The organism is Nonomuraea indica (assembly GCF_002850745.1).
Taxonomy (GTDB): domain Bacteria; phylum Actinomycetota; class Actinomycetes; order Streptosporangiales; family Streptosporangiaceae; genus Nonomuraea; species Nonomuraea indica.
In genome coordinates this window covers 337990-382421 of record NZ_KZ559474.1, presented here as the reverse complement: position 1 = coordinate 382421, position 44432 = coordinate 337990, and the positions used below count along the sequence as shown (strand labels likewise).

The following is a 44432-nucleotide window of genomic DNA, read 5'->3' as shown; positions in this document are numbered from 1 at the left end:
CCGTGTCAAATTGACTCGAACCGGATCGACTTCCAAGAATCGAACTCCGCCCCGTCTCCGGGGCAACCCGTCTAACTTACCAACCCGCCGGAGCGAATGCGAATCGCTCAGTCAGGCTCGAAAGAGAAGGATTGTGCCGGGCATCTCCGAGACCCTGTGGCCTCCGGCCGCCCTGCAGCAGCAACTCTAGCAGTCCTGGGAGGCTGCTTTGAGCCACACGGGTAATCAGGAGGTTCTTCCCTGCTCACGTGTTCCCCAAACCTGGCGCTCCCACCTGGGCCGACAGCAAGCCGACAGCAAGCCGTCCGCAATCGCTCCCGGGTACCACGTAGGTACGCAGCAGTCTGCGTACCTCGGAGGTGTCCGCAATGTCCCGCTCGGAGTTCGACGACATCCGTGCTTTCCTCAGCGACGAGACGACTCACGCTGCCGACCTGCTGCGCGTCGCCCGCACTCTGATCGACGACCTGGAGCAGGCGCGCATGCGAGAGGCCATGCTGAGCACCTACTACCTGCGCCTGCTCACCGCCGCCCGCGCGTCGGTGGCGGCGGAGGCCGACGGGGCTCCGGATCCGCTGGCCTTCGTCAAGCACGAGCTCGGTGAGCACGGTCAGCTTCCGGGCGACGGCGAGACCGTCAGCCGCATCCTGGCCGACGCGCGCACGGCCGCGGCGCTGCTCGCCTGCCTGGAGCAGGGTTCGTCCGCCGGCCGGGCCAGGGGCCTACGGCTGCGCCGATGCGTCGGGACGGGCCGCAGGCTCTCCCACTGAGACCCTCTGCGGCCCGGTTGAGGTCCGTTGCGGTCCACTGCGCCGTTCCGCCGGAAAGTCACGGACGGTGACCTGATGACAACTCTGCTCATACCCCGCCTTGGAGCGCCAGGTGCGAGACTCCGCGTATGTGGCAGCGGGGGTTGAACTGGGCGGCAATCGTCCTTGTAGGCGTATTCGGCGTGATGTGGCTGGGCATCGTGATGTACGCGGACGGGGCCACTCCCCTCTGGCTGCGGGCCGGGGAGACGGTGTTCGGCGTCTTCCTGACCGGCTGGGCCGTGCGGAAGACGGCCGTGATGTTCGGCAAGGCCTGAGCCCCGAGTTCGGCCGGGTCCACGGGATCAGTCGTAGTCGATCGTCCAGTGGTGCCAGGGGCCGAAGAGGTGGACCGAGGTGGTGACGTCGAGGTCTCCGGTGTCGCCGTGCGGCAGGAAGGCGTACCCCTCCTCCAGGAGGATGCCGCCGCCGTCCGCCAGGGTGAAGCGGGCGCCGCCGGCCAGCCGCTTCGGGTCTCGGACGGTGAAGGGGCCGATGCGCCGTTCGCCGCCGGAGACCGTACCCGCGCTGATCGACCGGGCATAGGCGGCGAGTTCGGCCTCGTGGACGACGAATCCGGCGTACCTCGGGATGCCGGCCACGATGAGGGAGATCGTGGCGATCACCGCGAGCGGCGGCACGACGACGACGGCCGTCAGCCGTCGCGGCGCCACGGCGACCACCGTGCCCAGCCAGACCGTCGCGATGACGAGCCACCCGCCCAGGAGCACACCGCCGGACAACAGCCATCCGGAGCCCGGAGCCACTGCCCAGTTGAGCGCCAGCACGCTCCACACGCCGGTGAGGAGGATCACGCCCCACCTCGCGAGAGCGAAGGGTTCGTCCCGGGCGGCGCGATGCGACTCCATGAGGCGAACGTAGAAGAGCCCGCACGAACACGCGCTGATCTTGGAGATATATCCAGTCAAACCGATACTGACTAGTTGATCGTCCATAGGCGCGGGGGCATTCGCGATGGTTGTCTGACGCCATGACATCCATGACCACGGAGAGGCGCACGGTCGTCCCCGCTCGCGAAGGCCGTGCCGTGCGCGTGGCCGCCGGGCAGCGGGTGAGCGTCGTCGATCTGGAGGGCGGCCAGGTGGGTGACGTCTTCGCGTTCGTCGCCGACGACGCCGCGACCACGACGGAGCACCTGAGCGCCGCCCACACCCGCGGCGCCACGGACCGGCTCTTCCCCTCGGTGGGGCAGCGGTTCGTGACCGACCGCCGGCGGCCGATCCTCACCCTGCTCTCCGACACCTCCCCCGGCTGGCACGACATGCTGATCCCGGCCTGCGACCCGGCACGGTACGCCGCGCTGGGCGCCGAGGGCTTCCACGCCTCGTGCGCGGACAACCTCCACCGGGCACTCGCCGACATGGGCCTGTCCGTCCCGTTCACCCCGCAGCCGGTGAACGTGTTCATGCGCATCCCCGTGGAGGGGGACGGGATGCTCCGCTGGCTGCCCGCGGCCAGCCGGCCGGGGGACGCGATCACGTTCCGGGCGGAGACGGACTGCGTGGTCGTCGTGTCCGCCTGCCCGCAGGACCTCGTGGACATCAACAGCGGCGACCCGACCCCGCTCGCGATCGACGTCCTGGCCTGACCTGCACCATGAATGCGAGGAGCGAACTCCCATGACCCACGACATCACCGCCCACCCCGCCCTGCGGCCCGAGCGCCTCGGGCGGCTCACGCTGGCCAACCGATTCGCGGTCGCGCCCATGACCCGCATCTCGGCCATGCCCGACGGCACCCCCTCCGCCGAGATGACCGACTACTACGCCGCCTACGCCCGCGGCGGCTTCGGCCTGCTGATCACCGAGGGCACGTACACCGACACCCTCTACAGCCAGGGCTACCTCAACCAGCCGGGCATCGTGTCCGACGGGCACGTGGCGGGCTGGCGGCGGATCACCGAGCAGGTGCACTCCGCCGGGTCGCGGATCGTCCTGCAGCTGATGCACGCCGGCGCCCTGTCCCAGGGCAACCGCTACCGCGACGACACGGTGGGCCCGTCGGCCGTTCCTCCGCTCGGGGTGAAGATGCCCGAGTACGGCGGCAGCGGAGGGTGGCCGACGCCTCGGGCCATGACCCTGGCCGACATCGAGACGGCCGTGGACGGTTTCGTGCGGTCGGCGGTGCGGGCTCGGGAGGCGGGCTTCGACGGTGTCGAGGTGCACGGCGCCAACGGCTACCTGGTGGACCAGTTCCTCACCGACTACACCAACCTGCGCGAGGACTCCTACGGAGGCCCCGTGGCGAGCCGGGTCCGCCTGGCCGCCGAGGTGGTGGCCGCCATCCGGGCCGAGCTGGGCGCGGACTTCTGCGTCGGCATCCGGCTCTCGCAGACCAAGGTGAACGACTTCGTCCACCGGTGGCCGGGCGGCGCCCACGACGCGAAGGTCATCTTCGCGGCCCTGGCCGAGGCCGGCGCGAGCTACCTGCACATCGCCAGCGAGGGACGCGACTGGATCGAGACCGCGCGCCTCGACGGCGGCGTCACGATCACCGGCCTGGCCCGCCAGGTGACCGGCCTTCCCGTCATCGCGAACGGCGGCATGCACGACCTCGGCCAGGCCGCGCAGGTGCTGTCGGACGGCCACGCCGACCTGGTGTCCGTGGGACGGGGCGCGCTGGCCAACCCCGACCTGCCCCGCCGGCTGGCCCAGGGGCTGCCGCTGGAGGAGTTCGACCATATGATGCTGCAGCCCATGGCCACACTGGGCAACGCCCGCCGGTGGCGGCAGGCGGCGCGGGTCTGAGCCGGAAGGCAGGTGGCGGTATGACCGACAACTGGCACCATGGTGCCGCGGCCGTCGTGACGCTGACGTTCGACGTCGACGCGGAGACGCCGATCCTCGCCCAGGGCCGCCACTACGCCCGGCACGCGAGCACCATGTCGCACCAGGCGTACGGGCCGGAGGTGGGACTGCCGCGCATCCTCGCGATGCTGGACGACCTCGGCGTCCCGGCCACGTTCTTCGTGCCGGGCTGGGTGGCCGAGCGGCGGCCCGGCCTGGCCGCGTCGATCGTCGAGCGCGGGCACGAGGTGGCCCACCACTCCTACAGTCACCGCCCGCCCACGTCGATGACCCCGGAGGAGGAACGCGCGGACTTCGAGCGCGCCCTGGCCGTCTTCGCCGGCCAGGGCATCGAGATCTCGGGGCACCGGGCGGCGCTGTGGGAGGCGTCGTGGCAGACGGCTGACCTGGTCGCCGAGCACGGCCTGCGCTACGACTCCTCGCTGATGGGCGACGACCGTCCCTACCGGGTCGCGACGCGGTCGGGCGACATCGTCGAGCTGCCCGTCCACTGGTCGCTCGACGACTGGGAGCAGTACGCCTACCTGCCGGAACCGCACATCGGCTCGGTCATCGAGTCACCGGCGAAAGTGCTGGAGCTGTGGCGGTCCGAGCTGGACGGGATGCGCCGCTACAGGTGCCTGTTCAACCTGTGCGCGCATCCCTTCCTGTCGGGCCGCCCCGGGCGGGCCGAGGCGTTGCGCCGGTTCGTCGAGTACGCGCTCGAGTGCGGGGACGTCCGGTTCGCCCGGTGCCGGGACGTGGCCGGGGACGCCGCCGCCGATGCCGCCCTGCCGACCCGCAGTCCGCAGCCCCCCGACGCCGACCCGGAGGTCTACCCCGTCTGACGGCCGGTGGCGGGTCAGGTCATGGCGTCGATGGCCAGCGCGAGGAACAGGTCCACCCGGTCCTCGGTGCGGCTGACGTCCCGGCCGGTCAGCTCGGCCGCCTTGGCGAGCCGGTTGCGCAGGGTGTTGACGTGGATGTGCAGGGCGGCGGCCGTCGTCGCCCACTGCCCGTCGTGATCGAGGAAGGCACGCAGCGTCGGCTCGAGGTCGCCGCCGCGCCGGGCGTCGTGCTCGCGCAGGGGCCCCAGCAGATCGCGGGAGAACGCGCGCAGGGTGTCCGGGTCGACGAGCCCGAGCAGGAGCCGGTGCGTGCCCAGCTCGGCGAAGCCGCGTACGGCTGGCCCGGTGCGGGTGCGGCGCAGGACCCGGCAGGCCTCCCGTGACTGCATGAGAGGGCGGCGCAGCTCGCCCGAGTGCGGGGCCAGCCCGCCGAGCCCGACGACGGGACGCCGTCCGGGAAACCGCTTGTCCACGGCCTTGACCAGCCGTTCCGCCAGCACGGACAGTTCCGGCTGCGGCCGGCGCCAGTTGAGCACGGTGACGACGTCCTGGGTGCCGCCCGCCACGACGGCGAGCACCCCCTCGGCGGCGAGGAAGTCGCCGATCACCTGGGCGAGCCCGTGGGGCGTGGCCGCCTCCTCCGCGGCGAGGGCGATCGAGCACACCGCCAGCGGCTGCTCCGGGTCCACGCCGAACGTCCGCAGCCGCCCGGCCACCTCCGCCGCGCGTCCGCCGGACAGCACCATCTCCAGCAGCTCGCCGGCGAACCGCATCTCGATGGCCTGGACGGCCTGTTGCTTGGCCACCTCCAGGCTGAGGAACCTGGCGGCCTGTTCCAACGCCTCGTGCTCGGCCGGGGTCAGGCCGGACAGCGGGCGCAGGCAGATGAGCGCCGCGTCGATGTCGCCCACCGCGCCCACGGGGTACAGGGCCGCCAGGCTTGTGCCCAGGTCGAGCTCCAGCGCCGGAGGGTGCCGGGCGATTCCGGCCGCCACGGTCCGCAGCTGCCCGTCGTCGAGCCGTGCGCCCGTCGTCGCGAGCAGCCGGCCCATCCGGTCGACCACCGCGAGCGGCAGGTCGTGGTCCTTCGTCAGCACGCGCAGCACCCCGGACGCGCCGGCTCCGCGGGAGATCGCCGTGGCGAGCGCGTCGCCGCGGCGCACCATGCCGATGAGGTCGTGCTGGCGCTGCTCGGCGTAGAGCGAGGAGACCGAGTGGGAGATCGCGGTGAAGGGCACCGCCTGCGCGATCTCCAGCAGGGGCAGCTCGGCCTCCGTGCAGGCCCGGACGAGGTCCGGCGGCGTGCGCGGCGTCTCCCGCCGCAGGCCGAACACGATTCCCGCGGCCCTGGCGCGTTTCACGTTCGCGACGAACTCGGCGGCCGTCACCTGGGCGGTCCACAGCCCGTTGGTCAGGACGAGCTCCTTCTCCCTGACGTACGCCGAGGGGTCGGGCAGCTCGGTGTTGTGCACCCAGGCCACCGGCTCGTCCAGCGCGCCCGGGCTGCCGGGCACCAGGACGCGAAGCTGCAGCGAGGTGTCGGCCACCAGGGCGTTGAGGGTGAACATGGTGTGAATCTAGACATGCTGCAGCGGAATCGCTAGATGTATCTCCACTCTCCATCGGGGTCGGGCCGGTGTTTTCGTGGTGCCCATCACCACACGAGGAGGCGACATGTCACCCACCCCAACCACCGTCCCGGCCGGAGACTCGGAGGCCGTGCGGTTCGACGACCACGGCATCGAACCCATCCCGGCGGCGGCGCGTGACTCCACCCCGTGGCAGCAGTTCTGGATCTGGGCGGGTGCCAACATCGCGCCGATCAACTGGGTGCTCGGCGCCCTCGGCGTCACCCTCGGCCTCAGCGTCCTGGAGACCATCACCGTCATCGCCCTCGGCAATCTCGTCGGATGCGCCGTGTTCGGCCTGTTCAACCTGATGGGGCACCGTACCGGCGTCAACCAGATGGTCCTCGGCCGGGCCGCCTTCGGCCGCCGGGGCGCGATCGTCCCCGGCATCGTCCAGGGCCTGCTCACGATGGGGTGGGTCGGGGTCAACACCTGGGTCGTGCTGGACCTGGTGCTGGCGATCCTCGCGCAGATGGGCGTCCACGGCGGGCTCGGGCTGAAGTACCTGGTGGCCGGGCTCATCATGGCCGTGCAGCTGGTCCTGGCCCTTTACGGCTTCTACGCCATCCGCACGTTCGAGAAGTACACCGTCCCGGCCACCGTGCTGCTCATGGCCGTGATGACGGTGCTCGCGGTGTCGCAGACCGGCACGGACTGGACGACCGCCACCGCGCTGACGCCCGGCTCGAAGTTCACCGCCGTCACCCAGTTGCTCACCGCGATCGGCATCGGCTGGGGGATCAGCTGGCTGCCCTACTCCGCCGACTACAGCCGTTTCATCCGCGTCGGCACCCCCGGCAGGTCGGTGTTCTGGTCCACCGCGCTCGGCATGTACGTGCCGACCGTGTGGCTCGCCGCCCTGGGCGCGTACCTGGCCGGCGCCGGTGGGCCGGACGACCCGTCGAGCCTGGTGACCGGGCTGTTCGGGGTGATGGCCGTCCCCGTCCTGCTGCTGATCATGCATGGGCCGGTCGCCACGAACATCCTGAACCTCTACTCCTGCTCGCTCGCCGCCCTGTCCGTGGGCATCCGGATCGCCCGGTGGAAGCTGACCCTGATCGCCGGGGTGGTGGCGTCGGTGGTGCTGGCCGTGTTCGTCCAGGCCGACAGCTTCGCCCAGGCCTTCGACCACTGGATGGTGTCGATCCTGGTGTGGATCAGCCCGTGGGCGAGCATCGTGCTGGTCGACTTCTTCGTGCTCCGGAGGGGGCGGGTGCATCTGCCGTCCCTGTACGACGACGGCGCCTCGCCGTACGGCCCGGTGAACCGCCGTGCGCTGGTGGCGCTGGGCGCGGGGCTGGTGGCGGCGTGGAGCTGGCAGTTCGGCATGGTGCCCGCGACGCAGGGGCCCATCGCCCGGGCCCTGAACGGCACCGACTTCTCGTGGCTGTCGGGGAGCCTGGTGGCGGGCGGGCTGTACTACCTGCTCTCCCGCCGGGCCGCCCGTCGCGCCTCGGGCGGCGAGGTCCGTACGGGTGCGGAAGAGGTGCGTGCCACGGCCGGGGGCGGCGAACCCGTCCGGTGAACCCCGCGGCGGCGAACCCGTCCGGTGAACCCCGCGGCACGCGCCTCCGGTCCGCCACCTGCCGTGTGACTGGCACCCACCCCGCCGCGGAGCAGCCGGGACAGGCGGGGTGGGGGCCGGTCAGCCGATGGGGAGGGGCTCGTCGTCGGGATCGTCGGCGAATCCGGGGACCCAGCGGATCGCCTCGTCACGGAACCGGGCCGTGGCGTTGAGCTGGCAGAGGACGCCGACGCCCGCGGCGTGCACGCGGTGGATCAGCACGTAGGAGGTGGGCAGGTTGAGCTGGCGCACCACGTTGGTGGGACGCAGGTCGGTGACGCTGGACACCTGGGCCTGGAGCCACTCGCGGCTGAAGGTGAACTCCTCCACGGCCGTGGGCTCGACGTACGGGGCCAGGAAGGCGCGCAGGGCGTCGTGGTCGACCTCGATGCCGGGGCGGATGAAGCCCTCCTGCCGCAGGCCGGTCACGACGGTCTCCATGTCGCCCTGGTTGAAGATGCGGGTGAGCTGGCCGAACGCCTTGGGATAGCCCTCGGGAAGCCGGTTGACGGCGCCGAAGTCGAGGATGCCCAGCTTGCCGTTGTCGAGCATGCGGAAGTTGCCCGGGTGGGGGTCGGCGTGCAGCATGCCGACCCGCGCCGGGGAGCAGAAGAGAAAGCGGACGAACAGCAGGCCCATCCGGTCTCGTTGGTCCTTGGTGCCGCCGGTGATGACCCGGGACAGCGGGGTGCCGTCCATCCACTCGGTGACCAGCACCATCTCGTTGGCGGCGATCACGTCGGGCACGTGGAAGTCGGGGTCGTCCATGAACTCGCGGGCGAAGGCGTGCTGGGCCTCCGCCTCGCGGAAGTAGTCGAGCTCCTCGGCGACGCGCTCACGCAGCTCGGCGAGGACGGCCTTGATGTCGAGGCCGGGCAGAAGCACGCCGAACATCTTGCCGAGCCTGGCGAGCTGGGCGAAGTCGCCGAGCAGCGCCTTGCCCGCCCCCGGATACTGGATCTTGACGGCGACGTCCCTGCCGTCGTGCCAGACGGCTCGGTGGACCTGGCCGATGGAGGCGGCCGCGGTGGGGCGGTCGTCGAAGGAGATGAAGTTCTCCCGCCAGTCGTCACCCAGCTGCTCGGCCAGCACCCGGTGCACGGTGGTGGCCGGCATCGGGGGCGCCGCCTCCTGCAGCCTGGTCAGCGTCGCACGGTAGGGGCCGACGATCTCCGCGGGCAGCCCCGCCTCGAAGATCGACAGTGCCTGGCCGAGCTTCATGGCGCCGCCCTTGAGCTCGCCGAGCACCTTGAAGATCTGGTCGGCCGTGCGCTGCTGGATCTCCAGAGCGACCGTCTCCGCGGGCTTGCCCCCGATCCGCTTGCCCAGCCCCAGAGCTGCACGACCGGCGAACCCGAGCGGAAGGGTGGCCAGCTTTGCCGAGCGCGTGACGGCGCGACGTGGAAGATCGCTCACACTGTTGCGCGACCTCTCATCGAGAAGCCGCTCCCCCTTTCGTGGTCGTCACCGGATCAGGTCTGATCGCCGGCGGGCGACACGAACCATTCTTAGCGATTAAGGATTGTTTCGCATACAACGACATTCGGGATGAGGGTGCCAAGGGCTCCTTTCCCAGCCCCAGTCAGGCGTGACGTCGAATGTGCTGTTGGTCACAGCGGGCTCGTGGCCGTCCAGACAGGCAAGAGCGTGCCCCACCGCGGTGGCGGCCACCAGCGTCGCGAGGGTGGCGTCACAGGCGATCTCACCGGGCGGGTAGCCCCCGAGCAGGGCGGTGACGACAGGCCAGGCCGGATCGCCGTCACGCCTGGTCAGATCGAGGCAATGGAGGCAGGCCGTGCGGCCGGGCAGGACGAGGGGGCCGACCGATCCGTGCCCCTCGAAGGCCGAGGCGAGCAGGTGGGGGATGCCGAGCTCCATCAGCTCGTTGACGAGCACGCGGTCAAGGGGGCCGACCGGGGCGAGGACGACGAGGTCGGGGCGGTGCGTGCCGTCGCCGAGGTGGGGGGCGCCTGCGATCACGCGTACGGACGGGGTGCCCGGAGGCGCGGGAGGTGACACGACCGGGCCCGTCCCCCGGCCACCCTCCCGCCGTCGCGGTGCCGTGCTCCTCACCGCCTGCTTCGTCTGCTCCTCTTGCTGCCATTGTTCCCCTTGCTCCGCGTGCTCCACGTGCTCCGCTTGCTCCGCACACTCCCTGTTTCCAGCGTGCTTCTCGTCCGGCGCGATCCGGGCCGGAGCGGCTCCGGCAGGCTGTGCGGCTCCGGCAGGCAGTGCGGCACGGGCGGGTGGCGTGCGCGCCGGGGGCCGGGGTGCGGGCGCGGGCTTCGGCGCGGGGCCGGGTGGGGGGTCGCCGGAGGTGAGTCTGCGGGCAGCCGTAGCCGCGCCCTCCTGTCTCGTCAGGCCGATCTCCTGCCAGGTCAGGCCCCCGGGCGTGAGGTCGCGGGGACGGACCGGGGCGGGATCGACCACCCGGATCTCCCCCACGCCGCATGACGCCAGGAGCGTGACGATCTGGGCGCCCACCCGGGCGGCTCCATAGACGCGCACCCTCGCCTGCATCCGCTGCCGCAGGGCCGCCAGCCCTCCGGTGGGGCCGGTGGCGGCGAGGTCGAGCGCGTCGATGTCGGGCTCCAGCCGGTCGTGCTCGGCCAGCGAGAGCCCCGGCAGGATCCGCGGGGTGGCCGTGACGTCGTGGACCGCTCCCCTGGCGGTGAGCCCGTCGAGCAGGGCCGTGGCCCTGGCCTCCTCCAGCCCGGCGGCGGCCGCCGCGCGCAGCACCTGGCGCAGGTCTCTGCTGCCGTCGAGCCCGCCGATCCACTGCCGGACGGGATCGGTGAGTCCGGTCAGCAGGACCGCCCTGGCGGGGTGGACGCCGAGTTGCAGGGTGTGCTCGTCGCGGAGGATCCGTCGCAGCGCGGGGGTGACACGTGGCCTCATGCGCGCCAGGCTCGCACGCGGGGCCAGGTGCAGGTGCGGGTTCGGGCGGCGCTGTGGACAACCGGTCGAGGGCGCGGGCGGGCCTGTGGACAGGGCGACGGAGCGGGTGCCGGGCAGGGCCCCGTTTCCGTCCGGAGGCGGGTGTCGGACAGGGCCCCGTTCCCGTCCGGAGGCGGGTGTCGGACAGGGCCCCGTTCCCGTCCGGAGGCGGGTGTCGGGCAGGGCCTCGTTCCCGTCCGGAGGCGGCCTCGCCCGTAAAAGGTTGGTCAATAATTCGGCGCGGATAGCGGCCCTATTGCCGGAACCTCGGCGCCGCCGTGGATATCGCCGGAGAACCCCGACAATCGCCGTCCGCAGCGCGAACCCGCGCCGCCTCCGAGGACGCCGGCCGCGACGTCCGCCGGCGCGTCCGCCCACATGATCAACGGTCCGGCCGCGCATCGGGAAAGGCGCATGCCCAAATTCACCCCGTCTTAATCATCTGACCAGCAGAAACAACCTCCTTACCTCTGTGGAAATCCGCGAGGGTCGGCTAACGTGCATATGTGCCCCCCGAGACAGTCGAGGTCCGTCGCAGTTCTCGTCGCCGGCGTACGGTCTCCGCCTACCGCGACGGCGACAAGACCATCGTGCTCCTGCCCGCCTGGCTCAGCGGCGAAGACGCGGACGAATGGGTGAGCCGGATGCTCGACCGGCTGGCCGCCAAGGAGAGCCGGCGGCGGCCGACGGACGAGGGCCTGCTCGAACGCGCGAGGGAGCTGTCGGCGAAGTTCCTCGACGGCAGGGCGGTGCCGGCGAGCGTGCGCTGGGTCGACAACCAGCAGCACCGGTGGGGCTCGTGCACTCCGGACAACGCCACCATCCGGATCTCGACCCGGCTCAAGGGCCTACCCGAATGGGTGATCAACTACGTCATCATCCACGAGCTGGTGCATCTGCTGGTGCCGAGTCACGGACCGGAGTTCTGGGCGCTCGTGGAGCAGTATCCGAAGGCCGAGCGGGCACGCGGATTCCTGGAGGGCTTCTCGGCCGCCGCCCACACCGCGCCGGAGGAGTGTTGACGCGCGCCGCGGCGGTCCTCGTACGGCACAGCATGGCGGCGGCGGCCCCTGACGGCGTCGAGCCGCGCACCTGGCTGGAGGCGGTGGCCGAGGACACCTACGAGGTCGTCGCCGGGTTGGACCTCGTGACGCCCCTCCTGGTGACCAGCGTCGCGGGCCTCGACAAGATCGTCTGGCCGGGCACGGAGGTCGTCGCCATCGACGAGGACGAGCCACTGGCGAGCGTCGTCCGGCGGCTCAAGGGCGAGCAGGCCGTCGTGGTGAGCGGCGACGCCCCTGACCTGCCGCCGTTGCTGGTCGGCAAGCTGTTCCGGGAGCTGGGCCGGGCCGAGATCAGCGTGTGCCCGGACGAGCGGGGCGGGGCCGTGGCCCTGGCCTGCCGGCTGCCGATGCCCGGGTGGGCGGAGCCTGACCTCGACGCGCCCGATCCGGTGGCCGACCTGCGCGCGCAGGCGCCGGGCAGGCGGATGGTGGCCACGGTGCCCGGCTGGCACCGCCTGCGCGGCAGGGACGACCTCGGCCTGCTCGACCCCGGTCTGGAGGGATGGGACAGCACCCGCGCCCTGCTCGGCTGAACGCGAGCGCAGGACACCGCACCGGCGCCGGGCAGGGGTCAGGGCACGGTCAGTTCGGCGAACACCGCCCGGTGGTCGGTGCCCGGCACGGTGTGCACGCTCACGTCCCTGACGCCCACCCGCCGGTCCACCAGCACGTGGTCGATCGTGATGATCGGCGGCAGCCACCGGTTGGCCGGCCAGGTCGGGATGAGCGGCGCCCACCTGGTCGGCCGCGTCCTTGTAGCCGCGCGCCAGCACCCGGCGCAGCGGCACGTGGTCGAGCGTGGCGTTGAAGTCGCCGGCCAGGATGCGCACGGTGTCGGCGGACGCCGGCGGCAGGGTGTCCAGCGCCTGCTGCCAGGCGGCGACGGCAGGCCCCACCGGCGGGTGCGGGTGCACGTCCACGATCTCGACGGGCCCGCCGGGCAGCGCCAGCCGGGCTGCCGGCATGTTGCGCCCGGACTGCGGGACGACGCCGGTCAACGGCTGGAGGGGGTGCTTGGCGTACAGGCCGCTGCCGGAGGCGTCCGGCTCGGGCTCCAGCAGCCGGTGCGGCATCAGGGTCTTCAGCCCCAGCGCGTCGAGCACGCCGACGGCGCCGAAGGTGAGCTCCTGGGTGCTCAGCACGTCGGGGTCGAGGCGGCGTACCAGCTCCACGACCTGGTAGGCGTCGGCCTTGCCGACCAGCAGGTTGATCGTCAGCACCCGGAGCGGCCGGCCTCCGGCGGCGTCGGCCGTGCCGAGCACCCGGGGCAGCACGCCGAAGCCGAGCGCGGCCGTGGTGAGCAGCGCGATCGCCGCCGCCACCCGCCTGCGGCCGAGCGTGGCGATCAGCAGCGGGATCAGGGAGCCCGCTGCCGCGTACGGCGTGGCGGCCATGAGCTGCGTGGGGATCGAGCCGCGTTCGAGCCCCGCCACCCGGGCCACCGCCCAGACCGCGAAGGGAGTGACGGCCGTCCAGGTCAGCGCCGCCCCGGCGCGCCCGCCGCGGCGTACGGGGGTCACGATGGTGCCGCCGACGGGGCTCTCGGCCGAGACGCTCACGTGCCTCCCTGGGGAACGGTACGGAGCCCTAGCCAGGGGCGTGTGAACCTGACATGAGCGCTTGCCTGCCTCGCGCGGCCAGGCGGCGGGTGGCCTCGTCGGACGGCTCGGGCACCTCGTCCACGGGGAACCAGCGCAGGTCGAGCGACTCGTCGCTGATCACGGCCTCGGCGCCGGCGGGCGCCACGGCGGCGTACTCGACGTCGAGGTGCCAGCTGTGCGGCGGGTGGCACCAGACCTGGTGGCGGTCGAGCGCCAGCGGCCCGGGCAGCAGCTCCAGTCCGGCTATCCCCGACTCCTCGGTGGCCTCGCGCAACGCGACGGCGGCGAGGGAGGAGTCGGCGGGCTCGCAGTGCCCGCCCATCGGCAGCCACATGCCGGCCTTGGGGTGCAGCGTGAGCAGCACCCGCGTGCCGTCGTGCGACAGCACGGCCGTGGTCGCCGTCAGGTGGCCGGGGACGCACTCGCGCAGCATCGCGTCGTCGTGCGCGCGCAGGTGGTCGAGGAACTCGGCGCGCAGCAGCTCCTCCTGCGCGGTGGGCGCCGTCCACCGGGACAGTACGGCCACCGCGTCGCGGTGCAGGCTCAACTCTTGTCGCCCTCGTCGTCCTGCCCCGGGGTGCCGGGCTCGGCGTCGAGCTGTGAGATGTCCCACGTCGAGTCGCCGCGGACGAACGCGTCGGGGTCGTCGAGGTCGTCCGCCGTCGGCATGAGGTCGGGGTGGCCCCACAGCGCGTCGCGCCCGTCGACGCCGCGCGCGTCCTTGACGCTCTGCCAGAGGGCGGCCGCCTCGCGCAGCCTGCGTGGCCGCAGCTCCAGGCCGACGAGCGTGCCGAAGGTCAGCTCGGCGGGGCCGCCCGTCGCGCGGCGGCGGCGCACGGTCTCGGCCAGGGCGCCCGCGGACGGCAGCTTGCCGTCGGCCGCCTGGCCGACGACGGTGGCCACCCAGCCCTCGACCAGCGCGAGCGTCGTCTCCAGGCGGGCCAGGGCGGCCTTCTGCCGCTCGGTCTCCTCGGGCTTGAGCAGGGCTCCGCCGCTGAGCGCCTCCTGGATCGCCTGGGGGTTGCTGATGTCGAGCCCGCGGATCTGCTCCTCCAGGGCGGAGGTGTCGACCGTGATGCCGCGGGCGTACTCCTCGACGGCGCCGAGCAGGTGGGAGCGCAGCCACGGCACGTGCTGGAACAGCCGGTGGTGGGCGGCCTCGCGCAGCGCGAGGTAGAGACGGATCTCGTCGGCGGGCAGCTCCAGCCCCTGGCTGAAGGAGGCGATGCCGCCGGGCAGCAGCGCCGCCGTGCCGGACAGGGGCAGGCCGATGTCGGTGGTGCCGATCACCTCGCGGGCGAGTGAGCCGAGGGCCTGGCCGATCTGCTGGCCGACCATCATGCCGCCCATCTGCTTGAGCATGCCCATGAGCGGCCCGGCCATCTGCTGCGCCTCGGCAGGCAGGCCGGCGCCGCCGAGCGCGCCGCCCATGGTGTCGACCATGCGCTGGGCGATCGGCTCGCACAGCGTGCGCCACACGGGCACCGTGTTCTCGATCCACTCGGACCGGCTCCACGCCTGGGGTGTGGCGACGCCGCTGGGCAGCGCGGTGGCCTCGTCGAGCCACAGGTCGGCCAGGCGCAGCGCCTCGACGATCTGGCGGCGCTCACCCTCCATGACGCTGGGGTCGCCCTCGGCGACGACGGCGTGCCGGGCGATGTTCTTGGCCATGTCCCAGTTGACAGGGCCGGAGCCCTGCGGAGCCGACAGCATGTCGGCGAACTGGCGCATCGCCTGAGCCATCTGCTCGGGGTTGCCGAACATGGCGAACGGGTTTTCGTTGGGGTCGTTTTCGCGACCTGGCAGGTCAGTCACCGCGTTACCTCGTGCAGGATGGAGGAGTCCACATCCGCCACGTTAGTCGTCCCACGGCGGATCAGTGCAAAGTGAGGACCTGGTGCCTACCTCGAAACGCCCGCGCCAACCTGTTGTCGCCGTCACGGGCGCGGCCTCGGGCCTCGGCCGCGCGTTGCTCGCAAGGCTCGTAACCTCCGCGGATTTCCGCAGAGTGGTGGCCATTGACGAGGAACGCGGCGACGTCCAGGAGGCCACCTGGAGAGTGATCGACGTTCGCGATCCGCTCTTGGCGAACCGGATCTCCGACATCGACGTCGTGGTTCACCTGGCGGGTGACTACGCGGTCGACTCCGACCCGCGCGAGCGCCGGGCGTACAACCTGAGAGCCGCGCAGACGGTCCTGACCGCCAGCGCCGCGGCGCGGGTGCGCCGGGTGGTGCTCCTCACGAGCGCGATGGTGTACGGCGCCGCGGCGGAGAACGAGGTGCCGCTGCCGGAGGACGCCCCCGTGGCGGCCGAGCCGGACACCGGCGTGGTGGGCGACCATCTGGAGATCGAGGCGTTGGCGCGCCGGTCGCTGCGCAGCCATCCGGGACTGGAGGTGACCGTGCTGCGCCCGGCCGCCGTCGTGGGACCGGGCGTCGACACGGTGATCACCCGCCACTTCGAGTCGCCGCGGCTGCTGACGGTCAAGGGGTGCTCGCCGCGCTGGCAGTTCTGCCACGTCGACGACCTGCTGTCGGCGCTGGAGCTGGCCGCGCGGGGCGTGGTCGGCGGCGTGGTCGCGGTGGGCTGCGACGGCTGGCTGGAGCAGGAGCAGGTCGAGGAGATGTCGGGGCTGCGGCGCTTCGAGCTGCCCGCCGGGCTGACGTTCGGCACGGCGCAGCGCCTGCACCGGCTGGGCATCACGCCGGCGCCGGCGACCGACCTGCACTACGTCGTGTATCCGTGGGTGGTCGACTGCACGAGCCTGCGCGAGGCGGGCTGGAAGCCCGCCTGGACCAACGAGGCGGCGTTCGGGCAGCTCCTGGAGCTGCGGGAGAAGGCGACGACCGTGGTCGGCAGGCGCCTGCCGGTCAAGGAGGCCACGCTGACCGCCGCGGGCGCGACCGTCGCCGTCATCGGCACGGCCGCGATCGTGCGTCAGGTACGCCGCAAGCGCCGCCAGTGACAGCGACTCGGTAGGCTCTGGTCGTGGACGTCATCCGGCTGCTCGGCATACGTGACACTCCGCTGTCCGTGGAGGAGGTGCTGTCCGCCGTCGGCGATCACGCCGCGGGCGGCACCGCGATCTTCGTGGGCACCGTGCGCGAGCAGGACCACGGCAAGCCCGTGACCAGGCTCTCCTACTCCGCGCACCCCTCGGCGACCGACGAGCTGCGCCGGGTGGCCGAGAAGGTGGCGGCGGGCTTCCCCGTGACCGGGCTGGCGGCCGTGCACCGGGTTGGTGACCTGGAGCTGGGCGACATCGCGGTGATCGTCGCGGTGGCCTGCCCGCACCGTGACGAGGCGTTCAGGGCCTCCCGCACGCTGATCGACGATCTCAAGGCCGAGGTGCCGATCTGGAAGCACCAGGTGTTCGCCGACGGGTCGTCCGAGTGGGTCGGCGCCTGCGCCTAAGCTCGTTCCCATGTCACGACGCGCCTTGACCCTGCTGGTTGCGAGCTTCCTCGTGCTCTCGCTCGGCATCGTCGGCGCGCTGATGAAGGTGCCGTACGTGGTGCTCAGTCCCGGCCCGACGGAGAACACGCTCGGCCAGGTCGACAAGAAGCCCGTGATCACCATCTCCGGCCGGCAGACCTTTCCGACGAGCGGCGCGCTGAGCCTGGTGACGGTCGCCTACCAGGGCGGGCCGAGCAGCCGCATCGACCTGCTGACCGCGCTGCGCGGCTGGATCGATCCCGACATCGCGGTGGTGCCCGAGGAGACGATCTTCCCCGACACCCGGTCGCAGAAGGAGGTCGAGGAGGAGAACACGGTCGAGATGACCAACTCCCAGGACTTCGCGACCGCCGCCGCGCTGTCCGAGCTGAAGATCCCCTACCGGACCGTGGTGTCGGTGGTGTCCACCGAGACCGGCCGGCCCGCCCACGGCAAGCTGCTGAAGGGCGACGAGGTCACCGCGGTCGACGGCAGGCCGGCCGGCGACGTCGACAGCGTCGCCGCCGCCGTCAAGGCGGTCAAGCCGGGCACGAGCCTCACGTTCAGCGTGACCAGGGGCAAGCAGCAGCTCGAGGTCGCCGTCCCGACGGTGGCGGGCAAGGAGGGCACGTCGGTCGTGGGCATGGCCATGCAGGCGTCCTACAAGTTCCCGTTCGACGTCGACATCAACGTCGGCGACGTGGGCGGGCCGAGCGCCGGGCTGATCTTCTCGCTCGGCATCCTCGACAAGCTCACCCCCGGCGAGCTGACCGGCGGCATGAAGATCGCCGGCACCGGCACGATCGATCCCTCCGGCGCCGTCGGCCCGATCGGCGGCATCGCCCAGAAGATGGTGGGCGCGCGCAAGTCCGGCGCCACCGTGTTCCTGACCCCGGCCGACAACTGCGCCGAGGCCCTGAGGTCGGCCCCGGCGGGGCTGCGCCTCGTCAGGGCCGAGACGCTGCACGAGACCGTGGCCGCGCTCGACGCGCTGCGCACCGGCAAGGGCCGCGTGCCGTCCTGCACGAGCTGACCGCGGCCCGGAACCCGCCCCGGCCGTCGTACGTTAGTCGTAGGGCTGGCACAGCGGTGTAGGTTGCCAGACACGGACCGTTTGTTCATCACGACGAGGGGTTGGCCTTGAGCTTCCGGACCCCAGGAGCCGGCAGGGCGATGCGCTTGCCCCGTCGGCCGAGACTGCTTCTGCCTGTCGCGATCGCGGTGGTCGCGATCGTGGCATTGTTCTTCCTTTTCTCCGGCATCTACACCGATTACCTGTGGTTCGACTCGGTCGACTACACCTCGGTCTTCTCGACGATGCTGCTGACCCAGATCGTGCTGTTCCTCGTCGGGGCGGCGTTGATGGTCGGCATCGCGGGTGGCAACATGCTGCTGGCCTTCCGCATGCGGCCGATGTTCGGGCCCGCCATGTTCGGCGGGGGCAGCGGCGCCGACCGCTACCGGATGGCGCTGGACCCGCACCGCAAGCTGATCTTCATTGTCGGCATGGGCATGCTCGCGCTGTTCGCGGGCTCGTCGTTCGCCGGGCAGTGGAAGACCTGGTTGCAGTTCGCCAACGGCCAGCCGTTCGGCAAGACGGACGCCGAGTTCGGCATGGACATCTCGTTCTTCATGTTCGACTATCCGTTCATCCGGATGGTGCTGAACTTCCTGTTCACCGCCGTGATCATCTCGATCCTGCTGGCGACGATCACGCACTACCTGTACGGCGGGTTCCGGCTGCAGTCGCCGGGCGTGCACGCCTCGCGGGCCGCGCGGGCCCACCTGTCGGTGCTGCTCGGGGTGTTCGTGCTGCTGAAGGCGGTCGCCTACTACGTCGACCGCTTCGGGCTGGTCTTCTCCGACCGCGGCTTCGTCAACGGCGCGTCCTACACCGACGTCAACGCCGTGCTGCCGGCCAAGAGCATCCTGGCGATCATCGCGCTGATCTGCGCCGCCCTGTTCTTCGCGGGTGTCGTGCGGCCGGGCGGCATGCTGCCCGGCGTGTCGTTCGGCCTGCTGGTGCTGTCGGCCGTGCTGATCGGCGGCGTCTACCCGGCGCTGGTCGAGCAGTTCCAGGTCAAGCCCAACCAGCAGCTGAAGGAAGCCGCCTACATCGACCGCAACATCAAGGCCACCCGTGAGGCGTACGGCGTCGACAAGACCGAGATCGTCGAGTACAAGGCCGAGGCCGACCCGACCAAGGTCAAGACCGACGGCGACGCCTCGGTGACCGGCGTCCGGCTGCTCGACCCGGCGCTGGTGTCGTCGACGTTCGAGCAGACGCAGCGCATCCGCGGTTTCTACGGCTTTTCCGAGCAGCTCGACGTCGACCGCTACAACGACGGCGGCAAGCTGGTCGACCACGTGGTGGGCGTCCGCGAGCTGACCGGGCCGCCGCAGGGTCAGGACAACTGGATCAACCGGGCGCTGGTCTACACGCACGGCTACGGTTTCGTGGCCGCGCCGGGCAACAAGGTCGACTCGGGCGGGCTGCCCGACTACGACGCCAAGGACATGCCGGTCACCGGCCCGCTGGCGACCTCGACCAAGCTGACCGAGTCGCGCGTCTACTTCGGCGAGAGCCCCGCGGGCAACGAGTACGTCATCGCCGGCGGCAACCCCAACAACCCGCAGGAGCTCGACTACCCGGAGACCGGCGGCACCGGGCAGAAGAACACCACCTACACCGGCAAGGGCGGCGTCCCGGTCGGTTCGTTCGTCAACCGGCTGGTCTACGCGGCCAAGTACGGCGAGAAGAACATCCTGCTGTCGGGTGACATCAACGACAACTCCAAGATCCTGTACGTGCGCAACCCGCGCGAGCGGATCGAGAAGGTGGCGCCGTTCCTCACCCTCGACGGCAACCCCTACCCGGCCATCGTCGACGGGCGCGTCACCTGGATCGTCGACGGCTACACCACCTCCAACGAGTACCCGTACGCGCAGAGCGAGAGCCTGGGCGACATGACCCGCGACCTCGCCACCGACCGCCGCGTGGTCGCCCAGCAGCCACGCGACAAGATCAACTACATCCGCAACTCGGTGAAGGCCACGGTCGACGCCTACGACGGCACGGTCACGCTCTACGCCTGGGACGACAACGACCCGGTGCTCAAGACCTGGAGCCGGGCCCTGCCGGGCACGATCCGGCCGGCCGCGGAGATGGGCGCCGAGCTGCAGGCGCACGTGCGCTACCCCGAGGACCTGTTCAAGGTGCAGCGCCACACGCTGTCGCGCTACCACATCACCAACGCGGCGGCCTTCTACAGCGGCCAGGACTTCTGGAACGTCCCCAGCGACCCGTCGCAGGGCAACCAGCAGGTCAAGCAGCCGCCGTACTACCTGACCGCCACGATGCCGGTGGGCAACGCCAAGCCGTCGTTCTCGCTGACGACGACGTTCGTGCCGCGTGAGGGTCCCAACCTGGCGGCGTTCATGTCGGCCGGGTCCACCGTGGGTGACGACTACGGCAAGCTGCGCATCCTGCGCATGCCGTCCAACACCGCCATCCCGGGCCCCGGCCAGGCGCAGAACAACTTCCAGAACAAGTTCTCCGGCGAGTTGGGCCCACTGGGCCTCGGCCAGGCCAACGTCCGCTACGGCAACCTGCTGACGCTGCCCTACGCGGGCGGCCTCATCTACATCGAGCCCGTCTACGTGCAGACCCGGGCCGGCACCGGCCAGGAGCCCTACCCGATCCTCAGGCGGGTGCTGGTGGCGTTCGGCAACAAGGTCGGCTCGGGCGACAAGCTCGAGGACGCCCTGGCGCAGGTCTTCGAGAACCAGCAGGCCACCCAGCCGCAGGCCCAGCCCAACCAGCAGGCGCAGCCCAACCAGCAGAGCACGGCGCTGAGCCAGGCCATCGGCAACGCCCAGAAGGCCTACGAGGACGCCCAGAACGCCCTCAAGGCCAACCCGCCCAACTGGGAGGAGTACGGCAAGGCCCAGAAGCGCCTGGACGACGCCCTGCGGGCGCTGCAGGGCCTCGGCGCGCAGCCGGCGCCCACCACCAGCCCGTCACCGTCGCCGTCGCCCTCCCCCACGACGACGGCTCCGTCCGACGGGACACCGTCACCGTCGCCGTCGCCCACGTCGACGTCGGGCGGAGGGACATAGTCGCCGTGATTTGCCTCCACCCCGCGTTCCCTATAGCCTTTAGGCACACACCGACGCGGGGTGGAGCAGTTCGGTAGCTCGCTGGGCTCATAACCCAGAGGTCGCAGGTTCAAATCCTGCCCCCGCTACCACGTCGAAGGCCCGGAGGATCTCCTCCGGGCCTTCGTGGTTTTCCCGGCGCCCCCACGAGACCGGCGGCGAGTGGCCCGCGGACGGCGTGCCGGCCGTCCGAAGTCCTGGATGGCGTCCGGAGCACTCGGAGTCCTTGATAGTCTGGTGACACACACCGACGCGGGGTGGAGCAGTTCGGTAGCTCGCTGGGCTCATAACCCAGAGGTCGCAGGTTCAAATCCTGTCCCCGCTACCAAAGCGAAACGCCCTCCAGGATCTTCCTGGAGGGCGTTTCGCATGTCCGGGCCCCCTTCACCGCGTCCGCCGGCGGCGGCGCAGCCTGATCATGTCCCCACCGCAGATGCTGACCGCTCGTGTTATCTTTTGGCCATGCGGTCAAAAAACAAGGCGGACGGCCAGGATCGCTCGTTCATCGAGACGGCACGCCGGGCCCAGATCGTCCAATGCGCGATCGACGTCATCGCCGATACGGGTTACGCCCAGGCGTCCCTCGCCCGCATCGCCGAGCGCGCCGGGATCAGCAAGGGCGTCATCTCGTACCACTTCGACAGCAAGGACGAGCTCGTCCAGCAGATCGTCCAGGAGGCCTTCGCCCTCGGAGACGCCTTCGTTCGCCCCCGGATCGAGGCACAGGCCACGGCCGCGGGGATGTTGCGCGCCTACATCGAGGCGAGTGTGGAGTTCTACCGCACCCACCGACGACACATGCTGGCCCTGCTGGACATCTGGACGAACTTCCGCACCGAGGATGGCCGCCAGCGGCTCGGCGTGCGGGACAACGAGGCCGAGATGAGCGATGTCGAGCAGATCCTGCAGCTCGGCCAGGCCACGGGAGAGTTCGGCGAGTTCTCCACCCGCGTGCTGGCCGTGGCCGTCAAGCAGGCGGTCGACGGCGTGCTCATCCTGATGGCCTCCTACGACGACCTCGACTTCGACACCTATGCGCGCGAACTGGCCGCCCTGTTCGACCGCGCCACGCGTAAGGACAACTGATGGAATGGGAACTGCGTCCCCCGCGGCACTCCGTCGACCGCCGCGCGATCCGCTGGTGGGCGGTCCAGGCGCTGGCCTGGGTGCTGCCGCCGGTGCTCGTCCTGGGATCACTGGCCGCGCTCATCGCGCCCGCCCGGTCGTGGCTGTTGGGGGCACTGCTGATCGTCGCGCTCCCGGGGGCGGTCTACGCGCTGCTCATGCCGGCCCGGCGGTACCGGGTCCATCGCTGGGAGGTCACCGAGGAGGCGGTCTATGCCGCCTCGGGCTGGTTGTGGCTGAAGTGGCGGGTGGCGCCGATGTCGCGCATCCAGACCGTCGACACCGTACGGGGCCCGCTGCAGCAGATCTTCAGCCTGTCCGGGGTGAAGGTCACCACGGCCTCGGCCGCGGGATCGATCAAGATTCATGGGCTTGACCGTCACCTGGCCGCCGCGCTCGTGGAGCAGCTGACTGCCAGAGCGCAGGCCGTACCCGGGGACGCCACGTGAACCGGCGCGAGGCCGCCTGGGAACGGCTCGACGCGCGTACGGTCGCGGTCAGCCTGAGCTGGCTGGCCGGCCCGTCGATCCCCGCCGCCGCCGCCGTGGTCACCCTCGGACCGGGCCCGCGGACGCTCTTCCCGGTCGCCGGCCTGCTGATCGTCCTGGCCGGGATCGCCGCACGCGGCTTGCTGCGCCACGCCACCCTGAGATACCGGATCACCGGTGAGCGGATCGAGGTCCGGTCCGGGCTGCTGTTCCGCCGGGACCGCTCGGTGCCGCGCGACCGGGTGCGCGCCGTCGATCTGACGGCCGGGCCGGTGCACCGCCTGCTCGGCGTGACCGTGGTGCGCATCGGCACCGGCGGGCAGGAGGCGGATCTCCGTCTGGACGCGGTCTCCCGGTCTCAGGCCGAGCGGCTGCGCCTGCTGCTGGGCCGGGCAGGCGGGACATCCGCGGACTCGGACCTGGTGACGGCGCGTCCCGCCTGGATCGGTTACGCCCTGCTGAGCAGTTGGACACCGCTCATCGGGCTGGCGCCGTTCGGCGCGTTCTTCCGCGTGCTGGAGATGTTCGGCATCGAGGCCGCCGGGGTCGGGTTCCTGAGGGAGGTCTGGAGCGGGGTGTCCCGGCTCTCCTGGCCGGTGGCGGCCGGGATGGCCCTCGCCATCGTGCTGGCCATCGGGTTCACGGGGGCGCTGCTGCTCCATGTGGAGGTGTGGTGGCGGTTCCGGCTGACGCGCGAGGCCGACGGCACCTACCGGATCCGGCGCGGCCTGCTCGGCACGCGATCCCTGTCGCTCCAGGACAGCCGGCTGCGCGGCGTCCAGCTGGCCGAGCCGCTCCCGCTGCGATGGGGTGGCGGTGCCCGCCTGAGCGCGCTGGTGGCCGGCGTGGACCCCGACGACGACGAGGAGCGCACCTCCGCCGCGCTGCTGCCGCCCGCGCCCCGGCGGGCGGCGCTGCGGGTGGCCGCGCGGGTGCTCGGTGCGCCCGTGCTGGCGGCCGCGCTGCGCCCGCACCCGCCGGCCGCGCTGCGCCTGCGGCTGTCGCGCGCCGTCTGGGCGGTGGCGGTGCCGGCCGTGCCGCTGGCCGGGCTCGGGCTGTGGACGGGCCGGCTTCCGGACGGGCTGTGGTTGCTCGCCCCCGCCTGTCTCCTCGTCGCGTTGCTGCTGTCGGCCGACGCCTACCGCAGCCTCGGTCACGGTACGGCCGGCCGCTACCTGCTCACCCGCCACGGCGCGCTCAGGCGCAGGACGACGGCGTTGCGCGCGGACGCGGTCATCGGATGGACGGTCAGCAGGTCACCGGCGCAGCGCCGCCGGGGGCTGATGACGCTCGCCGCGGCCTCGTCCGCCGGCACCCACCGCGTCAAGGACGTCCGCGTCGGGCAGGGGCTCGCTTTCGCCGAAGAGGTGGTGCCCGGCCTGCTGCGGCCGTTCGTGGTGCCCCGGTCGCCCGGGGCGTAAGGACGGTCAGCCCCGCCCCTCTGTCTCCCCCGACCAGTGATCACAGCCGGAACCGCTGTGGTAGTAAGGACCACTGCAGATACGTTTGTGACTATTGGGGGAAATGTGACCACCATGTTGAGCAGGCGCCGGCTCCTCCAGGCGAGTGCGGCGGCCGTGCCGGCGCTGGCGCTCGGCGCCCGGCCCGCGCAGGCCCGATCTGCCGAGGTGCTCACCACCGGAGTGGTGCCCAGCTCGATGGCCGGGTTCGACCAGGCGATGAAGACGTTCATCACCGAACGCGACATCTCCTGCGCCCAGCTCGCGGTCGCCAAGAACGGCAAGATCCTGCTGGCCCGCGGTTACGGGTTCTACTCCAGGTCGGGCATCCTCGCCCGGGTGCAGCCGACGTCGCTGTTCCGGATCGCGAGCCTCAGCAAGAACATCACCGGAGCCGCGATCGCCCGGCTCGCCCAGGACGGCAAGCTGAGCCTGGGCGCCAAGGTCACCTCCCTGCTCGGGCTGTCGGCGACCGCGGATCCGCGGCTGGCGAACGTCACCGTGTGGCGGCTGCTCCAGCACACCGCGGGCTGGGACCGGAGCGTGACGAGGGACCCGCTCTGGGACGACCACACGATCGCGGCGTCGCTCGGCGTGCCGCTGCCGATCGACCACGCCGACATCATGAAGTACGTCACCGCCCGCCCGCTCGACTTCGACCCCGGCTCGAAGTTCGCCTACAGCAACTACGGCTACATGCTGCTCGGCCGGATCATCGAGAAGGTCTCGGGCATGAGCTACGAGTCGTACGTCAGGCAGACGCTGCTCGCCCCCGTCGGCATCACCCGGATGCGGCTCGGGCGCAGCCTGCGCACCGAGGCGTTCTCCACCGAGGTGCCGTACGCCTCGAAGTACACCAACAAGAGCGTCGTGGACCAGTCGGGCACCGTCGTGCCGTACCCCTACGGCGGCTTCAACATGCCCAACCAGGACGCGAACGGCGGCTGGCTCGCCTCGGCCGTCGACATGGTCAAGTGGGGCTTCGTCTTCGACAAGGCCGGCACGGTGCTCAACTCCACGTCGATCAGCCGGGTGTTCGCCAAGCCGGAGACGGGCGTGACCGCCGGCGGCTCCTGGTACGGCTTCGGCTGGAACGTGCGCACCAACAACGTGGGCGGGCTCAACACCTGGCACAACGGCGGAATGCCGGGCACGTTCAGCTTCCTCGCGCGGGTACAGAACGGCGTGAGCTACTGCGCGATCTTCAATCGGCGCGAGGAGGAGGGGACGCCCGACTTCGACTCGATCGACCCCATCCTCGGCCGGGCCATCGGCACCGTGAAGACGTGGCCGACGACCGACCTCACCCCGAGGTACTTCTGACGGTCACCAGCGCATGGAGTAGATCCGCTGCTGGACGCCGTTGTACTCGGCCATGCGCTCCAGCGTGAGGCCGAGCTTCGCCGCGACCCGCTGGGACGGCACGTTGTCCGGGTTGATGATCGCGATGAGGTGCTCGATGCCGAGCACCTCCTTGGCGTGGTCGCGGCAGGCCAGGGCGGCCTCGGTCGCGTAGCCGCGGCCCTGGAGGTCCGCCCGGACGAGGTAGCCGATCTCGGTGAAGACCTCGCCTTCCACGGTCTGCCTGGTCAGCCCGCAGTTGCCGACGAACTCCCCCGTGTCGCGGCTGACGATCAGCCAGAGCCCGTAGCCGTGCTCGCGGTAGGAGCGCCGGCTGGCCTCGATCCAGCGCAGCGCCTCGTCACGGGTCATGGTGCGGGGGTAGTGGCGCATGACCACGGGATCGCCCAGCAGGGCGGCCATGTCGTCGAGGTCGTCGACGGTCATCTCACGGAAAGCCAGGCGTTGCGTCGGATACGGGGTCACGGGCGGCCTTTCGCCGGAAGCAGGGTGTCCACAGCTTAGACGGGCGTCAGGCCAGGTCAGCGACGGCACCGACGATCATGCCGTCATGCCGGCAGCCCGTGCCGACAGAAGCGGCCGTCCGTGCCGCCGGAAAGCGGCCAAGGGCCGGGCGCGGTGGTCGCGCCCGGCCCTTGGCCGTCGATCAGGTGAAGTCCACGGGGAGATCCTGCGCCGGCGGCAGGACCTCCCCCGTCAGAACTCCTCGCGGAGGATTCGGCTCAGGCGGTCGTTCGCCTGCTGGGCCTTGCGCCGTGCCCGCTGCACACGTCGGATGCGGGATACCAGGCGCTGCTCCTCGGCCTCGCGGTGGAGCGTTTGTATTCGGTCATTGATCAAGTCATGGTACATATGCGGCATTTCGAGGGTCCTCGTGGAGATGGTGCTCATCTGACTGTCTGCTTTCTGGTGTCGGTGCGTTGTGCTCTTCGGGTCAGGCAGCGACCGGCTGCTTGCGGGGACGGCCGCGGGGCCTCTTGCGGGGGACGATGGTGCCCCGCAGGATCAGCTCCCCGCCCCAGACGCCCCACGGCTCCTCACGCTCGAGCGCGCGGGCCAGGCAGGCCTTCTGGATCGGGCAGTCACCGCACAGCGCCTTGGCGAACTCGACGTCGTCCGGAGACTCGGCGAACCACAGGTCAGGGTCGGTACGACAGGGGATCTTGGCTTCGTCGATCAGGTCCATGATCGTCTTGGCCCCCATCTGTTTCTCCTTTGATCGGTTTTTGATCTTGGTCGTGCACCTCATAGGTGGTCGGGGATCACGGACAAACAAGAAGGCCGCGGATCCTGTGTGCGGATCCGCGGCCTGGAGGCTGCTCTGTGTGCCGGTCAGGTTATGACCGGAGCATCCCTCCAGGGTTGCGGACCGCGCATTCCACCCTTGGTGATCTGCTGGGTCGGCACTGCTGCGCCCGGGACGAGAGCCGGCGCACCCGGAACGCCGGCACCGAAGTGGGCGTAGAGGGGGGCGGCGGCCTGGTTGCGGGCAGACTTCTCCTGCCGCAGCTTGGCGGGGCCATCAGCAAGCCTCACCACGTCACGGCATGCGGAAACGAGCCACTGCGTGGCCGACATCTTGATGCTGATCACTGGGGCTCACCTCCACCTGGGGATCGTCGAACAGGACCGTCCGACTCGCTTGACCATGACCCTAAACCGGGAACGCGCGAACGAGCAACCTATTTTCTACCTGCGATTTCACGGCTTCGTGACACGGATCATGGCCTCCTGCACGACGGAGACGACGAGGTCACCCGACGCAGTGAACATCTCACCGCGGGCGAGCCCCCGGGCACCCCCCGCCCAGGGAGACTCCTGTGCGTACAGGAGCCAGTCATCTGTCCTGAACGGCCGGTGGAACCACATCGCATGGTCGAGCGAGGCCCCGATGATGTCGGAGGCGCCCCACGCCATGCCGTGCGCGAGCAGGACCGTGTCGACCAGCGTGAAGTCCGAGGCGTAGGCGGCGAGCACCACGTGCAGCAGCGGGTCGTCGGGCAGCTCGGCGTCATAGCGGAACCACACGTTCGTCCTGGCGCTGCGCAGCTCGGGGTCACGGTGCGCCTCCCAGGTCAGCGGCGAGGCGTAGCGGGCGTCCACGGGCCGCGGCTTGGCCAGCCAGTCCCTGAACTCGGGGGCGTCGCCCACCAGCCCCTGCATCCGCTCCCGGAACGTCGCCAGCGTCTCGGCGGGGGGCACCTCCGGCATCACCGACGCCTGGTGCTCCACTCCCTCCTCGAAGATGTGGAACGACGCCGACATCGTGAAGATCGCCTTGCCGTGCTGGATGGCGACCACCCTGCGGGTGGTGAACGACCGGCCGTCGCGCACCCGCTCCACGTTGTAGACGATGGGGATGGACGGGTCGCCCGGCCTGATGAAGTAGGCGTGCAGCGAGTGCACGCTCCGGTCGTCCGGCACGGTCCGGCCGGCCGCGACGAGCGCCTGGGCGGCCACCTGACCACCGAAGACGCGCTGGATGCGCTCCTCAGGGCTACGGCCCCGGAAGATGTCGAGCTCGATCTGCTCGAGGTCGAGCAGATCGAGCAGCTCCTTCAGCGCCTCGTTCACGGGGTCCCCTCCTGCGATGGCCTGGCGTCGTACGGCAAGTCTGGACTTGCCGCCTATCTCCTACCAAATGGGACTCGCCTGTCGGCAGGCAGGGTGGACGTCAGAGGGCGTGTCAGGAGCCCGCGGAGCGACACAGGGACAGGACGGCCTCGCCGTAGCGGTCGAGCTTGACGCGGCCGATCCCGGCGATCGACAGCAGCTCCTGCTCGCTCGTCGGCGCCCGCTCGGCGATGGCCTGCAACGTCACGTCCGTGAAGACGACGTACGGCGGGATCTTGGCCTCCTTGGCGGTGGCCGTGCGCCACGCTTTCAGGCTCTCCAGCAGCGCCTCGTCGTAGTCGGCCGGGCAGGAGGCGCACCGGCCCAGCTTCTGCTCGGCCGCCGTCACCAGCGTCTTCGCGCAGATCCGGCAGCTCACCGGCGCCGCCACCTGGCGGCGCTCACGCGTCGCCGTGACGGTCCGGGGCGCCGAGGCGACGCGGCCGGTGAGCCCGTCGAGGAAGCGGGACGGGCGGCGGCTGCGACGCCCGCCGGGAGCGCGGGACAGGGCCCACGACAGCGACAGGTGCCGGCGGGCCCGGGTGACGCCCACGTAGAGGAGGCGGCGTTCCTCCTCGATCTGCTCCGGGGTCTCGGCGAAGATGATCGGGATCATGCCGTCGGTCAGACCCACGAGGAAGACGGCGTCCCACTCCAGGCCCTTGGCGGCGTGCAGGGAGGCCAGCGTGACGCCCTCGACGGGCGGGGCGTGCTGCTCGGCCGCCCGGCGTTCGAGCTCCGTCACGAACCCCGGCAGGTCGGCGCCCTCGGCCGCCATGTCCTCGGCCAGGTCGGCCAGCGCCTTCAGCGACTCCCACTTCTCACGCGCCCGGCCACCGCCCGGCGGCGCGGGGGTCAGGCCGATCCCGGCGAGGATGTGGTGCACCTCCGAGGCCAGCGGCTCGCCGGAGACCGAACGGGCCGCGCCGCGCAGCAGCACGACAGCCTGGCGCACCTCCGGCCGGTCGAAGAAGCGCTCGGCGCCGCGCAGCACGTAGGGGATCTCGGCCTTGGACAGAGCCTCCTCGTACGCCTCGGACTGGGCGTTGGTGCGGAACAGCACCGCGATCTCGCGCGAGGGCACGTGCTGGTCGAGCAGCTTCCGGATCGCGCGGGCCACCCCGGCGGCCTCGGCCGGCTCGTCGTCGTACTCGTGGAAAGCAGGCCTGGGGCCGTCGGGACGCTGGGCCACGAGCTCCAGGCGGTGCGGTGAGCGGCCCTTGGCGATGACGAGGTTGGCCAGATCCACCACCTGCGGGGTGGACCGGTAGTCGCGCACCAGCTTGATCACCTTGGCGTCGGGGTGCTCGACGGAGAAGCCCGTCAGGTAACGCGGGGTGGCGCCGGTGAAGGAGTAGATCGTCTGGTTGGGGTCGCCGACCACGCACACGTCGTCGCGCCCGCCGAGCCAGGTGTCGAGCAGCAGCTTCTGCAGCGGGTTGACGTCTTGGTACTCGTCGACGACGAAGTAGCGGTACTGCTGGCGGATCTGCGCCGCGACCTCCTGGTGCTCGGTCATCACCGCGGCGGTCAGCTCCAGGATGGTCTCGAAGTCGACCAGGTGCCGCTCACGCCTGATCCGCTCGTACGCCTCGTAGACCCGGGCCACCTCCTCGGGGGGCGCGGGAGGGTTGCGGTGGTGCTTGGCCGCCGCGGCGACGTAGTCCTCGGGCCCGATCTGGGTGACCTTGGCCCACTCGACCTCGGCGGCGATGTCGCGCAGCTCCGACCTTTCGGAGCTCCTGCGCAGCCGCCGGCAGGCCTCGGCCAGGACGGGCAGCTTCGACTCGATCACCGACGGCGCCTCGCCGCCGATCACGCGCGGCCAGAAGTAGGTGAGCTGGCGCAGCGCCGCCGCGTGGAACGTGCGCGCCTGCACCCCCGGCGCGCCCAGCGCCCGCAGCCGCTGCCTGAGCTCCCCCGCCGCCCGTGTGGTGAATGTCACGGCGAGCACGCTGGGCGCGTCGACGACGCCGCTGCGCACCGCGTACGCGATGCGATGCGTGATCGCCCGCGTCTTGCCGGTGCCCGCACCAGCGAGAACGCAGACCGGGCCGCGCACGGCCTCGGCCACCTCTCGCTGCTCCGGATCCAGGCCGGACAGGACGTCGTCCACGCTGCTCACCTGTCAATCCTCCCAGCCGGTGGCGGTAGAGGTCTCCATTCTGGCAACATGCCGCCCGTCGTCCGTTCATCGTCATCGAGATGCAAAGAACTGGTCTCTTCCCTCACAATGGGGCCGACCATGTGCATGGGGGAAAGGGAGGCCGTGCGTACTGCGGTTTTCGTCGGCGCGCTCGCGCTCGCTGCCGTCGCGCTCACACCGTCGGCTGCTCAGGCGGTGCGGAACCCCACTCCGCCTCCGGTCGTCACGGACACCACCGACCCCTACAACACCGGCCTGTCGTCCGAGACGATCTCCTACGGCTCCCACCGGCGCCAGGAGATGGACGTCTCCTGGACCCCCGACGGCACCGACCGGCCCGGCGTGTTCCTCGTCCACGGCGGCTGGTGGTCCAGCGGTGACAAGAAGTACATGACCTCGATCGCCCGCGGCTACGCCGAGCAGGGCTACACGGTCTTCAACCTCAACTACCGGCTGTCCGGCCAGGCCGCCTGGCCGGCGCAGCGCACCGACGTGCTGGCCGCCATCGCGCTGGCCAAGAAGCACGCGGCGCGCTGGGCGTTCGACCCGAAGAACTTCGTCGTGGTGGGCTTCTCCGCGGGCGGCCACATCGCCGCCTCGGTCGGCACGTACGGCAACGGCATCGCCGGGCTGAGGGGCGTCGTCGGGCTCTCCCCGATCATCTCTCCGCTGCGGGCCTACTCCGACGGGCTGGCCACCAAGGACGCCTACAAGCGCAAGCTGCGCGCGTCGGCCGTCAAGCTGGCCGGCGGCTGCACCCCCAAGGGCAAGTGCTCGCGGGTGTGGGCGAGCATGGAGGTCGCCTGGCACGCCAGCCCCAAGGACGCCCCGATGCTGACCGTCCACTCGCAGGACGAGTTCGTGCCACCGGTGCAGAGCCAGCCGCTCAAGCAGATGCTCGGCCAGGTGGGCGTCCCGGTGACGGTCCTCACGGTCGCGGGCACCGCGCACAGCGCGCCGCTCTACCGCGACCCGGCCGTGCTGGAGGCCGTACAGCAGTGGATCGCCGAGCGCATTGCCCAGGAATGACCCGAGCCTTGTCCGGTGTTGAACCGAGCGCCTGTCTGTCCGGTCTGGAAGGATGTCCCGCCATGGCGCTCACGGTCTACAGCACCACGTGGTGCGGTCCCTGCAAGCGGTTGAAGTCGCAGCTCACCCGCGAGGGCATCAGCTACCGGGACGTCGACATCGAGCGCGACCCGGCCGCGGCGGAGTTCGTGATGAGCGTCAACAACGGCAACCAGGTGGTGCCGACGGTGGTGATCGAGACGCCGGGCGGACGGGTGGTCCGCACAAACCCGTCGGCCCGCGAGGTCAAGGCGCTGCTCGGCGCCTCCTGAGCCGGGCTTCGGCCCCCACCGCCTCCAGGGCGGCGGGGGCCGGCCTGTGCTCAGGTGTCCGCTAGAGGGCCTTCTTCTGCACGCTCGCGCTCACCGGGTAGGGGTAGGTGGACGGGCAGTCCCGGAAGCTCGTATATCCGCCGCTCGGCGTGACCGACTCCCAGGGGCCGTAGACGGTGGTCCGCTTGTCGAAATCGTTGGCGCACACCACCGCGACCCGCGCATAGCCGTAGCCGGCGGTGCACCCACCCTCACCGCCCGACTCCGTGGTGTTGGACCAGCAGTTGTAGGGCGGGGCCGGACTGGCGGAAGCGGCGCCGGTCAGCGCGGGGCTCGCCAGTGCCGCCAGGACCGCGGCGGAGAAGGTAACAGCGGACAGAACGCGCATGCACACTGCCTTTCATCGGAGCTGGTTCGCTGGATCGCGGTTGCGGCGGCCCTTTCTCGATGGCCGCCGGAGAAAACCGTGTCATGATCGGCACGAGGTTCCAACGCCTTTCAGCCCAGCCCGAAAGGCCCACGTCAGCCGCCTGCCAGGACTGGCGCGGACTCCCTGACCGGCGCTTCCTCCTGTCACCGGGAGGGCGCCCTGGGCCGACGGCGCCAGGCGGGCCCTGGAAACGAGAGCCCGGTCGTGTGAAGATCATGTGGTGTGTTCCGCATAGTGTTCGCCGAGACGGATCTGCGCCGCATCACGGTGGCTCCGGGGCCGAGCGCCGTGTACGAGGCGGCCCTCAGCGTGCGGCTGTCCCGCATCGCCCCCGGCGGTGGGAGACGGTGGCGGCCGCCTGGGGCGCGGCACCTGCAGGAGCGGAGGAAGGGCGGCCTGGAGGCCCGGGCCGGCCTGCTGTCGGAGCTGGTCCGTGCTGACGGGTTCGTGCCCGACTTCCTGCTGCAGCCGGACGCTCACGATTTCGACGGCGGGCTCGAGCGGATCAGGCAGACTCCCGTCGAACAACTCGCCGTGGATCTGAGCCCGCTGCCCTTCTTCGGCCGTCCGAGTCGCTCCTTGCTGGACCTGCTGTCGGGGACCGTCGCGGCACGACAGCGGCTCACCGACGACATGCGGGGCTACTTCACCTCGTCGCTGGCCCCCTTGTGGTCCGAGGTGCAGGCCGGCGCGGCCGCCGACCGCTCGCTGCGGACCGAGACCCTGCTCCGCGGCGGAGTCGACGCCCTGCTCGCCACGCTGAACGTCGGCTGGCACTGGGATCCTCCCGTGCTGCGCATCCCGTCGCGCTCCTCGTACGAGGTGCCGCTGTGCGGGCGGGGACTGCTGCTCGTTCCGTCGTACTTCGCCCCGGCGCCGATGCTCGGGTACCCGGCCGACGGGCCGGTCACGCTGGTGTATCCCATGGGCCACGCGGACCGCCCGTCGTGTTCAGCGGACGCCCTGGGCCCCCTGCTGGGCCGGACCCGAGCGGCGGTCATGGCCGCGTTACGCGATCCGGCGACGACCACCGCCCTGGCGGAGCGGGTGGGGATCTCGCTCGCCTCGGCCAGCCAGCACGCCACCGTGTTGCGCAACGCCGGCCTGATCTCGACGATCCGGATCGGCGGGGCCGTCATGCACACGATCACCCCGTTGGGAACGGCCCTCCTGCGAGGCGATACGGCCGTCCGGTGAGGACGGCTCGGCAGGGCGGCATGGTGCCGGCCCTGCCGCCGACGACGGACGCGACGCCGGCCTGCCGCTCCGCAGGCGTTGGCAGCGAAGCTGAACGTTCGGTTAGTATGCTGTTCATGCGTTCAGCAGATCTCACTGCTCGTGCACGGATCAGAGACGCCGCGATCGACCTGTTCGGCCGCGAGGGCGTCAACCGGGTCAGCGTGCGCGCCATCGCCGCGCAAGCAGGGGTTTCCCCCGCCCTGGTCCTGCACCACTTCGACTCCAAGGAAGGGCTGCGCAAGGCCTGCGACGCCCACCTCGTGGAGGTTCTGCGCGGCGACGGCGGCGCGGCCGACCTGGGCGACACCGCGAAGCTCGCGGCGACGCTCGACGCGCCCGAGCTCAGACGCTATCTCGCCCGCGCCTTCCTCGACGGCTCACCCGAGGCCTCCACGCTGTTCGACGAGATGGTCGAGGTCAGCGAGGGGTGGCTCGGCCGTGGCACCGCCGAAGGATGGGTCCACCACACAGAAGATCCGCACACCCGGGCGGCCCTCTACGTCAGCTGGCTGCTCGCGCCCCTCCTGCTGCACGAGCACGTGTCCAGGGTGCTCGGCGTGACGGATCCGGCCGAGACCAACGCCGCGCTGCGTATCTCCCGGACGGCCGTCGAGATCCTCACCAAGGGCGTGTTCGCCGACGAAACAGTCCTGTCGGCCATGGACAACGTCAGGAAGGGCCGGCCGTGAAGGACCTGGCCCCCGGCTCGGCAAGCCCCCGGCCACGAGCCACGTCACGTCGGATCAGCATCCGAGAGAGGCACCTGTCATGAACATCGCCGCCACGATCATGGCGCGCAAGGCGAGGTTGGCGCCGGCCGAGACCACAGACGTCACCGTCGAGAAGGACCTGCGCATCCCGACTCCGGACGGCATCGTGCTGCTGGCCGACCACTACGCGCCCCAAGGGCTCGGCAACCGGCCGACCATCCTGATCCGCTCCGTCTACACCGACCGGACCAAGGGCGGCTTCATCGGCCGCCTGATCGCCGAACGCGGCTTCCACGTCGTGATCGTCAGCGGCCGGGGAACCTGCGGCTCCGGAGGAGCGCTCACCCCGTTCGTCTCCGAACGCGACGACGGCCGGGCCGTCCTCGCCTGGCTGCGCGACCAGCCGTGGTCCACCGGGAAGCTGGGCACCTTCGGGCAGAGCTACAACGGCTACACGCAGTGGGCCATCGCCGCCGAGGCCGGACCCGAGCTGCAGGCCATGACCACCTCACTGATCGGATCCAACGCCTACGACCTCCTCTATCCCGGCGGCGCCCTGGCCCTCGAACTGTGCCTCGGCTGGATCACCATGGTCGCCAACCAGGAGAAGCCGGTCGTCGCCTACCTGTCCACCGTGGCACGCGGCGGGAAGAAGAGGGCACAGGCCGCCCGTCGGCTCCCGCTGACCGAAGCGGACACCATCGCCATCGGCGCCACGGCACCGCACTGGCGCGACTGGATCGACCACCCCCACGCCGACGACCCGTGGTGGGCGCGCGCCGATCACAGCACGACGGTGGCGCAGGTGACCGCCCCCAACCACCTGATCAGCGGATGGGACGACATCGCGCTCCCGGGCCTGGTCCGCGACTACCGCGCGCTGCAGCAGGCGGGACGCGAGCCGTACCTGACCATCGGACCATGGCAGCACTGGGACGCCGAACTGTCACTGACCACCCTGCGGGAAAGCATCACCTGGCTGCGCGCCCACCTGCTGAACGATCGGCGACAACTGCGCCAGGCGCCGGTGCGGCTCTACGTCACAGGCGCGCGGGAGTGGCGCGACCTGGAGGTCTATCCGCCCGCCGAAGCACGACCGCAGCGCCTCCACCTCCACCCCGACGGCGGCCTGGCCCCCGGCCTGCCCGCGCAGTCCACACCCGACCGTTACCGCTTCGACCCCGCGGACCCGACCCCCGCCGTGGCCGGCATGTCACGCCTCATCGGCATCCCCCGCAAGACCGGTGACGGTGTCCTGGCCAGGCGCGACGACGTCCTCACCTACACGAGCGATCCGTTACCGGCCGACCTGGAGGTCATCGGCATCCCCTCCGCCGAGCTGCACGTCACCTCCAGCCTCGCTCACACGGACTTCTACGTGCGCATCAGCGACGTGGCCCCCGCCGGCGCGATCACGCACGTGTCGGACGCACTGCGGCGTCTGATCGCCGACCAGCCGATCGACGAGATGGTGGAGATCGAACTGGCGCCCGTCGCCCACCGGTTCGAACGCGGCCATCACATCCGCGTGCAGGTCACCAGCGGGGCCTATCCCCGCTGGGACCGCAACCTGGGCACCGGCCAGCCACCTGCCACCGCGATCACCATGCGCACGGCCGACCAGCAACTCCACCACACCCCCACCCGCCCGTCCGCCGTCATACTGCCGGTCGTCCCACCCACGGCGACACAGCCGTGAAGGGACGCTGACCGCGGTCCCGCTCCGGCCACCGGCCGGGCGCCCCCGAACGCCCGGCCGGCAACCTGCGCCACCGGAGTCACCCCGGCGGGAACTGGCCGTTCTTCGCCACCGGCACACCCAGCTGAACCGCGGCCGTGAGCGTCGCCCGCTCCAGCGGCAGCGCGCCCAGCACCGGGTTCAGGTGCCGCAGGCTCAACGTCACCGGCGCCATCGGCGCGGCCACCACGTCGAACTTCTCCAGATCCGCCCAACGCACCACTCGCACCACCTCGGGCGGGATGACGTCGCCGCCCTTGTGCATCGGCACGCACAGCTGGCGGGCATCGGTCACCCGCACCGTCGCTGCGGGGATCTGCCCCGTCAGCACCGGGTTGAGCTGCCTGAGGTTGAGCGCCCGGTTCATCGGCGCGTTCGGGGTGATCCCGTAGCACAGCAGATCGAGGTGCCGCACCAGCTGCATCACCTCGGCGGGCGGCGCCACACCGTTCTTGGCGACCGGCACGCACAGCTGCTCCGCCCGGCCCAGCACGACCTCCGTGCGCGGCAGGTCCTGCAGCACCGGATTGAGATGGGCGAGCCCCAGCGCCTTGCCCGACGCCGGGGTGACGACCCGGTAACAGGCCAGGTCGACGAACCTGACGAAGTCCAGCACGCCCGGCGGCGGGATCACGTTGTTCTTGGCGACGGGCACGCACAACTGCTCACGCGCGCCCAGGGTGACCTGCTCGGGCGGCAGACCGTCGAGGACCGGGTTGAGGTGCCGCAGCGCCAGACCGACGGCCGGCGGCTGGTACGGGTCGGTCCTGAAGCACTCGAGATCGAGGTACGAGACGAAGTCCTTCGGCGCGGGCAGCGCCAGCGCGGTGGCCGGCGGCGCGGCGAGAAACGCCACTGCGGCAATTCCCAGAGCCATGGACAACATGCGCCGGATCATCGGCCGGACGCGCCGGGGCCCGCTGACGGGTCGGTCCACCGTTCCTCCATCGGTCATGGATTCCTCCTGGTCACCCTCACTTTCTGCGCGCCCTGCGACCTTGACAAGGTTAGTGTTTTGCTTTTCTTTCTTTCTCTGTTGATGCCCGGCGATATGTGTCGCCCATAACCATTCCGAGAACCGCCGGCGTGTTTTCCAGTGCATTCGCAAACCAGGAATTCGGGCGGTTTCGGGTGGTGCGGTTTTCCGGGCCTCCACGCCTCGTTCACGGCACCGAGGGCTGTGTGAGGGGTCACCAGTCGCCGGTGAGAGGGGCGCCGTACCAGGTCTCGATGAGGCGGCGGGCGATGGAGACCGGGGGTGGCAGGCGCACGTCGCCGGAGGCGAGGGCGGCGGTGAGGTCGGCGCGGGAGAACCAGCGGGCCTCGGCGATCTCGTCGGCGTCGGGGACGATGGTGGTGGTGACGGCGTCGGCGAAGAAGCCGAGCATGAGGCTGCGCGGGAAGGGCCACGGCTGGCTGCCGAGATAGCGCGGGTTGGTGACGGCGACGCCGACCTCCTCGGCCACCTCCCTGATCACCGCGTGCTCCAGCGACTCGCCGGGCTCGACGAAGCCGGCCAGGATCGACATGCGGCCCTGCGGCCACTGGGGGCCGCGGGCGAGCAGGCAGCGGTCGTCCTGGTCGCGGACGAGCATGATGACGGCCGGGTCGACGCGCGGGAAGTGCTGGCTGGCGTCGATCGGACAGACCCGGATGTGGCCGCCGGCCCGGACCTCGGTGCGTGCGCCGCAGCGGGGGCAGAACTCGTGGGTGGCGTGCCAGGCCTCCAGCGCCACCGCGTAGACGAGCAGGCCGGCGTCGCGGTCGCCGAGCAGGCCGCCGACCTGGCGCAGCCCCGCGGCGACGGTGACGTCCTCGGGGGCGTCGTGCAGGCTCATGGGGACCGTGACGCGCCCGTTGGCGCCCGGGTCGGCCTCGCCCGGCGTGGGCACGGGCAGCGGGGCTGCCACGGCGAAGTAGGCCACCTCGCCCTCCACGCCGAGAAGGTAGCGCTCGCCGGGTGGCGCCTCGGCGGTGCCGAACAGCTCCGCGCGCACCTCGTCGCCGACCCGCCTGACGAGTGTCCGGCCCTCGTGGATGACGAGGGCGCGGGTGGTGGGCGCCGCCCAGGCCCGCTGGAGCCAGTCGGCGTCGGCGCGCAGCGCCGCGGACCGGTCGATCGTCCCGCGCGCCAGGAGCAGCGGCCCCATGAGTTGCTCTTCCGCCCTCGTGCGCACGCGCCCACCCTTCCCCGAATCCCATGTCATCCTATGGCCCCGGAGTTCGCGCGGGACCAGGGACGGATTGCCGCGTCCTGGCCCGGGGGTGATCGCGAACGGGCTAGGATCACATGGTTAGGTAAGCCTAACCTGATCATGCTTCGGGGGTGCCACGCGTTGCGGCTGTACCTGACCGCGCTCAAACCGACCGACTCGGTGACCGACGGGTTCCTTCCGGCCGCCCGCGCGCTGGGCTGCGAGGTCACGATCCTCACCGACCGGCCGGAGCGGCATCCCGGCGCCGTCGGCTGCGACGTGCGCGACCCGCGCGCGCTCATCGACACGGTCGCCTCCCTCGGCCGGCCCGCCGCGATCTTCTCCAACTCCGACCACCTGCAGGTGGAGACCGCGCTCGCGGCGGACTACTTCGGGCTCCCGGGCAAGGACTGGCGGGCCTGCCTGGCGGCCAAGAACAAGTTCCTGACCCGCCGGGCCCTGGCCGAGGCCGGGGTCGAGCGGGTCTGGTCGGTACGGCTGGCGCCCGGCGACCCGGTGCCGGACGGCGTCCCGTACCCGGTGGTGGTCAAGCCGCGCGAAGGGGTGGCCAGCGAGGACGTCGTGCTGGTCGAGGAGGACCTGCCCCGGGCGGTGGCCGGGATCAGGCGGCGGCGGCCCGGCGAGGCGCTGGTCGTGGAGGAGTACCTGGAGGGACCGCTGCGCACGCTGGAGACGCTGGGCGACGCGTCGGCGACGCGGGTGCTGGGCGGGTTCGCGACCACGCTGGGCCCGCTGCCGCACTTCGTGGAGGAGCGGCTCGACTGGTCGCCGGACGGGCCGCACGACCACGTGCTGGCCGCGCTGGCGGCGCTCGGCGTGGGGTTCGGGGCGTGCCACACCGAGTACGTGCTGACGCCGGCCGGGCCGCGGATCGTGGAGGTGAACTACCGGGTGATCGGCGACCACTGCGACTTCCTCCTGGCCGACCTGCTCGGGGTGCCGTTGTTCGAGTGGATCCTGCTGGCGCACCTCGGCGAGCCGGTGCCCGACGTGCCCGGCGCGGCGGGGCACGGCAGCGCGGTGAGCCTGGTCGCCGACCGCTCCGGCACGATCACCGAGGCCCCGGCGGCGGAGGCGGTGACGCGGGACGGCGTGCGGCTGTGGCACCGGCCGCTGCGCGCGGTGGGCGAGGTGGTGGAGCGGACCCACACCAACCGCGACTACCTGGGCGTGATCCGCGCGGTGGGGCCCGACCGCGACCGGGTGGAGGCGGCCGTCGCCGGCTACCGGGCGGCCAGACCCTGGGTGATCGGATGAGTCCTCGGGAGGCGTACCTCGCGGCGCGGGTGCTGGACGCGCTGCTGCGCGAGGACTACGGCCGGCTGTCGGACCGGGTCAGCCGCGGCCGCGACGGGGTCGGGCTGGTGCTGGCCGGCGGCCGGACGGTGCGGCTGGCGCCGGGCGGGCTGTTCCAGGACTTCGTGGTGGCCACGGGCGAACGGCTGGCGTTGCGCGAGGTGCTCGCCACCCTGGCCGAGGTGGCCGATCCGGCCGACGCCGAAGGGGTGGCGGCCTTCGGTGAGGAGTGCGCGCAGGCGTTGCGCGCCTGGGAACTGCACGACGACCGGGCGGCGGCGGTGCTCGCCGGCGGGCCCTCGTACGAGACGCTGGCCGCGTTCGCCGACCATCCGGTGTACCCGACGGCCCGTGCCCGGCTGGGCCTGACGGAGGGCGAGCTGCTGGCCTACGCGCCGGAGTTCGCGCCGTCGTTCGAGCTGCGGTGGGCCGCCGTGCCGCGCGCGATGCTGCGTGCGGGCTCGGCCGAGCTGCCGGCCGACGTCGCGCCGCCCGACCTGGCGGTGGGCGCGGACGAGACGCTGTTCCCGGTGCATCCGCTGGCCGCCGGGGAGGTGGCGGGGATCGACGGGGTACGGCTGCTGGACGCGACCCGCGTGACAGTACGGCCGACGCTGTCGATGCGGACCGTGGAGGTGACCCCGCGCGCGCACCTGAAACTTCCGCTGCCGACCAGCACGCTGGGGGCGCGCAACCGCCGGTCGATCAGGCCGGGCACGCTGGAGGACGGCGCCCGCGCCGAGTCGCTGCTGCGCCGGCTCGCCGATCCCGGCGTGCTGGTGGCCGGTGAGCAGACGTACGCGCACGCCGGGCACGAGTACCTGGCGTGGATGGTGCGACGGCTGCCGGAGGGCGTCATCGTGCCGGTGGCCGCGCTGAACGCCCCCGGGGTGCTCCGCGGGCTGGGCGACGTGCCGGGCGTTGACCCAGTGCCGGGCGGTGAGCCGGGCGGCGTGCTGGCCGGCTACCTGCGCGTGCTGCTGCGGTGGAACGTGCGGCTGTTCGTCAGGTACGGCGTGGCGCTGGAGGCCCACCAGCAGAACCTCGCGCTGGTCTTCCACGACGGGACCATGAGGCTCCTGATCAAGGACAACGACGGCCTGCTCGCCTCCCCCGCGAGGCTGGCCGCGGCCGGGATCGAGGTGCCGGCCTTCGCCGACGAGCGGATGCTGACCGACGACCCGCACGCGCTGGCCGACGTGTTCGTGACCATCACCCTGCACCTGGCCGCCGCGGCGGTGGCGTTCGGCGCGCTGCCGTACCGCCAGGCCGCCGCCCTGGTGCGCGCCACGCTGGCCGAGGCCCTGGACGAGTACGGCGACGACCCGATGGCCAGGCTGCTGCGGGCCAGGACGCTGGAGGCGGCCCGGCTCACCGGCAAGTCGATGATCACCGCCGGGACGCTGGTGGCCAAGGAGCGGACAGGCGCGCGGGACGTCAACAAGTTCTACGGCACCAGCGGGCCCAACTACCTGAGGAGAGCTTGAATGCACGGTCTGGTCCTCGACGCGCCGGGGTCGCCGGCTGAGGAGGCGACGCTGGCGGCCCTGCTCCGCTGCTGCGTGCGGGAGGTGGCCGGGCCGCGCGGGCTGGTGTGGCCGGCGCCGCCGTACGTGCTGCTGCGGGTGGGCGGCGTGCTGCTGCGGGCGCGTACGCGTGGCGGCGCGGCGCTGCGCCTCGACGGGCCGCCGGAGCGGCTGGAGGCCGGCTTGTGGCGCCCGCTGACGTCGGACGAGCTGGTCCGGCTGGTGGAGCTGGAGCTGTCCGCGGCGGGCGGCAACGAGGAGTTCGCCGGGCAGGTGGCCGCCAGCAGGGAGGCGGTGGCGGCGATCCTCCGGGCGCGGGCCGCAGCGGCGCCGCCGGCCGACCCGTGGCTGGCCTCGGAGCAGGCCCTGGTGTTCGGGCACCCGTTCCATCCCAGCCCGAAGGCGCGTGGTGGTGACCGCTGGCTGCGCTACGCGCCGGAGGCGCACGCCGAGTTCCCCGTGCGGCTGCTCGGGGTGCGCGCCGACGTGCTGGCCGAGGAGGGCGACGCGTCAGCCCTGGACCTGCTGGGTGAGGCGCCGCCGGGCTACCGGCTGCTGCCCGCGCATCCGTGGCAGCTCGACCTGCTGCGCCCGGCGCTGGGCGACGAGCTGGTCGATCTGGGCGACGGGCCGCCGGTGGCGCCGACGTCGTCGGTGCGCACGGTGTACGCGCCGACGGCGGGGGTGTGCCTGAAGTTCAGCCTGGACGTGCGGATCACCAACTGCGTGCGCAAGAACGCCTGGTACGAGCTGGCCGGAGCGGTGGAGCTGACGGCGCGGCTCGGGCCGGTGGTCAAGGAGGTGGCGAGCAGGTTCCCCGGCACGCGGTGGCTGGCCGAGCCGGGCTACCGCTCGGCGCGCCTCGGGACGCGGCTGCTGGAGGGGCTGGGGGTGATCGTCCGTGAGAGCCCGTGGTCGGTGTGCTCCCCCGGCGTCGTGCCGGTCCTGGCGGGCGCGCTGGCCGCCGACGGTGCCGCCCGGCGTGACCCGCTCGGCTGGTGGAGCGCGTACGTGTCGGCGGTGGCGCCGCCCGTGCTGGAGCTGTTCTTCGCGCACGGCGTGATCCTGGAGCCCCACCTGCAGAACGTCCTGATCGGCCTGGACGGCGACGGCATGCCGCGCGAGGCGGTCTTCCGCGACCTGGAGGGCACCAAGCTGGTCGCCGGCCGGCACGACCTCGCCGGGGTGCCGGAGCGGGTGGCGCGGGCGATGACGTACGACGCCGAACGCGGCTGGGCCCGGGTGGTCTACTGCCTGCTCGTCAACCACCTCACCGAGATCGCGGCCACGGTGGCGGCGCCCGGCGGCGACGAGGTGCTGCGCGAGCTGTGGCGGGCCGCCCGCGACATCCTGGACCGGCAGGCCGGCGAGCTCGGCCGGCCGGAGCCGCTCTCGGACCTGCTGGCCGGAGCGCCGCTGCCCGCCAAGGCGAACCTGGGGGTGCGCTGGGCCCGCGCCGCCGACCGGGCGGCCGGCTACGTGCCGATCGCGAACCCCCTCGCATGATCACGCCCACCGTGCGGGACGCGGCCCCGCGGCTCGGCGACGTGCCCGCCTACCTGTACGACCTGGCCGCCCTGGACGCCCACGCCGCCGCGGTGCGACGGGCGCTGCCGGAGGTCGAGCTGTACTACGCGGTCAAGGCCAACCCGGACCCGGAGCTGCTTCGGGTGCTGGAGCCGTACGTGGACGGGTTCGAGGTGTCGTCGGCCGGCGAGCACGCCCACGTGACGGCGCTGTTCCCCGGCGGGCGGCTGGCCCTGGCGGGGCCCGGCAAGACCGACGCGGAGCTGCGCCTGCCGCACCACCGCGTCCACGTCGAGTCGCCGAACGAGCTGCGGCGCCTGCTGGCCACCGGCCTGGAGGCCGACGTGCTGCTGCGGATCAACCCGGGTCTGCCGGTCGAGGGGGCGGCGCTGACGATGAGCGGCCCGTTCGGCATGGACGAGGCGGGGGTGGCCGAGTGCCTGCCGCTCTTCACCGCGCGGGTGCGGTTGCGCGGCCTGCACGCGCACCTGGCGAGCGGCCTGGACGCGCCCGCCCTGCTCCGCCTGGCCGAGCGGCTGCTGGACACCCCGCACGACGAGGTCAACCTGGGCGGCGGCATGGCCGTGTCCTACACGGCGCCGGACGACGTCTTCGACTGGGCCGGATACGGCCGGGGCCTGGCCCGGCTGCGCCGCCCGGGGCAGCGGGTGCGGATCGAGCCGGGGCGGGCGCTGACGGCCTACTGCGGCTCGTACGTGACCCGGGTGGTGGACGTGAAGCGGGTGCGCGGCGCGGCGTTCGCGATCCTCCTGGGTGGTACCCACCATCTGCGCACGCCGGTCGCCAAGGGGCACGACCAGCCGTTCGCGGTGCTGCCGACGGGTGACGGGCCGGGGGTGGCGGACGAGCCGGTCACGCTCGTCGGGCAGCTGTGCACCCCCAAGGACGTCTTCGCCCGTGACGTCGTGACCTCGGTGCGGGTGGGGGACACGGTGGTCTTCGCGATGGCCGGCGCCTACGCCTGGAACATCTCCCACCACGAGTTCCTCATGCACCCCCGTCCGAGCTTCCACCACCTGCGGGGGTGACCGGCGCCTGGTTCACCGGCACCGACTCGACGAGCGCCACCAGGCCGTCGGCGTCGAGCAGGTCCACGGGGCGGACGGTCCGGTTGGCGCGCACGTAGTGGAAGGCGGCGCTGACGCGGTCGAGCGGCACGCCCGCCAGGTGCGACCAGGCCAGCCGGTAGGCGGCCAGCTGCACGGAGGCGGCCCGCGCGGCCTTGCCCGTGGGCGGCTCGCCGGTCTTCCAGTCGACGACCTCGTAGCGGCCGCCGGGCAGCTCGAAGACCGCGTCCATCCGGCCGCGCACCAGCCGGTCGGCGATCATGGTCTCGAACGGGACCTCCAGGTCGAGCGGCCGGCGTTCGGCCCATTCGCTCTCCTCGAAGCGTTCCTGCAGCTCCGCGAGCCGCACGTCGGCCTCCTCGATCTCGTCGACGAGGTCGAGGTCGAAGTCGTCGAGCAGCCGCTGCTGGTCCCAGCGCGTCTCCAGCCACTTGTGGAAGGAGGTGCCGCGGCGCGCCAGCGGAGCCGGCTTGACCGGGACCGGGCGGCGGATCCTGCGGGCCAGCTCGCGGGCGTCGGCGGCCAGCGTGACCAGCGACGACACGGTCAGCTTCGACGGCAGCTCGACGATCGTGCCGGTGCGCCGCCGGTGCTGCTCGCGCTCGCGCAGCAGCAGGTCGGTGTCACGCTCCCAGGCGCGGATGCGCTCCTCCTCGAACGCGCGCACCGGCTCGTCGTCGGCGGCGGCGGCCAGGGTGCCCGCCAGCGCGTCCTCGACCAGGCGGGCGCCGTCGAGGACCGACTCGTAGCGCAGCCCCTCGGGCGTGACCGGCCAGACGGCCTCGGCGGGCTCGGCCAGCAGCGGGTTGGTCTCCCCCTCGCGCGGCTCGGGCGCCCAGAAGGCCACCTTGTCGGCGCTGTCGCGGATCTCCAGCAGGAAGTCGGACGGCTCCAGCGGCCTGGACGCGCTGCCCCAGCGGAAGCCGGAGGCGATGAGGTGGTAGTGGGCCCGGGTGACCGCCACGTACGCCAGTCGCCGTTCCTCCATCAGGTCGCGTTCACGGCAGCTCTCGTCGAACGCGGCCAGCTCCTCCTTGGTCAGCCCCGTCAGCCGCGGCAGGTCGGCGACGTCGCCGCGCAGCGGGTAGGGCAGCTTGCGCGGGTTGTCGGTCCAGCGGCTGTTGGTCACCGGCGTGGCCGGGAACATGCTGCCGGTGGCGATCGTGCCCTTGGAGCTGATGAGCTGCGACAGGCCCGGCACGACCACGACGGGCCACTCCAGGCCCTTGGAGGCGTGCACGGTCATGAGCTTGACGCTGTTGCTCTCACCGACC

At 71.7% G+C, this 44432-nt stretch carries 41 protein-coding genes and 2 tRNA genes (1 of these 43 running past the window's edge); 26 read left to right on the top strand and 17 right to left on the bottom strand.

Features of this window, described 5'->3' with window-relative positions:
• The first annotated feature begins 368 nt into the window (after window positions 1–368).
• Entirely contained in the window at window positions 369–770 is a 402-nt protein-coding gene (locus CXR44_RS24100; protein WP_101788353.1) for a hypothetical protein, read from the top strand.
• A gap of 182 nt (window positions 771–952) precedes the next feature.
• On the top strand, window positions 953–1087 hold the full coding sequence (locus tag CXR44_RS41750; protein WP_281260295.1) for a hypothetical protein: 135 nt from the start codon (window positions 953–955) through the stop codon (window positions 1085–1087).
• A 27-nt stretch (window positions 1088–1114) separates the two neighbouring features.
• Here the strand turns inward: CXR44_RS41750 and CXR44_RS24090 are convergent, their stop codons facing one another.
• Window positions 1115–1678 carry a hypothetical protein gene (locus CXR44_RS24090; RefSeq protein ID WP_101788351.1) on the bottom strand — a complete coding sequence of 188 codons (564 nt, stop codon included), beginning with the start codon at window positions 1676–1678 and terminating at the stop codon, window positions 1115–1117.
• A gap of 131 nt (window positions 1679–1809) precedes the next feature.
• Here CXR44_RS24090 and CXR44_RS24085 point away from each other — a divergent pair, with 131 nt between their 5' ends.
• The 3 genes from CXR44_RS24085 to CXR44_RS24075 are packed head-to-tail and all read left to right on the top strand — an operon-like array spanning window position 1810 to window position 4464.
• Window positions 1810–2418 (top strand): DUF1989 domain-containing protein, encoded by a 609-nt coding sequence (locus tag CXR44_RS24085; protein WP_219601966.1) that lies wholly within the window; start codon window positions 1810–1812, stop codon window positions 2416–2418.
• Window positions 2419–2449: 31 nt separating this feature from the next.
• Entirely contained in the window at window positions 2450–3577 is a 1128-nt protein-coding gene (locus tag CXR44_RS24080) for an oxidoreductase (RefSeq protein ID WP_101788349.1), read from the top strand.
• 20 nt (window positions 3578–3597) lie between these two features.
• Entirely contained in the window at window positions 3598–4464 is an 867-nt protein-coding gene (locus CXR44_RS24075) for a polysaccharide deacetylase family protein (RefSeq protein WP_101788348.1), read from the top strand.
• A gap of 14 nt (window positions 4465–4478) precedes the next feature.
• On the opposite strand, the gene CXR44_RS24070 is transcribed toward CXR44_RS24075, so the two are convergent.
• On the bottom strand, window positions 4479–6032 hold the full coding sequence (locus CXR44_RS24070) for a PucR family transcriptional regulator (protein ID WP_101788347.1): 1554 nt from the start codon (window positions 6030–6032) through the stop codon (window positions 4479–4481).
• 106 nt (window positions 6033–6138) lie between these two features.
• On the opposite strand from CXR44_RS24070, the gene CXR44_RS24065 reads away from it, so the two are divergent.
• Window positions 6139–7617, top strand: a complete 1479-nt coding sequence (locus CXR44_RS24065) for a purine-cytosine permease family protein (protein ID WP_101788346.1) — start codon at window positions 6139–6141, stop codon at window positions 7615–7617.
• Between the two features lie 120 nt (window positions 7618–7737).
• Here CXR44_RS24065 and CXR44_RS24060 read toward each other — a convergent pair whose 3' ends face one another.
• Entirely contained in the window at window positions 7738–9072 is a 1335-nt protein-coding gene (locus tag CXR44_RS24060) for an ABC1 kinase family protein (RefSeq protein ID WP_101788345.1), read from the bottom strand.
• A gap of 99 nt (window positions 9073–9171) precedes the next feature.
• Window positions 9172–10554 (bottom strand): ThiF family adenylyltransferase, encoded by a 1383-nt coding sequence (locus CXR44_RS24055; RefSeq protein ID WP_101788344.1) that lies wholly within the window; start codon window positions 10552–10554, stop codon window positions 9172–9174.
• A 545-nt stretch (window positions 10555–11099) separates the two neighbouring features.
• Between CXR44_RS24055 and CXR44_RS24050 the strand changes: the two genes are divergently transcribed.
• Window positions 11100–11615 (top strand): M48 metallopeptidase family protein, encoded by a 516-nt coding sequence (locus tag CXR44_RS24050; protein WP_219601965.1) that lies wholly within the window; start codon window positions 11100–11102, stop codon window positions 11613–11615.
• On the opposite strand, the gene CXR44_RS39610 is transcribed toward CXR44_RS24050, so the two are convergent.
• From CXR44_RS39610 to CXR44_RS24030, 3 genes are read right to left on the bottom strand one after another with little or no spacing between them, the layout of a single operon-like run.
• Complete coding sequence (locus CXR44_RS39610) at window positions 11504–13216, bottom strand: endonuclease/exonuclease/phosphatase family protein (protein ID WP_180903670.1); 1713 nt, start codon at window positions 13214–13216, stop codon at window positions 11504–11506. The genes CXR44_RS24050 and CXR44_RS39610 overlap by 112 nt on opposite strands.
• A 28-nt stretch (window positions 13217–13244) precedes the next feature.
• Complete coding sequence (locus CXR44_RS24035; RefSeq protein ID WP_101788342.1) at window positions 13245–13805, bottom strand: NUDIX hydrolase; 561 nt, start codon at window positions 13803–13805, stop codon at window positions 13245–13247.
• Window positions 13802–15073, bottom strand: coding sequence for a zinc-dependent metalloprotease (locus CXR44_RS24030; RefSeq protein WP_245899369.1), 1272 nt, complete (start codon window positions 15071–15073; stop codon window positions 13802–13804). The genes CXR44_RS24035 and CXR44_RS24030 overlap by 4 nt, the downstream gene beginning before the upstream one ends.
• 79 nt (window positions 15074–15152) lie before the next feature.
• Between CXR44_RS24030 and CXR44_RS24025 the strand changes: the two genes are divergently transcribed.
• The 10 genes from CXR44_RS24025 (at window position 15153) to CXR44_RS23980 (ending at window position 25250) form a co-directional block, all read left to right on the top strand.
• Entirely contained in the window at window positions 15153–16226 is a 1074-nt protein-coding gene (locus tag CXR44_RS24025) for an NAD-dependent epimerase/dehydratase family protein (RefSeq protein ID WP_101788399.1), read from the top strand.
• A gap of 23 nt (window positions 16227–16249) precedes the next feature.
• Window positions 16250–16675 carry a molybdenum cofactor biosynthesis protein MoaE gene (locus CXR44_RS24020; RefSeq protein WP_101788340.1) on the top strand — a complete coding sequence of 142 codons (426 nt, stop codon included), beginning with the start codon at window positions 16250–16252 and terminating at the stop codon, window positions 16673–16675.
• A 10-nt stretch (window positions 16676–16685) separates the two neighbouring features.
• Complete coding sequence (locus tag CXR44_RS24015; RefSeq protein ID WP_101788339.1) at window positions 16686–17729, top strand: YlbL family protein; 1044 nt, start codon at window positions 16686–16688, stop codon at window positions 17727–17729.
• Between the two features lie 140 nt (window positions 17730–17869).
• The gene (locus CXR44_RS24010; protein ID WP_101788338.1) at window positions 17870–20815 is read left to right on the top strand and encodes a UPF0182 family membrane protein; all 2946 of its coding nucleotides are present in this window, start codon (window positions 17870–17872) and stop codon (window positions 20813–20815) included.
• Between the two features lie 54 nt (window positions 20816–20869).
• A tRNA-Met gene (locus CXR44_RS24005) sits at window positions 20870–20946 on the top strand.
• Window positions 20947–21105: 159 nt separating this feature from the next.
• Window positions 21106–21182 (top strand) — tRNA-Met (locus CXR44_RS24000).
• A gap of 134 nt (window positions 21183–21316) precedes the next feature.
• Window positions 21317–21940: a TetR/AcrR family transcriptional regulator gene (locus CXR44_RS23995; protein ID WP_180903669.1), complete on the top strand. Its 624-nt coding sequence runs from the start codon at window positions 21317–21319 to the stop codon at window positions 21938–21940.
• On the top strand, window positions 21940–22428 hold the full coding sequence (locus CXR44_RS23990; RefSeq protein WP_101788336.1) for a PH domain-containing protein: 489 nt from the start codon (window positions 21940–21942) through the stop codon (window positions 22426–22428). The genes CXR44_RS23995 and CXR44_RS23990 overlap by 1 nt, the downstream gene beginning before the upstream one ends.
• Window positions 22425–23888, top strand: a complete 1464-nt coding sequence (locus CXR44_RS23985) for a PH domain-containing protein (RefSeq protein WP_101788335.1) — start codon at window positions 22425–22427, stop codon at window positions 23886–23888. The genes CXR44_RS23990 and CXR44_RS23985 overlap by 4 nt, the downstream gene beginning before the upstream one ends.
• A 114-nt stretch (window positions 23889–24002) precedes the next feature.
• Window positions 24003–25250, top strand: a complete 1248-nt coding sequence (locus CXR44_RS23980; RefSeq protein ID WP_101788398.1) for a serine hydrolase domain-containing protein — start codon at window positions 24003–24005, stop codon at window positions 25248–25250.
• A 3-nt stretch (window positions 25251–25253) separates the two neighbouring features.
• Here CXR44_RS23980 and CXR44_RS23975 read toward each other — a convergent pair whose 3' ends face one another.
• The 6 genes from CXR44_RS23975 to CXR44_RS23955 form a co-directional block, all read right to left on the bottom strand.
• The gene (locus tag CXR44_RS23975; RefSeq protein ID WP_101788334.1) at window positions 25254–25754 is read right to left on the bottom strand and encodes a GNAT family N-acetyltransferase; all 501 of its coding nucleotides are present in this window, start codon (window positions 25752–25754) and stop codon (window positions 25254–25256) included.
• 231 nt (window positions 25755–25985) lie between these two features.
• Entirely contained in the window at window positions 25986–26180 is a 195-nt protein-coding gene (locus CXR44_RS23970; protein WP_101788333.1) for a hypothetical protein, read from the bottom strand.
• A gap of 43 nt (window positions 26181–26223) precedes the next feature.
• Complete coding sequence (locus CXR44_RS23965) at window positions 26224–26493, bottom strand: WhiB family transcriptional regulator (RefSeq protein ID WP_101788332.1); 270 nt, start codon at window positions 26491–26493, stop codon at window positions 26224–26226.
• Window positions 26494–26621: 128 nt separating this feature from the next.
• Window positions 26622–26882 carry a hypothetical protein gene (locus CXR44_RS39010; protein WP_144070062.1) on the bottom strand — a complete coding sequence of 87 codons (261 nt, stop codon included), beginning with the start codon at window positions 26880–26882 and terminating at the stop codon, window positions 26622–26624.
• 108 nt (window positions 26883–26990) lie between these two features.
• Window positions 26991–27863 carry an acyl-CoA thioesterase gene (locus CXR44_RS23960; RefSeq protein ID WP_101788331.1) on the bottom strand — a complete coding sequence of 291 codons (873 nt, stop codon included), beginning with the start codon at window positions 27861–27863 and terminating at the stop codon, window positions 26991–26993.
• Between the two features lie 112 nt (window positions 27864–27975).
• Complete coding sequence (locus CXR44_RS23955) at window positions 27976–30018, bottom strand: ATP-dependent DNA helicase UvrD2 (RefSeq protein ID WP_101788397.1); 2043 nt, start codon at window positions 30016–30018, stop codon at window positions 27976–27978.
• Between the two features lie 153 nt (window positions 30019–30171).
• Here CXR44_RS23955 and CXR44_RS23950 point away from each other — a divergent pair, with 153 nt between their 5' ends.
• Both CXR44_RS23950 and CXR44_RS23945 read left to right on the top strand, forming a co-directional pair.
• Complete coding sequence (locus tag CXR44_RS23950; RefSeq protein WP_245899368.1) at window positions 30172–31077, top strand: alpha/beta hydrolase; 906 nt, start codon at window positions 30172–30174, stop codon at window positions 31075–31077.
• 62 nt (window positions 31078–31139) lie between these two features.
• Window positions 31140–31388 carry a mycoredoxin gene (locus CXR44_RS23945; RefSeq protein ID WP_101788330.1) on the top strand — a complete coding sequence of 83 codons (249 nt, stop codon included), beginning with the start codon at window positions 31140–31142 and terminating at the stop codon, window positions 31386–31388.
• A 61-nt stretch (window positions 31389–31449) separates the two neighbouring features.
• On the opposite strand, the gene CXR44_RS23940 is transcribed toward CXR44_RS23945, so the two are convergent.
• Window positions 31450–31776, bottom strand: coding sequence for a hypothetical protein (locus CXR44_RS23940; protein ID WP_144070061.1), 327 nt, complete (start codon window positions 31774–31776; stop codon window positions 31450–31452).
• Window positions 31777–32040: 264 nt separating this feature from the next.
• On the opposite strand from CXR44_RS23940, the gene CXR44_RS23935 reads away from it, so the two are divergent.
• The 3 genes from CXR44_RS23935 (at window position 32041) to CXR44_RS23925 (ending at window position 35466) form a co-directional block, all read left to right on the top strand.
• A complete protein-coding gene (locus CXR44_RS23935) occupies window positions 32041–33015 on the top strand; it encodes an ArsR/SmtB family transcription factor (RefSeq protein ID WP_101788328.1) in 975 nt (324 codons plus the stop codon).
• 116 nt (window positions 33016–33131) lie between these two features.
• A complete protein-coding gene (locus CXR44_RS41745) occupies window positions 33132–33746 on the top strand; it encodes a TetR/AcrR family transcriptional regulator (protein WP_101788395.1) in 615 nt (204 codons plus the stop codon).
• A gap of 79 nt (window positions 33747–33825) precedes the next feature.
• A complete protein-coding gene (locus tag CXR44_RS23925; protein WP_101788327.1) occupies window positions 33826–35466 on the top strand; it encodes a CocE/NonD family hydrolase in 1641 nt (546 codons plus the stop codon).
• A 79-nt stretch (window positions 35467–35545) separates the two neighbouring features.
• Here CXR44_RS23925 and CXR44_RS23920 read toward each other — a convergent pair whose 3' ends face one another.
• A complete protein-coding gene (locus tag CXR44_RS23920; RefSeq protein WP_245899367.1) occupies window positions 35546–36391 on the bottom strand; it encodes a hypothetical protein in 846 nt (281 codons plus the stop codon).
• 304 nt (window positions 36392–36695) lie between these two features.
• Window positions 36696–37655 carry an NAD(+) diphosphatase gene (nudC, locus tag CXR44_RS23915; RefSeq protein WP_101788325.1) on the bottom strand — a complete coding sequence of 320 codons (960 nt, stop codon included), beginning with the start codon at window positions 37653–37655 and terminating at the stop codon, window positions 36696–36698.
• A gap of 186 nt (window positions 37656–37841) precedes the next feature.
• Here nudC and CXR44_RS23910 point away from each other — a divergent pair, with 186 nt between their 5' ends.
• From CXR44_RS23910 to CXR44_RS23895, 4 genes are read left to right on the top strand one after another with little or no spacing between them, the layout of a single operon-like run.
• Window positions 37842–38978, top strand: a complete 1137-nt coding sequence (locus tag CXR44_RS23910; protein ID WP_101788324.1) for an ATP-grasp domain-containing protein — start codon at window positions 37842–37844, stop codon at window positions 38976–38978.
• Window positions 38975–40504, top strand: a complete 1530-nt coding sequence (locus CXR44_RS23905; RefSeq protein WP_101788323.1) for an IucA/IucC family protein — start codon at window positions 38975–38977, stop codon at window positions 40502–40504. Before CXR44_RS23910 ends, CXR44_RS23905 begins: the two co-directional genes overlap by 4 nt.
• Complete coding sequence (locus CXR44_RS23900) at window positions 40505–42049, top strand: IucA/IucC family protein (RefSeq protein WP_101788322.1); 1545 nt, start codon at window positions 40505–40507, stop codon at window positions 42047–42049.
• Window positions 42046–43119, top strand: a complete 1074-nt coding sequence (locus CXR44_RS23895; protein ID WP_101788321.1) for a type III PLP-dependent enzyme domain-containing protein — start codon at window positions 42046–42048, stop codon at window positions 43117–43119. Before CXR44_RS23900 ends, CXR44_RS23895 begins: the two co-directional genes overlap by 4 nt.
• On the opposite strand, the gene CXR44_RS23890 is transcribed toward CXR44_RS23895, so the two are convergent.
• A protein-coding gene (locus tag CXR44_RS23890) for an ATP-dependent helicase (protein WP_101788320.1) crosses the window boundary here: on the bottom strand, window positions 43079–44432 show its end. 1952 nt of this gene lie beyond the right edge of the window; the window shows 1354 of its 3306 coding nt (coding positions 1953–3306); its start codon lies off the right edge, out of view — the gene reads right to left on this strand; the stop codon is at window positions 43079–43081. The two genes, CXR44_RS23895 and CXR44_RS23890, sit on opposite strands and share 41 nt — an antisense overlap.

Coding starts and splice junctions, on each gene's coding strand:
- CXR44_RS24070 (WP_101788347.1), bottom strand. CDS start 6,032: ATGTTCACCCTCAACGCCCTGGTGGCCGACACCTCGCTGCAGCTTCGC.
- CXR44_RS24090 (WP_101788351.1), bottom strand. CDS start 1,678: ATGGAGTCGCATCGCGCCGCCCGGGACGAACCCTTCGCTCTCGCGAGG.
- CXR44_RS23905 (WP_101788323.1), top strand. CDS start 38,975: ATGAGTCCTCGGGAGGCGTACCTCGCGGCGCGGGTGCTGGACGCGCTG.
- CXR44_RS23940 (WP_144070061.1), bottom strand. CDS start 31,776: ATGCGCGTTCTGTCCGCTGTTACCTTCTCCGCCGCGGTCCTGGCGGCA.
- CXR44_RS24085 (WP_219601966.1), top strand. CDS start 1,810: ATGACCACGGAGAGGCGCACGGTCGTCCCCGCTCGCGAAGGCCGTGCC.
- CXR44_RS23920 (WP_245899367.1), bottom strand. CDS start 36,391: ATGTTGTCCATGGCTCTGGGAATTGCCGCAGTGGCGTTTCTCGCCGCG.
- CXR44_RS24065 (WP_101788346.1), top strand. CDS start 6,139: ATGTCACCCACCCCAACCACCGTCCCGGCCGGAGACTCGGAGGCCGTG.
- CXR44_RS23895 (WP_101788321.1), top strand. CDS start 42,046: ATGATCACGCCCACCGTGCGGGACGCGGCCCCGCGGCTCGGCGACGTG.
- CXR44_RS24055 (WP_101788344.1), bottom strand. CDS start 10,554: ATGAGGCCACGTGTCACCCCCGCGCTGCGACGGATCCTCCGCGACGAG.
- CXR44_RS23925 (WP_101788327.1), top strand. CDS start 33,826: ATGAACATCGCCGCCACGATCATGGCGCGCAAGGCGAGGTTGGCGCCG.
- CXR44_RS23945 (WP_101788330.1), top strand. CDS start 31,140: ATGGCGCTCACGGTCTACAGCACCACGTGGTGCGGTCCCTGCAAGCGG.
- CXR44_RS24075 (WP_101788348.1), top strand. CDS start 3,598: ATGACCGACAACTGGCACCATGGTGCCGCGGCCGTCGTGACGCTGACG.
- nudC (WP_101788325.1), bottom strand. CDS start 37,655: ATGGGGCCGCTGCTCCTGGCGCGCGGGACGATCGACCGGTCCGCGGCG.
- CXR44_RS23965 (WP_101788332.1), bottom strand. CDS start 26,493: ATGGGGGCCAAGACGATCATGGACCTGATCGACGAAGCCAAGATCCCC.
- CXR44_RS23990 (WP_101788336.1), top strand. CDS start 21,940: ATGGAATGGGAACTGCGTCCCCCGCGGCACTCCGTCGACCGCCGCGCG.
- CXR44_RS23980 (WP_101788398.1), top strand. CDS start 24,003: ATGTTGAGCAGGCGCCGGCTCCTCCAGGCGAGTGCGGCGGCCGTGCCG.
- CXR44_RS41745 (WP_101788395.1), top strand. CDS start 33,132: ATGCGTTCAGCAGATCTCACTGCTCGTGCACGGATCAGAGACGCCGCG.
- CXR44_RS24010 (WP_101788338.1), top strand. CDS start 17,870: ATGCGCTTGCCCCGTCGGCCGAGACTGCTTCTGCCTGTCGCGATCGCG.
- CXR44_RS23970 (WP_101788333.1), bottom strand. CDS start 26,180: ATGAGCACCATCTCCACGAGGACCCTCGAAATGCCGCATATGTACCAT.
- CXR44_RS23995 (WP_180903669.1), top strand. CDS start 21,317: ATGCGGTCAAAAAACAAGGCGGACGGCCAGGATCGCTCGTTCATCGAG.
- CXR44_RS24015 (WP_101788339.1), top strand. CDS start 16,686: ATGTCACGACGCGCCTTGACCCTGCTGGTTGCGAGCTTCCTCGTGCTC.
- CXR44_RS23900 (WP_101788322.1), top strand. CDS start 40,505: ATGCACGGTCTGGTCCTCGACGCGCCGGGGTCGCCGGCTGAGGAGGCG.
- CXR44_RS24100 (WP_101788353.1), top strand. CDS start 369: ATGTCCCGCTCGGAGTTCGACGACATCCGTGCTTTCCTCAGCGACGAG.
- CXR44_RS24080 (WP_101788349.1), top strand. CDS start 2,450: ATGACCCACGACATCACCGCCCACCCCGCCCTGCGGCCCGAGCGCCTC.